This is a genomic window from Saccharothrix sp. AJ9571 (genome assembly GCF_021725495.1).
Classification (GTDB): Bacteria; Actinomycetota; Actinomycetes; order Mycobacteriales; family Pseudonocardiaceae; genus Amycolatopsis; species Amycolatopsis magusensis.
The window spans coordinates 3857501-3913780 of record NZ_CP091382.1; the positions used below are offsets into that span (position 1 = coordinate 3857501).

The 56280-nt window shown below is 69.7% G+C and carries 52 protein-coding genes, 2 tRNA genes, 2 rRNA genes and 1 other RNA gene (2 of these 57 only partly in view); 38 read left to right on the plus strand and 19 right to left on the minus strand.

Annotated features, from left to right (window positions below; genetic code table 11):
* The 7 genes from L3Q67_RS17500 to L3Q67_RS17530 all read left to right on the plus strand — a co-directional run.
* Positions 1-2455, plus strand: a 23S ribosomal RNA gene (locus L3Q67_RS17500); it begins 661 nt to the left of the window's first position.
* 81 nt (positions 2456-2536) lie between these two features.
* Positions 2537-2653: ribosomal RNA gene (rrf, locus tag L3Q67_RS17505) — 5S ribosomal RNA — on the plus strand.
* A gap of 117 nt (positions 2654-2770) precedes the next feature.
* Positions 2771-3622, plus strand: coding sequence for a GNAT family N-acetyltransferase (locus L3Q67_RS17510; protein ID WP_499190506.1), 852 nt, complete (start codon positions 2771-2773; stop codon positions 3620-3622).
* A gap of 26 nt (positions 3623-3648) precedes the next feature.
* Complete coding sequence (locus L3Q67_RS17515) at positions 3649-4404, plus strand: type 1 glutamine amidotransferase (RefSeq protein WP_499190507.1); 756 nt, start codon at positions 3649-3651, stop codon at positions 4402-4404.
* Between the two features lie 95 nt (positions 4405-4499).
* Complete coding sequence (locus tag L3Q67_RS17520) at positions 4500-5630, plus strand: inorganic phosphate transporter (protein WP_499190508.1); 1131 nt, start codon at positions 4500-4502, stop codon at positions 5628-5630.
* A gap of 37 nt (positions 5631-5667) precedes the next feature.
* Positions 5668-8628 carry a bifunctional glutamine-synthetase adenylyltransferase/deadenyltransferase gene (locus L3Q67_RS17525; protein WP_499190509.1) on the plus strand — a complete coding sequence of 987 codons (2961 nt, stop codon included), beginning with the start codon at positions 5668-5670 and terminating at the stop codon, positions 8626-8628.
* Between the two features lie 23 nt (positions 8629-8651).
* The gene (locus tag L3Q67_RS17530; RefSeq protein ID WP_499190510.1) at positions 8652-9083 is read left to right on the plus strand and encodes an acyl-CoA thioesterase; all 432 of its coding nucleotides are present in this window, start codon (positions 8652-8654) and stop codon (positions 9081-9083) included.
* 68 nt (positions 9084-9151) lie between these two features.
* Here the strand turns inward: L3Q67_RS17530 and glnA are convergent, their stop codons facing one another.
* On the minus strand, positions 9152-10576 hold the full coding sequence (gene glnA, locus L3Q67_RS17535) for a type I glutamate--ammonia ligase (protein ID WP_209670595.1): 1425 nt from the start codon (positions 10574-10576) through the stop codon (positions 9152-9154).
* A gap of 236 nt (positions 10577-10812) precedes the next feature.
* On the opposite strand from glnA, the gene L3Q67_RS17540 reads away from it, so the two are divergent.
* Complete coding sequence (locus L3Q67_RS17540) at positions 10813-11298, plus strand: RDD family protein (RefSeq protein WP_499190511.1); 486 nt, start codon at positions 10813-10815, stop codon at positions 11296-11298.
* A 66-nt stretch (positions 11299-11364) separates the two neighbouring features.
* Here the strand turns inward: L3Q67_RS17540 and L3Q67_RS17545 are convergent, their stop codons facing one another.
* A complete protein-coding gene (locus L3Q67_RS17545) occupies positions 11365-12093 on the minus strand; it encodes a DUF4191 domain-containing protein (protein WP_499190512.1) in 729 nt (242 codons plus the stop codon).
* Positions 12094-12144: 51 nt separating this feature from the next.
* Between L3Q67_RS17545 and L3Q67_RS17550 the strand changes: the two genes are divergently transcribed.
* From L3Q67_RS17550 to L3Q67_RS17575, 6 genes are all read left to right on the plus strand, one after another.
* Positions 12145-14229 carry an ATP-dependent DNA helicase UvrD2 gene (locus L3Q67_RS17550; RefSeq protein WP_499190513.1) on the plus strand — a complete coding sequence of 695 codons (2085 nt, stop codon included), beginning with the start codon at positions 12145-12147 and terminating at the stop codon, positions 14227-14229.
* 210 nt (positions 14230-14439) lie between these two features.
* Positions 14440-14739, plus strand: a complete 300-nt coding sequence (locus L3Q67_RS17555; RefSeq protein WP_499190514.1) for a hypothetical protein — start codon at positions 14440-14442, stop codon at positions 14737-14739.
* Positions 14740-14855: 116 nt separating this feature from the next.
* A complete protein-coding gene (locus tag L3Q67_RS17560; RefSeq protein ID WP_209670584.1) occupies positions 14856-15224 on the plus strand; it encodes a WhiB family transcriptional regulator in 369 nt (122 codons plus the stop codon).
* Positions 15221-15487 carry a hypothetical protein gene (locus L3Q67_RS17565; protein ID WP_499190515.1) on the plus strand — a complete coding sequence of 89 codons (267 nt, stop codon included), beginning with the start codon at positions 15221-15223 and terminating at the stop codon, positions 15485-15487. The genes L3Q67_RS17560 and L3Q67_RS17565 overlap by 4 nt, the downstream gene beginning before the upstream one ends.
* Before the next feature lie 91 nt (positions 15488-15578).
* Positions 15579-16472, plus strand: coding sequence for a class I SAM-dependent methyltransferase (locus tag L3Q67_RS17570; protein WP_499190516.1), 894 nt, complete (start codon positions 15579-15581; stop codon positions 16470-16472).
* The gene (locus tag L3Q67_RS17575) at positions 16469-16648 is read left to right on the plus strand and encodes a hypothetical protein (protein ID WP_499190517.1); all 180 of its coding nucleotides are present in this window, start codon (positions 16469-16471) and stop codon (positions 16646-16648) included. Before L3Q67_RS17570 ends, L3Q67_RS17575 begins: the two co-directional genes overlap by 4 nt.
* A 3-nt stretch (positions 16649-16651) precedes the next feature.
* Here L3Q67_RS17575 and L3Q67_RS17580 read toward each other — a convergent pair whose 3' ends face one another.
* From L3Q67_RS17580 to L3Q67_RS17590, 3 genes are all read right to left on the minus strand, one after another.
* On the minus strand, positions 16652-17596 hold the full coding sequence (locus L3Q67_RS17580; RefSeq protein ID WP_499190518.1) for a hypothetical protein: 945 nt from the start codon (positions 17594-17596) through the stop codon (positions 16652-16654).
* A gap of 643 nt (positions 17597-18239) precedes the next feature.
* Positions 18240-19577 carry an ABC1 kinase family protein gene (locus L3Q67_RS17585; RefSeq protein WP_499190519.1) on the minus strand — a complete coding sequence of 446 codons (1338 nt, stop codon included), beginning with the start codon at positions 19575-19577 and terminating at the stop codon, positions 18240-18242.
* A gap of 88 nt (positions 19578-19665) precedes the next feature.
* Positions 19666-20712, minus strand: a complete 1047-nt coding sequence (locus tag L3Q67_RS17590; protein ID WP_499190520.1) for a ThiF family adenylyltransferase — start codon at positions 20710-20712, stop codon at positions 19666-19668.
* Between the two features lie 205 nt (positions 20713-20917).
* Here L3Q67_RS17590 and L3Q67_RS17595 point away from each other — a divergent pair, with 205 nt between their 5' ends.
* Positions 20918-21433, plus strand: a complete 516-nt coding sequence (locus L3Q67_RS17595; protein ID WP_499191562.1) for a M48 metallopeptidase family protein — start codon at positions 20918-20920, stop codon at positions 21431-21433.
* A gap of 16 nt (positions 21434-21449) precedes the next feature.
* On the opposite strand, the gene L3Q67_RS17600 is transcribed toward L3Q67_RS17595, so the two are convergent.
* On the minus strand, positions 21450-22793 hold the full coding sequence (locus L3Q67_RS17600) for a zinc-dependent metalloprotease (RefSeq protein WP_499190521.1): 1344 nt from the start codon (positions 22791-22793) through the stop codon (positions 21450-21452).
* A 134-nt stretch (positions 22794-22927) separates the two neighbouring features.
* On the opposite strand from L3Q67_RS17600, the gene L3Q67_RS17605 reads away from it, so the two are divergent.
* Positions 22928-24061, plus strand: coding sequence for a YlbL family protein (locus L3Q67_RS17605; protein WP_499190522.1), 1134 nt, complete (start codon positions 22928-22930; stop codon positions 24059-24061).
* Between the two features lie 7 nt (positions 24062-24068).
* Here the strand turns inward: L3Q67_RS17605 and L3Q67_RS17610 are convergent, their stop codons facing one another.
* The gene (locus L3Q67_RS17610) at positions 24069-24614 is read right to left on the minus strand and encodes a PPA1309 family protein (RefSeq protein ID WP_499190523.1); all 546 of its coding nucleotides are present in this window, start codon (positions 24612-24614) and stop codon (positions 24069-24071) included.
* Positions 24615-24797: 183 nt separating this feature from the next.
* Between L3Q67_RS17610 and L3Q67_RS17615 the strand changes: the two genes are divergently transcribed.
* From L3Q67_RS17615 to L3Q67_RS17625, 3 genes are all read left to right on the plus strand, one after another.
* Positions 24798-27773, plus strand: a complete 2976-nt coding sequence (locus L3Q67_RS17615) for a UPF0182 family protein (protein ID WP_499190524.1) — start codon at positions 24798-24800, stop codon at positions 27771-27773.
* 66 nt (positions 27774-27839) lie between these two features.
* Positions 27840-27913, plus strand: a tRNA-Met gene (locus L3Q67_RS17620).
* Between the two features lie 63 nt (positions 27914-27976).
* Positions 27977-28948: a helix-turn-helix transcriptional regulator gene (locus L3Q67_RS17625; RefSeq protein ID WP_499190525.1), complete on the plus strand. Its 972-nt coding sequence runs from the start codon at positions 27977-27979 to the stop codon at positions 28946-28948.
* Here L3Q67_RS17625 and L3Q67_RS17630 read toward each other — a convergent pair.
* Positions 28936-29880, minus strand: coding sequence for a hypothetical protein (locus tag L3Q67_RS17630; RefSeq protein ID WP_499190526.1), 945 nt, complete (start codon positions 29878-29880; stop codon positions 28936-28938). The two genes, L3Q67_RS17625 and L3Q67_RS17630, sit on opposite strands and share 13 nt — an antisense overlap.
* Positions 29881-30036: 156 nt before the next feature.
* Here L3Q67_RS17630 and L3Q67_RS17635 point away from each other — a divergent pair.
* From L3Q67_RS17635 to L3Q67_RS17665, 7 genes are all read left to right on the plus strand, one after another.
* Positions 30037-30113: transfer RNA gene (locus L3Q67_RS17635), tRNA-Met, on the plus strand.
* Positions 30114-30567: 454 nt separating this feature from the next.
* On the plus strand, positions 30568-31068 hold the full coding sequence (locus L3Q67_RS17640) for a PadR family transcriptional regulator (RefSeq protein ID WP_153029504.1): 501 nt from the start codon (positions 30568-30570) through the stop codon (positions 31066-31068).
* A gap of 73 nt (positions 31069-31141) precedes the next feature.
* Complete coding sequence (prfB, locus tag L3Q67_RS17645; protein ID WP_499190527.1) at positions 31142-32245, plus strand: PCRF domain-containing protein; 1104 nt, start codon at positions 31142-31144, stop codon at positions 32243-32245.
* 60 nt (positions 32246-32305) lie between these two features.
* Positions 32306-32995 (plus strand): cell division ATP-binding protein FtsE, encoded by a 690-nt coding sequence (gene ftsE, locus L3Q67_RS17650; protein WP_209670559.1) that lies wholly within the window; start codon positions 32306-32308, stop codon positions 32993-32995.
* A 54-nt stretch (positions 32996-33049) separates the two neighbouring features.
* Positions 33050-33949, plus strand: coding sequence for a permease-like cell division protein FtsX (ftsX, locus tag L3Q67_RS17655; RefSeq protein WP_423582995.1), 900 nt, complete (start codon positions 33050-33052; stop codon positions 33947-33949).
* A gap of 41 nt (positions 33950-33990) precedes the next feature.
* Entirely contained in the window at positions 33991-34467 is a 477-nt protein-coding gene (smpB, locus tag L3Q67_RS17660) for an SsrA-binding protein SmpB (protein WP_153029508.1), read from the plus strand.
* A gap of 41 nt (positions 34468-34508) precedes the next feature.
* Positions 34509-35372, plus strand: coding sequence for an amidohydrolase family protein (locus tag L3Q67_RS17665; RefSeq protein ID WP_499190528.1), 864 nt, complete (start codon positions 34509-34511; stop codon positions 35370-35372).
* Here the strand turns inward: L3Q67_RS17665 and L3Q67_RS17670 are convergent.
* The 5 genes from L3Q67_RS17670 to L3Q67_RS17690 form a co-directional block, all read right to left on the minus strand.
* Positions 35280-36626, minus strand: a complete 1347-nt coding sequence (locus L3Q67_RS17670; protein ID WP_499190529.1) for an acyltransferase family protein — start codon at positions 36624-36626, stop codon at positions 35280-35282. The two genes, L3Q67_RS17665 and L3Q67_RS17670, sit on opposite strands and share 93 nt — an antisense overlap.
* Positions 36627-36697: 71 nt before the next feature.
* Positions 36698-36928, minus strand: coding sequence for a DUF8847 domain-containing protein (locus tag L3Q67_RS17675; RefSeq protein ID WP_423583000.1), 231 nt, complete (start codon positions 36926-36928; stop codon positions 36698-36700).
* Between the two features lie 102 nt (positions 36929-37030).
* Positions 37031-37675, minus strand: a complete 645-nt coding sequence (locus L3Q67_RS17680) for a response regulator transcription factor (RefSeq protein ID WP_499190530.1) — start codon at positions 37673-37675, stop codon at positions 37031-37033.
* Between the two features lie 31 nt (positions 37676-37706).
* The gene (locus tag L3Q67_RS17685) at positions 37707-38774 is read right to left on the minus strand and encodes a sensor histidine kinase (RefSeq protein ID WP_499191563.1); all 1068 of its coding nucleotides are present in this window, start codon (positions 38772-38774) and stop codon (positions 37707-37709) included.
* 95 nt (positions 38775-38869) lie between these two features.
* Positions 38870-39574: a sensor domain-containing protein gene (locus L3Q67_RS17690; protein WP_499190531.1), complete on the minus strand. Its 705-nt coding sequence runs from the start codon at positions 39572-39574 to the stop codon at positions 38870-38872.
* 175 nt (positions 39575-39749) lie between these two features.
* On the opposite strand from L3Q67_RS17690, the gene ssrA reads away from it, so the two are divergent.
* The 4 genes from ssrA to L3Q67_RS17710 all read left to right on the plus strand — a co-directional run bounded on the left by ssrA (position 39750) and on the right by L3Q67_RS17710 (position 42602).
* Positions 39750-40122: a transfer-messenger RNA gene (ssrA, locus tag L3Q67_RS17695) on the plus strand.
* A gap of 275 nt (positions 40123-40397) precedes the next feature.
* Positions 40398-41387 carry a type IV toxin-antitoxin system AbiEi family antitoxin gene (locus L3Q67_RS17700; RefSeq protein WP_499190532.1) on the plus strand — a complete coding sequence of 330 codons (990 nt, stop codon included), beginning with the start codon at positions 40398-40400 and terminating at the stop codon, positions 41385-41387.
* Positions 41356-42156 (plus strand): nucleotidyl transferase AbiEii/AbiGii toxin family protein, encoded by an 801-nt coding sequence (locus L3Q67_RS17705; RefSeq protein WP_499190533.1) that lies wholly within the window; start codon positions 41356-41358, stop codon positions 42154-42156. The genes L3Q67_RS17700 and L3Q67_RS17705 overlap by 32 nt, the downstream gene beginning before the upstream one ends.
* Before the next feature lie 74 nt (positions 42157-42230).
* On the plus strand, positions 42231-42602 hold the full coding sequence (locus tag L3Q67_RS17710; RefSeq protein WP_209670545.1) for a glyoxalase superfamily protein: 372 nt from the start codon (positions 42231-42233) through the stop codon (positions 42600-42602).
* Here L3Q67_RS17710 and L3Q67_RS17715 read toward each other — a convergent pair.
* Entirely contained in the window at positions 42588-43064 is a 477-nt protein-coding gene (locus L3Q67_RS17715; RefSeq protein ID WP_499190534.1) for a hypothetical protein, read from the minus strand. The two genes, L3Q67_RS17710 and L3Q67_RS17715, sit on opposite strands and share 15 nt — an antisense overlap.
* A gap of 99 nt (positions 43065-43163) precedes the next feature.
* Here L3Q67_RS17715 and L3Q67_RS17720 point away from each other — a divergent pair, with 99 nt between their 5' ends.
* Entirely contained in the window at positions 43164-43337 is a 174-nt protein-coding gene (locus L3Q67_RS17720) for a hypothetical protein (RefSeq protein WP_499190535.1), read from the plus strand.
* On the opposite strand, the gene L3Q67_RS17725 is transcribed toward L3Q67_RS17720, so the two are convergent.
* From L3Q67_RS17725 to L3Q67_RS17735, 3 genes are read right to left on the minus strand one after another with little or no spacing between them, the layout of a single operon-like run.
* A complete protein-coding gene (locus tag L3Q67_RS17725; RefSeq protein ID WP_499190536.1) occupies positions 43334-45580 on the minus strand; it encodes a heavy metal translocating P-type ATPase in 2247 nt (748 codons plus the stop codon). The genes L3Q67_RS17720 and L3Q67_RS17725 overlap by 4 nt on opposite strands.
* A gap of 14 nt (positions 45581-45594) precedes the next feature.
* Positions 45595-46524, minus strand: a complete 930-nt coding sequence (locus tag L3Q67_RS17730; protein ID WP_499190537.1) for a DUF8832 domain-containing protein — start codon at positions 46522-46524, stop codon at positions 45595-45597.
* The gene (locus L3Q67_RS17735; protein WP_209670535.1) at positions 46524-46733 is read right to left on the minus strand and encodes a heavy-metal-associated domain-containing protein; all 210 of its coding nucleotides are present in this window, start codon (positions 46731-46733) and stop codon (positions 46524-46526) included. The genes L3Q67_RS17730 and L3Q67_RS17735 overlap by 1 nt, the downstream gene beginning before the upstream one ends.
* Positions 46734-46871: 138 nt before the next feature.
* On the opposite strand from L3Q67_RS17735, the gene L3Q67_RS17740 reads away from it, so the two are divergent.
* Positions 46872-47294: a DUF4396 domain-containing protein gene (locus tag L3Q67_RS17740; protein WP_395902094.1), complete on the plus strand. Its 423-nt coding sequence runs from the start codon at positions 46872-46874 to the stop codon at positions 47292-47294.
* 223 nt (positions 47295-47517) lie between these two features.
* On the opposite strand, the gene L3Q67_RS17745 is transcribed toward L3Q67_RS17740, so the two are convergent.
* Entirely contained in the window at positions 47518-47799 is a 282-nt protein-coding gene (locus tag L3Q67_RS17745) for a metal-sensitive transcriptional regulator (RefSeq protein WP_499190538.1), read from the minus strand.
* 175 nt (positions 47800-47974) lie between these two features.
* Between L3Q67_RS17745 and L3Q67_RS17750 the strand changes: the two genes are divergently transcribed.
* From L3Q67_RS17750 to L3Q67_RS17760, 3 genes are all read left to right on the plus strand, one after another.
* Positions 47975-48733, plus strand: coding sequence for an ABC transporter ATP-binding protein (locus L3Q67_RS17750; RefSeq protein WP_499190539.1), 759 nt, complete (start codon positions 47975-47977; stop codon positions 48731-48733).
* Positions 48733-51243 (plus strand): ABC transporter permease family protein, encoded by a 2511-nt coding sequence (locus tag L3Q67_RS17755; RefSeq protein WP_499190540.1) that lies wholly within the window; start codon positions 48733-48735, stop codon positions 51241-51243. Before L3Q67_RS17750 ends, L3Q67_RS17755 begins: the two co-directional genes overlap by 1 nt.
* Before the next feature lie 61 nt (positions 51244-51304).
* Complete coding sequence (locus tag L3Q67_RS17760; RefSeq protein WP_423583012.1) at positions 51305-51511, plus strand: hypothetical protein; 207 nt, start codon at positions 51305-51307, stop codon at positions 51509-51511.
* A gap of 3 nt (positions 51512-51514) precedes the next feature.
* On the opposite strand, the gene L3Q67_RS17765 is transcribed toward L3Q67_RS17760, so the two are convergent.
* Positions 51515-52297, minus strand: a complete 783-nt coding sequence (locus tag L3Q67_RS17765) for an IclR family transcriptional regulator (RefSeq protein WP_499190541.1) — start codon at positions 52295-52297, stop codon at positions 51515-51517.
* 84 nt (positions 52298-52381) lie between these two features.
* Between L3Q67_RS17765 and hutH the strand changes: the two genes are divergently transcribed.
* The 3 genes in view from hutH to L3Q67_RS17780 are tightly spaced (each overlapping or abutting the next) and all read left to right on the plus strand, a layout consistent with a single transcriptional unit that may run on beyond the window.
* Positions 52382-53920, plus strand: coding sequence for a histidine ammonia-lyase (hutH, locus tag L3Q67_RS17770; protein WP_499190542.1), 1539 nt, complete (start codon positions 52382-52384; stop codon positions 53918-53920).
* Positions 53917-55569, plus strand: coding sequence for a urocanate hydratase (hutU, locus tag L3Q67_RS17775; protein WP_499190543.1), 1653 nt, complete (start codon positions 53917-53919; stop codon positions 55567-55569). The genes hutH and hutU overlap by 4 nt, the downstream gene beginning before the upstream one ends.
* Positions 55566-56280, plus strand: partial view of a Zn-dependent hydrolase gene (locus L3Q67_RS17780; protein ID WP_499190544.1) — the 5' portion only. The gene runs 485 nt beyond the window's last position; 715 of the gene's 1200 nt are visible here — the first part of the coding sequence; it begins with the start codon at positions 55566-55568; its stop codon lies off the right edge, out of view. Before hutU ends, L3Q67_RS17780 begins: the two co-directional genes overlap by 4 nt.

Genomic DNA, 56280 nt, shown 5'->3' on the forward strand with positions numbered 1-56280 from the left:
CGAGTTAGTGCTGCGTGGCGAGGTTAACCCGTGTGGGGTAGCCGTAGCGAAAGCGAGTCTGAATAGGGCGTTTGAGTCGCGTGGTCTAGACCCGAAGCGGAGTGATCTACCCATGGCCAGGGTGAAGCGCCGGTAAGACGGTGTGGAGGCCCGAACCCACTTAGGTTGAAAACTGAGGGGATGAGCTGTGGGTAGGGGTGAAAGGCCAATCAAACTCCGTGATAGCTGGTTCTCCCCGAAATGCATTTAGGTGCAGCGTCGCATGTTTCCCATCCGGGGTAGAGCTACTGGATGGCCTAGGGGCCTTACCGGGTTACCGAAGTCAACCAAACTCCGAATACGGGTGGGTGAGAGTGCGGCAGTGAGACGGCGGGGGATAAGCTTCGTCGTCGAGAGGGAAACAGCCCAGAACACCAGCTAAGGCCCCTAAGTGTGTGCTCAGTGGGAAAGGATGTGGGATTGCCCAGACAACCAGGAGGTTGGCTTAGAAGCAGCCACCCTTGAAAGAGTGCGTAATAGCTCACTGGTCAAGTGGTCCTGCGCCGACAATGTAGCGGGGCTTAAGCACACCGCCGAAGCTGTGTCATTGACACATTCGATCCGCTCAGCCTTTCGGGGTTGTGTGTAGTCGTGTTGATGGGTAGGGGAGCGTCCTGCATCCAGGGAAGCCGCGGTGTAAACCAGCGGTGGAGGGTGTGGGAGTGAGAATGCAGGCATGAGTAGCGAATGCAGAGTGAGAAACTCTGCCGCCGGATGACCAAGGGTTCCTGGGCCAGGCTAATCCGCCCAGGGTAAGTCGGGACCTAAGGCGAGGCCGACAGGCGTAGTCGATGGACAACGGGTTGATATTCCCGTACCCGAGCACGTGCGTCCCTGATGAGGCAGTTGATACTAACCACCCAAAGCGCATGGTGAAGTCTTCGGATGGATCTGTGTTGTGGAGCGTGGGGCCTGATTCTGTAGTAGTCAAGTGATGGGGTGACGCAGGAAGGTAGCTCCGCCAGTGAATGGTAGTACTGGTGTAAGCGTGTAGGCCGTCATGTAGGTAAATCCGCATGGCATATAGGCTGAGACGTGATGCGTAGCCGATTGAGGTGAAGTAGAGTGATCCTATGCTGCCGAGAAAAGCCTCTAGCGAGTGCGTGCACGGCCCGTACCCCAAACCAACACAGGTGGTCAGGTAGAGAATACCAAGGCGATCGGGTGAACTGTGGTTAAGGAACTCGGCAAAATGCCCCCGTAACTTCGGGAGAAGGGGGGCCAAACATCCTGAAGTCCTTGACGGACTAGGGGTGGGTGGCCGCAGAGACCAGCGGAAAGCGACTGTTTACTAAAAACACAGGTCCGTGCGAAGAAGTAATTCGATGTATACGGACTGACGCCTGCCCGGTGCTGGAACGTTAAGAGGACCGGTTAATCCCTTCGGGGGTGAAGCTGAGAATTTAAGCGCCAGTAAACGGCGGTGGTAACTATAACCATCCTAAGGTAGCGAAATTCCTTGTCGGGTAAGTTCCGACCTGCACGAATGGCGTAACGACTTTCCGGCTGTCTCAACCACAGGCCCGGCGAAATTGCAGTACGAGTAAAGATGCTCGTTACGCGCGGCAGGACGGAAAGACCCCGGGACCTTTACTATAGTTTGGTATTGGTTTTCGGTTCGGTTTGTGTAGGATAGGTGGGAGACTGTGAAGTGCTCACGCTAGTGGGTGTGGAGTCGTTGTTGAAATACCACTCTGACCGGATTGGGAATCTGAACCTACGCCCATGATCTGGGTGAGGGACAGTGCCTGATGGGTAGTTTAACTGGGGCGGTTGCCTCCCAAAGAGTAACGGAGGCGCCCAAAGGTTCCCTCAGCCTGGTTGGCAATCAGGTGTTGAGTGTAAGTGCACAAGGGAGCTTGACTGTGAGACTGACAGGTCGAGCAGGGACGAAAGTCGGGACTAGTGATCCGGCACCACCTGGTGGAAGGGGTGTCGCTCAACGGATAAAAGGTACCCCGGGGATAACAGGCTGATCTTGCCCAAGAGTCCATATCGACGGCATGGTTTGGCACCTCGATGTCGGCTCGTCGCATCCTGGGGCCGGAGTAGGTCCCAAGGGTTGGGCTGTTCGCCCATTAAAGCGGCACGCGAGCTGGGTTTAGAACGTCGTGAGACAGTTCGGTCCCTATCCGCCGCGCGCGTAGGATACTTGCGGAAGGCTGTCCCTAGTACGAGAGGACCGGGACGGACGAACCTCTGGTATGCCAGTTGTCACGCCAGTGGCATGGCTGGTTAGCTACGTTCGGAAGGGATAACCGCTGAAGGCATCTAAGCGGGAAGCCTGTTCCTAGATGAGGTATCCCACCCCTTTGTGGGTTAAGGCCCCCAAAAGACGATTGGGTTGATAGGCCAGAAATGGAAGCGCAGTAATGTGTGGAGTTGACTGGTACTAATAGGCCGAGGACTTGCCTACAAAGACGCTTCGCATCCACTCTACGGCTCTGAAACACCACATCAGAGACGTCAATGTCACCGGTTGGTTGTTTCGTAGTGTTTCGGTGGTTATAGCGGCGGGGAAACGCCCGGTCCCATTCCGAACCCGGAAGCTAAGCCTGCCAGCGCCGATGGTACTGCACTCGAAGGGGTGTGGGAGAGTAGGACGCCGCCGAACTCAACGTGAAACAGAGCGGGGCTCTGGACCAGAAATGGTCCGGAGCCCCGCTTTTTCGTGTGCCCGCACGGTGGTATTTCGCTGGCACCGGCCCGGCCCCGCTGTCACAGTGGCGAGGTGGAAGCCCGAGTTCATGCCAGTTTCGAGACGTTCGCCGAGCCGGCCGCCGCGGTCTTCGGGGCCGATCCGGTTCGGCACACCGGTGCGCTGTCCGCCGTCGCGAGCGCACGCAACCGCCGCCAGGCCGAGGCGATGGTGTCCGTGCACGACGGCGACCGGCTGCACGGCGCGTTCATCGCCGACCGCGGCTGGCCCGCCATGGTCAGTGGACTGCCCGCCGATGCGGCACAGCTCGTCGCCGACGCGCTCGTCGACGCAGGTGCCAAGCTTCCCGGCGCGTCCGGTCCGGAGCCCGAGGTCGAGGCGTTCGGTCAGGCGTGGACCGGGAACATCGGCGTCACGCCGGAGTACGGCTTCCGCCAGCGGGTCTACGAACTCGGTACGCTCGTCGCCCCGAAGGGCGTCCGCGGTGAGTTCCGCCAGGCGGATGCCGACGACACCGATGTCCTCCTGCGCTGGCGGGCCGAGTTCCTGGCGGAAGCCGTCACCTACGTCCCACCGGAGCAGAACCCCGCGCAAGCGCTTGCCAACCAGTTGGCGGGCGGCAGTGTCTTCGGGCTGTGGTGCGTGGACGGCGAGCCCGTCTCGATGGCTTTCGCTCGGGTCCCGGAGGCGGGCATGAGCAGGATCGGCTTCGTCTACACCCCGCCGGACCAGCGTGGTCACGGCTACGCAGCCGGTGTCACGGCCGGGATTTCCCAGTGGGCGCTGCAAGCGGGCATCAAGCACGTCACCCTGTTCACCGACGACGCGAACCCCGTCAGCAATCGCATCTACCAGCGGCTCGGCTACGAGTACGTGCTCAGCTACCTCGAGGTGAAGTTCATCGGGGAACCGCTTCGGCACTGACCGGGCGCTGGCCTACCTTGGTAGGTATGGAACCGACGCGTTTGCTGGTCATTCAGCCCGACGAGTCAGACCCCGCCGGCCCCCTCGGCGACTGGCTCACCGGCGCGGGCGCCGAACTGGACGTCCGGCTGCCGCCGCGTGACTCGCTGCCGGAGAACCTGGACGGTTACCAGGGCTTGGTCGTGCTCGGTGGTGGCATGGACGCCGAGGACGATCGGAACCACCCGTGGCTCGCTGAGGTGCGCCGGCTGCTCGCGGCCGCGACCGGCACCCGCCTGCCGACGCTCGCCATCTGCCTCGGCGCCCAGCTGCTCACGGTGGCCACCGGCGGCACGGTCGGCCGCGCCGAGCGCGGACCGGAGGTCGGTGCCCGGCTGGTGTCCAAGAAGGACGTCGCCTGGACCGATCCGCTGTTCGCCGACCTGCCGCTGATGCAGGACGTCATGCAGTTCCACCAGGACGACATCCGGCGACTGCCGCCGGGTGCGGAACTCCTCGCTTCGGCGCCGTGGCACGAGAACCAGGCATTTCGGTTGAACCAGTGCATTTACGGCATCCAGTTCCACATCGAGACCACGCCCGAGGTGGTGCTCGACTGGGCGCGCGCCGAACCGGACCTCGCGGCGCTGGCCCGAGAGGGTGCTTTCGACACCGAGGCACTCACCCGGGTGCACGCCGACATCGCCGAAACGTGGCGGCCCTTCGCGCAGCGGTTCGTCCGTCTGGCCCAAGGTCAGTTGACACCGGCGGCAGCGCCGACCCGGACGTTGCCCCTGGTATAAGACAGGGTTGCGGCCAGGTATCCGGCAGCTTAACGGCAAAAGTCCGACGTCAGGTACGTTGCGCAGGTAAGCCGTAACCGTGGTCGGAGGTCGGGGTGGACCCCTCGCTGCTCATCATCGTCGTGGTAGTCACGGCGTTGGTCTTCGATTTCACCAACGGGTTCCACGACACAGCGAACGCCATGGCGACCACCATCGCCACCGGCGCGCTCCGGCCCAAAACCGCCGTCGCGCTGTCCGCCGTGCTGAACCTCGCCGGTGCTTTCCTTTCCGTCGAAGTCGCGAAGACGATTTCGAGTGGACTGGTGGACGAGACCAGAATCGGGCCGGAGATCATCTTCGGCGGGTTGATCGGAGCCATCGTCTGGAATCTGGTGACCTGGTTCGCCGGGTTGCCGTCGAGTTCGTCGCACGCGCTCTTCGGCGGGCTGATCGGCGCGACCTGGGTGTCCGTCGGCACGGACGGAGTCCGGTTCGGACGGATACTTGAGAGGGTCGTACTGCCCGCCGTGGCCTCGCCGGTGATCGCGGGCCTCATCGCGGCTCTCGCGACCTGGCTCGTGTACCGGTGGCTGCGGGGACGCAGCGGCGGTTCCGGATTCCGCATTGGACAGATCTTCTCGGCGTCCGCGGTGTCACTCGCCCACGGCACGAACGACGCGCAGAAGACGATGGGCATCATCACGCTGACCCTGGTCAGCGCGGGCAGCCTGGCCCCGGGATCGGCGCCGCCGACCTGGGTGATCATCAGCGCGGCACTGGCGCTCGCGCTCGGCACCTACCTCGGTGGCTGGCGGATCACCTACACCCTGGGCAAGGGCCTGACCGACATCGAGCCGCCGCAGGGCTTCACCGCGCAGACCAGTTCGGCCGCGGTCATCCTGACCTCGTCGCACTTCGGCTTCCCGCTGTCGACGACGCACGTCTGCTCGGGTGGCGTGCTGGGCTCCGGCGTCGGGCGGCGTGGTGCTCCCGTCCGCTGGCGGCTCGCGGGCCGGATGGTGCTCGCCTGGATGCTCACCCTGCCGGCCGCCGGGATCGTGGGCGCGATCGCGGGCAAGATCTCCTCGCTCGGCACCGCGGGCACCATCAGCGTCGGTGTCGCCGGGGTGCTGATCGGCCTCGGTATCTACCTGCTGTCCCGTCGCAAGCCGATCACCGCCCACAGCTTCCACGTCCCGGAGCCCACGCCCGCCGACCTCACCCCGGACCGCCTCCCCGCCTGACCGGCGAGCGGCGCCGGAGGCGCTACGGTTGGGGGCGATGGCAGACCGATCCCGATCGAAAGCGTCCGTCGCGCGGTTCGGCTTCACCGACGACCGCGCCGAGGAGCAGCTGAGTGCTGTCGGCCTGTGGTCCGAAACGGGCCCGGCCGAGGGCGCGGACGGCGTGCTCCTCGCCTTGTCGCGCGGACCCGACGCCGACCTCGCCGTGCACGGCCTCGACCGCCTCCGCGAGGCCGACGAACGTGCCTGGCCGGAGTTGGCCGACGCCCTGCGCGAGAACGCGTTCCTTCGCGGGCGGCTGCTCGCCGTGCTCGGCACCTCGAGCGCATTGGCCGATTTCCTCGTCGGCGCGCCCGACCAGTGGCGACGGCTCACCAAGCGGAAACTCACCGCGCAGGAGCAGTACACCGAGGAACTGGTCGCAGCGGTCGAAGGGCTGGAGGGCACCGAGGCGGAGCAGGCGCTGCGCGCCGGCTACCGCGGTCTGCTGCTGGAGATCGCCGCGGCCGACCTCGGGCACATCGTCGATCCGGAAGTCGGCGAGTCCACCTACACCGAGATCACCCACCGGCTGACCGCGCTCGCCGAAGCCGCGCTCCGCGCCGGGCTGGTCGTCGCCGAGGCCGAGACGAACGGGCCCGAGCGGGCCAAGCTCGCGGTCATCGCGATGGGCAAGTGCGGTGGCCGGGAACTCAACTACGTCAGCGACGTCGACGTGGTCTTCGTCGGTGACGGCGACCTCCAGGTCGCCACCCGCATCGCCAGCAAGATGATGGGCGTCGTCGGCAAGGCCTGCTTCGAGGTCGACGCCGCCCTGCGCCCGGAAGGCAAGGCGGGCGCGCTCGTCCGCACCCTCGAGGGGCACGACGCCTACTACAAGAAGTGGGCGCGGACCTGGGAGTTCCAGGCGTTGCTCAAGGCTCGGCCGGTCGCCGGTGACGAGGAGCTCGGCGGGCAGTACTGCGAGCTGATCGCGCCGATGGTGTGGGCCGCAGCGGAACGGGAGAACTTCGTCGGCGACGTGCAGCGCATGCGCCGCCGGGTCGAAGGACATGTCCCTTCCGAACTGGTCGAGCGCGAGCTGAAACTCGGCCGCGGCGGTCTCCGCGACGTGGAGTTCGCCGTGCAACTGCTGCAACTCGTCCACGGCCGGGTCGATCCCGACCTGCGCTCGTCGTCCACTTTGGAGGCTCTGGCGGCGCTCGGCGAGAGCGGGTACGTCGGCCGGGCGGACGCGGCCGAGCTGGAGGGCTCGTATGAGTTCCTGCGGTCCATCGAGCACCGGCTGCAGCTGCGTCGGTTGCGCCGGACGCACCTGTTCCCCGACACCTCGGAGACCACCGAACTGCGCTGGCTGGCCCGCGCGAGCGGAATCCGCCCGTCACGGGGTCGCTCGGAAGCCGAGGCGCTGGTCGCCGAGTTCAAGCGGCACGGTCAGCGCATCCGGCGGCTGCACGAAAAGCTGTTCTACCGGCCGCTGCTGGAGTCGGTGGCCAGGGTGCCGACCGGCGCGCTGCGGCTGACCACCAAGGAAGCGTCGAGCAGGCTCAACGCGCTCGGGTACGCCGCGCCGGACGGCGCGCTGCAGCACATCAAGGCGCTGACGTCGGGGATGTCCCGCCGCGCGTCGATCCAGCAGGCGTTGCTGCCCGTGCTGCTCGACCTCCTGGCCGACACCCCGGATCCGGACGGCGGGCTGCTCGCGTACCGGAAGGTGTCCGAAGCGCTCGCGGAAACGCCCTGGTACCTGCGGGTGCTGCGGGACGAGGGCGCGGTCGTCGAACGGCTGGCGTTCCTGCTCGGCATGTCGAAGCTGGTGCCGGATCTACTGGTCCGTGCGCCGGAGGTGCTCCAGCTGCTCGGCGCGCCGGATCGGCTCGCCGGGCGTTCGCCGCGTGAGGTCGCGACTTCGTTGCGGGCGGCCGTGCGGCGGCAGCCGGGTCTCAACGCCGCGGTCACCACGGCGCGTTCGCTTCGACGGCACGAGTTGTTGCGCGTGGCCAGCGCCGACCTGCTCGGCCTGATGGACGTGGTCGGCGTCTGCGAGGCATTGTCCAGCGTGTGGGCGGCGGTTCTGCAGGGCACGCTCGCCGCCGCGATCCGGAAACGGGTCGCCGAGCTGGGTGCGGAACCCGCCGCGATCGCGGTCATCGGCATGGGCAGGCTCGGCGGTTCCGAGCTGGGTTACGGCTCGGACGCCGATGTGCTGTTCGTGTGCGAGCCGGTCGGTGGAGCGTCCGACGCCGAAGCGGTGAAGTTCGCGTCGTCGGTCGCCGAAACCGTCCGAAAGGTGCTCGGCGCGCCGAGTTCGGACCCGGCTCTCGAGGTCGACACGAACCTGCGGCCGGAGGGGCGGAACGGACCGCTGGTCCGGACGCTCGAGTCCTACCGGGCGTACTACGCGCGCTGGGCCGAGGTGTGGGAGGCGCAGGCGCTGCTGCGAGCCCGGTTCGTCGCCGGGGACGCCGACCTCGGCGAACGGTTCATCGCGGCGATCGACCCGGTGCGGTACCCGGCGGACGGCCTGGACTCCGGACGCGCTCGCGAGGTGCGCCGGATCAAGGCGCGGGTCGACACCGAACGCATGCCGAAGGGCGCCGACTCGACCACGCACACCAAGCTCGGGCGCGGTGGGCTCGCGGACGTCGAGTGGACGGCCCAGCTCGCGCAGCTGCGGTACGCGCACCGGTTCCCCGCGCTGCGCACCACGTCGACCGTCGAGGCGTTGCGGGCCATGGCGCACGCGGAGCTGGCCTCGGAAGGGGACATCGAATCGCTGGTCGAAGCGTGGATGCTGGCGACGCGGGTGCGGAACGCCGGCATGCTGGTGCGCGGCAAGGCCGTGGACCAGATCCCGGGCTCCGGCCGTGAACTGGCCGCGGTCGCGATGGTCTTCGAATACTCGGCGGACGACGACCCCGGCGAATTCCTCGACTTCTACCGCCGCACCACCCGCCGGGCCCACGCCGTCGTCGAACGCCTCTTCTACGACGACTGACGCGGCCTGCTTACAGTGTGGTCGTGACCGAGCACGAGAAATTCCACGTCCGGATCAAGGTGCGGCACTACGAGCTGGACACCCTGGGCCACCTCAACCACGCCGTCTACCACTCCTACGGCGAGGTCGCGCGGCTCGAGCTGATGGAACGGGCAGGCCTGCTCAGTTCCGGCATGCGTGAGCTCAAGCTCGCGGCGGTCCTGCTCGAATCGCACATCGTCTTCCGCCGCGAACTGCGTGCGGGCGACGAGGTCGACGTGACCTGCGAGGTCAAGTTCGGCAGCGGCAAGACCTTCCACATGGACTCGAACATCACCAAGGCGGACGGCACGCTCGCCGCCGAGATCACCTGCACGCTGGGGTTGATGGACCTCGAGCGCCGGAAGCTGGTCGAGGACCCGCGTGGCCGCCTGGAGCGGGCGGACATGGACATGGACGTGCTGCTCGGGGCCTGAAACGTGAAACACCGGCGGTGAGAGTGGATGACACCCTCACCGCCGGTGCGGACTTTGGCCAGCCGGGCTTACACGTCGTAGTAGAGCGAGAACTCGTACGGGTGCGGCCGCAGGCGCAGCGGGTCGATCTCGTGCTCACGCTTGTAGGAGATCCAGGTGTCGATCACGTCGGAGGTGAAGACACCGCCCTCGAGCAGGTAATCGTGGTCGGCCTCGAGGGTGTCGAGCACGGTGCCCAGGTCGCCGGGGACCAGCTTGACGTCCTTGGCCTCCTCCGGCGGGAGCTCGTAGAGGTCCTTGTCGATGGGGTCCGGCGGCTCGATCTTGTTCTTGATGCCGTCGAGACCGGCCATCATCATCGCCGCGAAGGCCAGGTACGGGTTGCCCGAGGAGTCCGGGCAGCGGAACTCGGCGCGCTTGGCCTTCGGGTTGTTGCCGGTGATCGGGATCCGGACGCAGGCGGAGCGGTTGCGCTGCGAGTACACCAGGCTGACCGGCGCCTCGAAGCCCGGCACCAGGCGGTGGTAGGAGTTCACCGTCGGGTTGGTGAAGGCCAGCAGGCTCGGGGCGTGCGTGAGCAGGCCGCCGATGTAGTGGCGCGCGGTGTCCGACAGGCCGGCGTAACCGGACTCGTCATGGAACAGCGGCGCGCCGTCCTTCCACAGCGACTGGTGGCAGTGCATGCCGGAGCCGTTGTCACCGAAGAGGGGCTTCGGCATGAAGGTGGCGGTCTTGCCCGCCTCCCACACCGTGTTCTTCACGATGTACTTGAACAACTGCAGGTCGTCCGCGGCGTGCAGCAGCGAGTTGAACTTGTAGTTGATCTCGGACTGGCCCGCGGTGCCCACCTCGTGGTGCGCGCGCTCGATCTCGAAACCGGAGCCGGTGAGCTTCTGGACGATCTCGTCACGCAGGTCGGCGAAGTGGTCGACCGGCGGGACGGGGAAGTAGCCGCCCTTGAACTTGGTCTTGTAGCCGCGGTTGCCGCCCTCTTCCTCGGCACCGGTGTTCCACCAGCCCTCGACCGAGTCGATCTCGTGGAACGAGCCGTTCTCCGCCGAGTCGAAGCGGATCGAGTCGAAGATGTAGAACTCGGCTTCCGCACCGAAGAAGACGGTGTCGGCCACGCCGGACTCGGCGATGTACTGCTCGGCCTTGCGCGCGATGTTGCGCGGGTCGCGGCTGTAGGGCTCGCGGGTGAACGGGTCGTGCACGAAGAAGTTGACCGACAGCGTCTTGTGCTTGCGGAACGGGTCGATCCGCGCGGTCGCCGCGTCGGGCAGAAGCAGCATGTCGGACTCGTGGATCGACTGGAAACCGCGCACCGACGAGCCGTCGAAGGCGAGGCCCTCCTCGAAGGCGTCGTTGTCGAACGCCTTCGCCGGCACGGTGAAGTGCTGCATCACGCCGGGCAGGTCGCAGAACCTGACGTCGACGAACTGCACGTCCTCGTCGGCGATCAGGCGCTGGATATCGTCTGGAGTAGTGGACACCCTCGGTAACTCCTTCATATTCTCGTTGCCGGCGGCCGTGCCTTTGTCGCCGCACCGCGTTCAGAGCGTGATGACGCGGGTGTCGGTTACCCCGCGCGTTACTCTCTTCGGCTCACGCTAAAAGCGCGGTGTTGCCCGACCGTCACCCGTATGTTTCGCCGGTGTTAACGGGTGGGGCGATATCGGATAGTCGACCAGGGCGGACGTGGTGTGCGCCACCGGCATACCCTGGACGGGTGGCGAGATGGACCGGAGAGTGGCTGCCCGGAGCCCGCGAGGCGGGCGCGAGCGCGGACGGCGAGAGCCAGCGCTGGCGTGGTGAGCGGCTCGGCCTGCCGGAGAGCGGGCCCGGTTCGATCGCCACGGGCGGTCGCCGCCTGCTCGGCCTTGGCCTCGATCTGGTGCTCGCTTCGCTGGTCACCTCGGTGTTCGTCCAGCCGCGGTTCGACCAGCCCGAGGTGATGGAGTCCTACAACCTGTGGAGCGTGCTGGTCTGGGCGCTGATCACCATGGTCCCGGTCTCGTTCTTCGGGTTCACCCCGGGCATGGGGATCGTCGGCATCCGGGTGGCCCGGCTGGACGGCGCGTCGATGGTGGGCCTGTGGCGCGCGATCGTCCGCGGCCTGCTGACCTTCATCATCGTGCCGGCGGCGTTGCGCAACGTCGACGGCCGCAGCCTGCTGGACCGCGCGACCGGCACCGTCGTGCTGCGTCTTCGCTAGCACCTGCACTACGAGAAAGAGCCCCCGCCGGGATCGGCAGGGGCTCTTCTGTTGTCCGGGGCCGGGTCAGCGGCGGCGGATCGTGCGCTGCACGTTGCGCATCTTGGCGCCCTGCGGCATCGGGCCCTTCGGCAGGGCGGCGCCGCGGTTGCCGAGCGCGGCCAGCTTGGCTTCCAGCGCGTCGACCTGGGCGGGCTTGAGGTTCCGCGGGAGCTTCATCAGGTGGTTCTGCAGCTTGCGCAGCGGGACCTGGTTCTCTTCGTGGCCGATGACGATGTCGTAGATCGGGGTCTCGCCGACCAGTCGCGACACGCGCTTCTTCTCCTGGGCGAGCAGGCCCTTCACCCGGTGGGGGGCACCTTCGGCGACGAGCACCACGCCAGGGCCGCCGAGCACGCGGTGCACGGCGTCGAGCTGGGTGGTCGCGGCGACGGTCTGCGTCACGCGCCACCGGCCGCGGAGGTTGTCCAGCGCCCACGCCGCCGCGCCCGGCTGGCCGTCGGCCTTGGTGTAGACGGTCTTCTGCACGCGCCTGCCGAAGATGATGACCGCGGCGAGCACGCCCAGCATGATGCCGATGGGCAGCAGGACCCACTGCAGGTCCAGCAGGAAGCCGATGCCGAAGACGACGCCGGTGACGACCAGGATCGCGCCGACCATCCACGGGATGAGCGCCTTGTCCTCGCGGCGCTGCATCTTGAACGCCTCGAAGATCTGCCCGCGCCGAGCCTTGCTCGCCGCGCGCTTTTCCTTCTTCGCCTGCTTGGCGGCTTCCTTGTCCAGCTTTCCGGCCATATACGCCAGGATACGGGCAGGCCCGGGAAGAGCATCTGCGAGGATGCGGGAGTGGGTAGCGCATCCGTCTCCGAAGCCAAGCCAGGCCTGCTCGACGGGCTCGACCCCGAACAACGCGCTGCCGCCGGGGCGCCACGCGGTCCCGTCTGCGTGCTCGCCGGGGCCGGGACGGGCAAGACCCGCACGATCACGCACCGTATCGCTCACCTGGTCCGATCCGGTCATGTGGCTGCTGGGCAGGTACTCGCTGTCACCTTCACCAACCGCGCCGCGGGTGAACTCCGGGCTCGCCTGCGTGGGCTCGGGGTCGAAGGCGCGCAGGCTCGTACGTTCCACGCCGCCGCGCTGCGCCAGCTGCGGTACTTCTGGCCGCGGGTCGTGGGTGGCCCGCAGTGGGACCTGATCGACAACAACAAGCTGCGGCTGATCGGCCAGGCGGCCAACCGCGCCGGACTGGGTACCGAGATCGAGGTGCTGCGGGACCTGGCCAGCGAGATCGAATGGGCCAAGGCGTCGCTCGTCATGGCCGACGACTACCCGGCCGTCGTCACCCGCCTCCGCCGCGACACGCCCGAGCCCGCCGACCGGATCGCGCAGGTTTATCGCGGGTACGAGGAACTCAAGAACAACGCGCGGATGCTCGACTTCGACGATCTGCTGCTCCACACCATCGCCGCGCTCGAGGAACACAGCGCGGTCGCCGAGGAGTTCCGCGACCGGTACCGCTGCTTCGTGGTCGACGAGTACCAGGACGTGACGCCGTTGCAGCAGCGGCTGGTCGACGCCTGGCTCGGCGGCCGCGACGACCTGACCGTCGTCGGCGACGCGAACCAGACCATCTATTCCTTCGGCGGTGCGTCACCCCGGCCGTTGCTCGAGTTCACCCGGCGCTTCCCGGAAGCCACCGTCGTACGGCTCGAGCGCGACTATCGGTCGACGCCACAGGTGGTGGCGCTGGCGAACAAGGTCATCGGCGCCGCGCGCAACCGACCCGCCGGCTCGCGGCTGCGGTTGATCGGCCAGCGGCCCGACGGCCCGGAGCCGCGATTCGCCGAATATGAGGATGAGACGACCGAGTCCACCTCGGTCGCGGCCCGGGTGCAGGACCTGCTCGAACTCGGCGTGCCCGCGAGCGAGATCGCGATCCTCTACCGCGTGAACGCCCAGTCGGAGGCGTACGAACAGGCGCTGGCCGAGCTGAACATCCCGTACCTGGTCCGCGGTGGCGAGCGTTTCTTCCAGCGGAAGGAAATCCGCCAGGCGGTGATCTCCCTGCGGAGCGCGGCGGCGGCCGGGCAGCGGGGGGAGTTCGTCGACTCGGTGCGCGCGGTGCTGGCCCCGATCGGCCTGACCGAACAGCCACCCGCGGGCGGCGGCGCGGCCAAGGAACGCTGGGACGCGCTGCTCGCCCTGGTCGAACTGGCCGAAGAACTCGCCGCGACGGTGGAAGGTGCTGACCTCAACCGGTTCGTCGTGGAACTGGAGCAGCGGGCCGCCGCCCAGCACCCGCCGACCGTAGAGGGCGTAACGCTGGCTTCGCTCCACGCGGCGAAGGGCCTCGAATGGGACGCGGTGTTCCTGGTCGGTCTCGCCGAGGGAACGCTGCCGATCCAGCACGCGGACGGCGACGACAACGCGATCGAAGAGGAACGGCGCCTTTTCTACGTCGGGGTGACGCGTGCCCGTGAGCACCTGTCGCTGACCTGGTCGCTGTTCCGCAGCGGGCGAAACCGGCGGCGCAGCCGGTTCCTTTACGGTCTGCTGCCCGAAAACCACCCGGCCGCGCGGGTCGCCCGGAGTGCGCAGGTGCGTTCTTCCGGTCAACGGCAGGCATGCCGGATCTGCTCGGGTCCGCTGACCGGAACCATGGCCATCAAGCTGGGGCGGTGCGATCGCTGTCCGTCCACCGTGGACGAACACGTGCTGGACCGGCTGCGTTCGTGGCGCGGAAATCGGTCGCGCGAACTCAAGGTCCCTGCTTTCGTGGTGTTCACCGATGCCACGCTGGTCGCCATCGCCGAGCAGTGCCCGGTCGACGAGAGCTCGCTCGTGTCGATCTCCGGCATCGGCCAGACCAAGCTCGAGCGGTTCGGCGCGGAGATCCTCGCGGTGGTCCGCGAAGCCGTCGGCTCGTAGCCGCACCGGCGCGCTCGGTCACCACTGGATTTTCGGCGAAAGCCCAGTTCAGCGGCCTTTTTCAGCGGTTCGGGGAGTTTTCCCGAAAATAAGTTGCCCCGGCCACCCCATGGGCAATAACCTGCTTGTACCCGGGTGAAGCAACCCGGAAGAACCGGCTTGCCGAGCTTGGCCTCGAGCGCCGCGATGGGGATGGGAGGTGTCTGGGACGTGAAGATTTTCTACTTGAACGGTAACCCTGGCACAACCCTGTCCTGCGCCGCCGCCGGCCGGGATATGCGTGCGCGCCGGGGGACCGGTATGTCCTGGGCCGCTCAGCACCTCTCGCACGCCGCCGCTGTGGAACGTCAGTTCCGCGGCCGCCGCGCCGCCGAGTTCGCCGCTGAAGTCGGCGTCGGGAATGTGATCCCGATGCCGCTGCCGACCTATGTCCTGCCGACCGTTGCCGCGCGCGGCGTCAAGCAGATCCAGCTGTGTGTTCCGCCTCCCCTCTTAGAGCGAGGTCCCTGACAGTCCCGTCAGGATCAGGCTCACGAAGGCCGCGGAACCGTACATCGGATCCGCGGCCTTCGTGTTTTTCATGTCCAAAACAACCAAAAAATCCTTACGACACAAGGAGAACGGGAATGTCTTCGGCACTCGCCTTCGCGGAGGCGCTGACCGACGAGTACGGAGTCGGTGACCTGCTGGACGCCGTTGCCTCGCCAGAGCGGGAGCTGCCCTGCCGCTCCGGCGACGCGGACCTGTGGTTCGCGGAGGCCCCGGCCGAACTCGAGCGCGCCAAGGTGCTCTGCGTGGACTGCCCGGTCCGCGCGGCCTGCCTGGCGGGCGCACTGGCCCGGCGCGAGCCCTGGGGGGTCTGGGGCGGCGAGATCTTCGAGCGCGGCGCGGTAGTCGCGCGCAAGCGGCCCCGTGGCCGCCCGAGGAAGAACCCCGTCGAGGCCCAGTCCTCGGCCGCCGAGAAGCCGATGCGCCAGGAGATCGAGGCGGCATGACCGACACCGGCCCGCTGACCGACCTGACCGGTCGGCACGACCACACCAACGACGACACGGAGTTCGGCCGACCGAGCCCCGCGCCGACCATGATCAAGGAGATCACCGAAATGTTGCTCTACGAAGAGCTGGCCAGAGCCCGAATACAGGACCTGCACGTCACCGCGCGCGGTGACCGGACGTGGCGCCACGCCCGTCCGTCGCTCCGGAACGGACGCCTCGGCCGCTGGATCGCCAGGCAGACGAGCCGGTCCGCGCGGTAACCCGACCGGTGTGCGACCGGTGCCCACCGACGGGTGGGGAAGCGGCTCGGGGGCCGTTTCCCCACCCGCGGTTGCGTGTTAGATGGGGAGCATGGCTTCCGGACACCAGCACGGCCACGGGCACGGGCACACCCACGACGACATGGACTGGGCGGCGCGGGCGGATCGGCTGAAGGTGGCCGACCGTCTCGCCGCCGAGGCCTACGCCGAGGTCGCGGCGCGGTTCGCCGGCGCACTGCCCGCCGGCCCGACCGTGCTGGACATCGGCCCCGGCGCCGGTGGGATGAGCGCCGCCTTCGCCACCGAACTGCGCAACCGCGGCGGCGGCACCCTGGTGCTGGTCGATGCCGTACCGGAGTTGCTGTCGCTGGCCGAAGCCACCGCCAAGGAGCACGGCGGTGACGCGGTCACCGTCCGGACCGTGCTCGGGGACGCCGCCGAAGTCGACTTCAGCGAGTACCGCGCCGATCTGGTGTGGGCTTCATTCGTGGTGCACCACCTCCCGGATCAACAGGCCGCCCTCGACCGGCTCGCCACCGCGCTCCGGCCCGGCGGCGTGCTCGCGATCGGCGAAGGTGGGCTCGAGCCGCAGAACCTGCCTTGGGACCTCGGGGTTGGCAGGCCCGGACTCGAGCACCGCCTGCACGCCGTGCGCGCCGACTGGTTCGCCGCCCTGCGTTCCGGAATGGACGGGGTGGTCCGGATGCCCTACGGCTGGGGCGCCGCGCTGACCCGAGCCGGGCTGGCGGACGTCGGCAGGTTCAGCTACCTGGTGGACAAGCCTGTCCCGCCGCGATCCGAGGTCGCCGCCTACGTGATCGACCGAATCCGGTTCATGGCCGAAATCGCCGGCGACGACCTCGACGAGTCGGATCGGGACGCCATCGCCCGGCTGCTCGACGCCGATGGGCCGGACTACGTGGGCGCGCGCGACGACTTGTACGTCCTGGACACCCGCACCGTGCACCACGGGCGCGCCACGTGAGTGCCGACGAGGTGGTCGCCTGCTCTCGCTGCGGTGCCCGGCGCGGCGCCGACCCGGCGGAGGCACTGACCTGGTCGACCCAGGTGGACCGGGGCGTTCGACGGTGGTTGTGCCCGGACTGCTCGCGAAATCACGTCCGCGACATCGAGGGCAAACTGCCCGGCGAGTACTGGTAAGCATCACGCCGCCCTGGGCTTCAGCCTGGTGACCGACCGAACCGGCGGCCGCTTGCGGGCGGCGGCTGTGGCGAAGGCGCTGACCAGTTGGCGGGTGACCGCGGGAACGTCCCGCAGGTCTTCCTGCGGGGTGCGGACGAGCACCACACCCGCTGCGGACAGCGCGAGGTAGCCGAGGTGCCCGCGCCGATCGTTCGCCGGCACGCCCACCTGCCAGCCCAGCGCGATGTCGTCCCACCAGGCATCGACCTGGCCGATGCCACGCCCGCCCGAATCGCAGACGGTGACGTTCCACTGCGGCGGTGGCAGCGGCACGTGCTGCAGTAGCCGCTTGGCCTGGCCGTTGCCCTGGGTGCAGGCCGTTCCGCTGAGGTGGCGCAACATCGTGCGGACACCGGCCACTCCGCGCTGCCCGCCCGCGAACGTCGCCGCGCTCAACGTGTCGAGATCGCACAGTCCGAAGTAGACGGTCCGGGAAAGCAGATCGCGATGCCGGTCTTCGTCGGGTTCGCGGCGGGCGGCGTCCACCGCGGCGCGGGCGGGTGGTGCGTAGGGCAGGTCGTTGAGCCAGACCGGATCCGGCAGCTTCGAGGTCCGCTCGATCACCAGGCTGGCGTGCGTGGCTCTTCGATGGGCGTCGACGAGCAGGTGGATCGTCGGCGGCGGGGGCAGCCCGACGCCGTGCGCGTTGAGCGAGTCGATGCCGGTGATGATCGTGCCCGGACCCAGGTAGCTGACCGCGGCGCGGAGCAGTTGTGAGCGGGTGGGCTCGGTGTTGGCGAGCAGGATGGTGTTGGCGAAGAGCCGACGCCAGGGACCGCCCGGACGGCATCGGTTGCTGATGGCGGACGGGGACAGCCCGGTGGAGCGCAGCTCCTGGACGGTCAGGATGTTGTCCCTGGCGATGGTGCGCAGCTCGGCCAGTGCGAGGTTGCTGAGGCGGGTCATGGCTTTCAGCGTGGCTGGGGCGCGGGCCGGGAAACAGATTCGCGGAGGAATGTGGACAACTCAGGCCGCGAGTGGCGGATTGGGCCACGTGGGCCGGAAGTTGTGGACAACTCGGGGTGGGCGCAAGCGGCGAGGCGGCCCGATGACGCACGATGGAGAAGCGCCGGATTTGGCAGGGATCGGAGTCTTGGGAGTGGCAGGAGCACCCGGCGCACGGGTGGTCGGGTTGGGCTGGAGCGGTGGCGCCACCGCTCCGGGTCAAGCCGGGTCTTGGTGGGGAATGGGTGTGCTGGGACGCGGTGGGTGGAGGCGTTGATGGCGGTGGTTGGGCGCTGGGTTGATGAGCCGTTGAGGGGGTGCCTGCGGGTGAGTTGAGTGGGGGTGGCGCCGGGGCTGGACGCGGATTGGGGCTGCCGAGTGGGGAGTTGCCCTGGGGCTGGGAGTTGGGCGGTGTGTGTGGGAAGGCTGCGGTGGGGAGGGCGGCTTTGTCGCCGAGGGGTGGCTTCCGGGGTGGGTGTGCCGGGGCGCCGAGCGGCAAGGGCGGCTCGGGTCCGGAGTCACACACGGGGCGTTGGGCTGGGGGCGGCCGGTGGGCTTGCGGCCGGGGTGCGAGGTGGGGGAGGAGGGTGGGGGCGGGGGTTGGTTAGTCGGCGAAGCCGGGTTGCCAGTGTTCGACGATGGAGCGGAGGGCCAGTTCGGCGTCCAGCTGGCAGAGGATGCCGACGGCGCCGGCGGTGACGCGGTGGATGAGCAGCCAGTTCGGGGGCAGGTTCAGGGAGCGGCCGGTGCGGAAGTCCTGGCTGCGGGTGTCGCCGAGGCGGCCTGCCTGCTTCTGGGCCCAGCGGCGGGTGAAGTGGAAGCGTTCGGTGGTCAGTGGGGCCACGAACGGGGCGAGGTAGGCCTGCACGTCGGCGGGGTCGAGGGTGGTGCCAGGGCGGACGAAGCCCTCCTGGCGCATGGCTTCGAGCAGCTTGACCGACTCGCCGTCGAGGGCGAGGCGCATGATCGCGCCGAGCATGGGCGGGGCGCCGTGGGGGAGGCGGGCGACGGCGCCGAAATCGATCACGCCCAGCCTGCCGTCGGGGAGCAGCATGAAGTTGCCGGGGTGCGGGTCGGAGTGCAAGAGGTGGGCGCGGACCGGAGAGGAGTAGTGGAACTCGGCGAGCAGGCGGCCGGCTTCGTTGCGTTGCTCCGTGGTGCCTTCGGCGATGATGCGGGCCAGTGGGGTGCCGGTGATCCACTCGGTCACCACGACCTTGGGGGCGCTGGCCACCACCTTGGGGACGAGCACCTGGTCGTCGCCGTCGAAGGCCTTGGCGAAGCCTCGCTGGTTCTCGGCCTCGGAGCGGTAGTCGAGTTCCTCGTCCATCCGGTCGGCGAGTTCGGCGAGCAGTGGCTTCACGTCGGTGCCGGGGACGAACGCCTGGAACACCCGGCTCAGCCGCTGCAGCTGGCGGAGATCGCTGCGCAGGGCCTCGTCGGCGCCGGGGTACTGCACCTTCACGGCGACCTCGCGGCCGTCGTGCCAGACGGCTCGGTGCACCTGGCCGATGCTCGCCGAGGCGGCGGGCTCGTCGCTGAACTCGGTGAACCGCTCGCGCCACGACCGGCCCAGCTGCTCGGCGAGCACGCGGTGGGTCTGGCGGGCGGGCATCGGCGGGGCGGCCGACTGCAGCTTGGTCAGTGCTTCCCGGTAGGGCGCGGCCATCTCGTCGGGCACGGCTGCCTCGAACACGCTCAGCGCCTGACCGAACTTCATCGCGCCGCCCTTGAGGGTGCCGAGCACTTCGAAGAGCTGTTCGGCGGCCTTCGCCGAGAGGGTGGCGTTGACCTCTTCCGCGCTCTGGCCGGTCAGCCGGCGGCCCCAGCCACCGACGGCGCGCCCGGCGATGCCGAGCGGCAGCGAAGCGAGCTTGGCCGTGCGAGCGGCGGCTCGCCGGGGCATGGCGGCGTCTTCGGAACTGTCGCGGGAGTCGGTCACCTACGCGATTGTGCCTTGTCGATCTCGGGGTGCGCAGCCGTAGAGCGGAGACAGTGTGGGGTACGCCGCACGCCGTATGCGCTAGGTCTCAATACGCGACCTCGACGGCGCCGCAGCCGCAGGCCGGGTGCGGCGACCAGTGGCGGCGGCGCAGCTTGCCGCTGTAAGTGTCCAGTTCCAGCGTTCCGTTCCAGGTCGGCGGCGGTTCACGGTGCGGGTGCAGGGCACGCAGCGCCTGGCGGGTAGCCAGGCCGGCGGTGGCGTAGACGTTCGCCGCGTCGGCTTCCTGCTCGCGGCCGGCCAGTTGCCCGGCGACCTGCGGCCAGGAGGAGTCGGCGCTCGAGCGGAAGAGGTCGGCACAGCGCAGGCAACTGCTCCGGCCCGGGTACACCAGCGGGCCGATCAGCCCGAGCCCCTCGCGCACGCGGACGACCAGGTGCGCCAGCCCCTCCACGTGCAGGTCGCTGACCATCTCCGGGGCGGGCACCACGGAATCGGTGATCAGCACCAGGTCGGGCAGGTGGCGGTCGGTCAGCCTGGTCGTCCGGACGAGCGGGTTGGCCCGGCGGATCGCGTCCGCCGCGGCCTGGCGGCGTGGCTGGCCGAGATCGGCGTCGACATAGCCGGAGCCGAGGTCGCGGTCGGTGACGTGGCCCTGCGCCCGCACCTCGATGTGGCCGATGCCCGCCTGCGCGAGCAGGGTGGCCATGGCGACCGCGAGCCTGCCGCCGCCGCGGATCGAGACGGCGAAGTGCGCTCGTTCACGGGCCAGTTCGTTGCTGGCGCGCCGGGTGTGCAGGGCCCACAGACCGGTCTCGGCCGACGAGCTCAGCGGGCCCGCGGGACCGGCGTCCTCGATCAGGCCCAGGCGGGTGAGCTTGGTCAGCAGGGTGCGGAACTGCTCGGCGTCCGCGGCCCCGGCGAGCTCGAACAGCTCCGTGGTGGTGCGGCTGCCGTCGAGCGAGCGCAGCGCCGTGATCAGGGACGGGCTGAGCTTGGTGGCGACCACTCCGTGCCGGGGATCGAGGCCGATCTGGACCTCGCCGCGACCGCGTTCGAGCACGGAAAGGCCCGGCAGGACCCTCGGCCGCAGGGGCAGGGTGATCTCGGCGCGGTGCGTTGTCTGGTGGTTCATGGGGCTGAGCTTGCGCCGGGGTGGCTAAGAGTCCACTAAGAGTGAAGGGAGTTGTCCACAGGTGCAGATAGGTTGTGGACAACTCGGGCGATGTGACCGGCAATCCATCGGAGTTGTCGGTCCCTGGCCGTACCTTTGTCATGTGGCCGACGCACGGGTGCCCTCGCCGAGGAGCCGGGAACACAGCAAACTCGCACAACCGAAGATCGAAGTACGCAGGAGCAAGCGGCGGCGCCGGACCGTCACCGCCTACCGCGAGGGCGAGACGCTCGTCGTCCTGATCCCCGCGATGATGACCAGGGCCGAAGAGGCGCACTGGGTGGCCGAAATGCAGCGCAAGCTGCAGCGCACCGAGCTGCGCCGGGCCTCACCCGCCAGGGAGTCCGACGCGGCCCTGCTGGCCAGGTGCGCCGAGCTGTCCGCCCGCTACCTGGACGGCGAGGCGAACCCGGCCGTGGTCCGCTGGGTGCCGCCGATGCGGACCAGGTGGGCCTCCTGCACGCCGGCGGACGCCAGCATCCGGGTCAGCGAGCGCCTGCGGGACGTGCCGCCGTGGGTGCTCGACTACGTGCTGGTGCACGAGCTGGCCCACCTGAAGGTGGCCGCGCACAACGCCGAGTTCTGGGCGCTGGTGCGGCGCTACCCGAAGACCGAGCGCGCGATGGGTTACCTCGAAGGCCTGTCCTCCGCCGCGGGCCTCGGGATCGCGGCGGAGGACTAGAAGAGATGCGGCCGGGTCAGCTCTCGTCGCCGGAAGCGTCCGGCTTGTTCTTCCCGCGCTCCTCGTCCGCCTCGCGCTGGGCGCGTTCGACCTCCGCGATCGGGTCGGACTCGCCCTCGCCGAGGCGCTCGGAGAAGGCCATCGGGTCGTCGAGGTCGTCGGTGGTGGGCATCAGGTCGGGGTGCGACCAGAGGTTGTCCCGCCGGTCGACGCCGTGCGTGTCGCCGACCAGCTTCCACAGCGCGGCGGCGGCCCGCATCCGGCGCGGGCGCAGTTCCAGCCCGACCAGCGTGGCGAAGGTCTGCTCGGCGGGACCGCCGGTGGCGCGGCGGCGGCGCAGCGTCTCGCGCAGCGCGTCGGCGCCGGGCAGCCGGTCGCCCACGGCCTCGGCGACCACCACGTCGACCCAGCCTTCGACCAGGGCGAGCAGGGTTTCGAGGCGGTTCAGCGCGGCCTTCTGCTCCGGCGTGGTCTGCGGCTCGAGCAGGCCGGAGGACATGGCCTCCTCGATGCTCGACGGGTTCGACGGATCGATCCGGCCGGCCAGCTGCTCCAGCGCCGAGGTGTCCACGGTGATGCCGCTGGCGAACTCCTCGACGGTGGCGAGCAGGCGCTGTCGCAGCCACGGCACGTGGGCGAACAGCCGCTGGTGCGCGGCTTCGCGCGCGGCGAGGAAGACCAGCACCTCGCTGGCGGGACGCTCGAGGCCCTCGGTGAACTTTTCGATGTTCGCCGGGAGCAGAGCGGAAGTGTTGGCCGGGCCGAGGGGCAACCCGACCTCGGTGGAGGTGAGCACCTCGGAGGCGAGCTGACCGAGTGCGCTGCCGATCTGCGAGCCGAAGGCCATGCCGCCCATCTGCCCCATCATCGACAGCAGCGGGCCCGCGGCCTGCTTGGCCTCTTCCGGCATGGCCTCCACCCAGGCACCGGAGACGCGCTTGGCCACCGGGTCGCACAGGCGCTGCCAGGTGGGCAGGGTCTTCTCCACCCAGTCGCGGCCACTCCACGCGACGGTGGTGGTGGCGCCGGCGGGCAGGATGGTCGCCGCGTCCAGCCACAGCTCGGCCAGGTGGGCGGCGTCGCGAACGGCTGTCCCGGAGTCGCCCTGCGCGCTGAAGCCGATCGTCGCCTCACCGCTGGAACCCAGCTGCTGGAGGGCGATCTGCTTGGCGAGGTCGTAGTTCACCGGGCCCGTGGAAGTGCCGGCCTGGCTGAGCATCTGCCCCAGCTGGGAAAGCATCTGCCCCAGCTGGTTGAACGCGTCGGCGCCCTGGCCGAACTGGCCACCTTGATCGGACGGGTCGTTTTCTCGACGCTTTTCGGGATCGGGCGGTCCGAAGCCGAAGGGGGGTTTGCTCATAGCACCACCGTACGCGGGTCGTCCGCGCAGCACCTCGTCACCGGACGTGGTTCGCGTACGGCTGAGGCGGTTCCGTGACCCAAACCCGCGCCTGGGCCGGAAGACCGCCGATGGTCACCGTACGCTGTCTCCTCGTGAGTGAGTCGCGCGACGAAACCACAGCCGAGAAAAGCCGCCCTGGGGCCATCGACCCGTACGCGGCGCTGCCGTCCGCGGAGGACGAGGACCACGGGCACCGGCTGACCCGGCGCGGCTGGACGCTGGTCCTGAGCAGCGCGCTGGTGCTGGTGTTCGTGATGTGCGGGCTGTTCGTCCGCGTGCCCTACGTGGCGCTCGGCCCTGGGCCGACCTACGACACCCTCGGCCAGGTCGACGGGGTCCAGGTGATCGAGATCAAGGGCCACCAGACCTTCCCGACCAGCGGCGAACTCCGGATGACCACGGTCTCGCTGACCGACGAGGTCTCGCTGTTCGAGTCGCTCGGCTACTGGGTGAGCGGGCGGTACGCGCTGGCGCCGCGCGAGGAGTACTTCAAGCCCGGCGAGTCGGACGAAGAGGTCAAGCAGCAGAACGTCCGCCAGTTCGAGGACTCGCAGAGCAACGCCGAGGTCGCCGCCCTGCGCAAGCTGGGTGAGCCGGTGAAGGTGCTGGCCAAGGAAGTGGTGGCGGGCAGCCCGGCCGATCACGTGCTGGCCGCGGGCGACCGGCTGCTGAAGGTCAACAACGTGGACATCACCGGCGAGGAGAAGGTGCGCGAGGCGCTGGCCGCGACGCGGCCGGGGGAGACCATCTCGATCACCTTCCAGCACGAGGGGCAGCCCGCCCGCACCGAATCGCTGACCCTGGCGCAGAACCCGGACCCCGCGCGGCCGGAGGGCTTCATCGGGCTCCAGCCGATCGACCGCGCCGACGTGCCCTACGACGTGTCGATCACGCTGCAGGAGGTCGGCGGGCCGTCGGCCGGGCTGATGTTCGCGCTGGCGATCATCGACCAGCTCACCGAGGGTGAACTGGTCGACGGTGAGCACGTCGCCGGCACCGGTGAGATCACCGAGCGCGGCGAGGTCAATCCGATCGGCGGCATCAGCTTCAAGGTGGTCGCGGCCCGTGAAGCGGGCGCGACCACGTTCCTGGTGCCCGAAGACAACTGCGCCGAGGCGGCCGCGGCCGCGCCGGACGGGCTGAAGCTGGTGAAGGTGTCCAGCCTGGACGGCGCCCTGACAGCGCTTGAAGACCTCAAGGCGGACCGCCCGACGCCGTCCTGCTGAACCGGGTTCAGGGGGCGAAGGTCGCCTTGAGCGCTTCGACCAGGTTCGGGGCGAGGTCGGCGCGCTCGATGATCTCGTCGACCGGTTCGCCGTCGGCGTCGGTCAGCCCGCGCAACCGCATCACGCAGGAGGCGTCGCCCTCGCGGAGCACGGCGGCGACCAAGCGGGCTTCCGTGCGGCGCGGGTGGTCCGCCGCGGCCTGACGCAGCCGGTCGGCGTCCGAGTCGCCGAGTTCGCCCAGCTCTTCCTCGGCGTCCGGCGGCAGCACGATGATCTCCTGCGCCAGCGCGCAGCCCACGACCAGATCCGGCCAGGCGATCCGGGCCAGCGCCTCGGCGAGGTCACCTTCGGGCAGCGACTCCTGCGCCACCGGCGTGAGCTCGGCATCGGCGTCGAGCTGGCCAGCCAGCTCCGGCTGCTGTGCGAGGAGCGCCTGCGTGGGCACCAGAGCGAACAGCTGCGGCGGCTGCTCCCAGCCCCCCGACGCCACGAACTCCTCGACCTCACGCGCCAGCGCGCCCACGCCGATCGCCTGCTTACCACTCTCCGTCATGCGCCCATCGTGGCAGGCTCCTGAGCGGCCGTCTTGTGCGCCCGGTTTGGGCGGTTCAGGGAACTCAGGAGGCCATCCGTAGAGTTAGGTATCCAGGGGCGGTCGGCGAGCCTGCCGGCGCCGCGCCCCGGCGTACGAAGATTTACGACAACAGGAGCGTGTGCAGTGGCCACTCGGCCCCCCGTGAGCCTGCCGAAACTGTCCAAACGAAGCCGGATACTGCTGGTCATCGCGGCCGTTGTCGTGCTGGCGCTGCTACTGGGGGCGAGGCTCCTCGACACCTATGTCGACTGGCTGTGGTTCGGCGAGGTCGGCGCCCGGAACGTGTTCACCACCGAGCTGTACACCCGGATCGGGTTGTTCTTCGCGATCGGGTTGCTGGTCGGCGGCATGCTCGCGCTCAGCCTCGCCATCGCCTACCGCACCCGGCCGGTGTTCGTGCCGGTGTCCGGCGCCGACGACCCGCTGGCCAGGTACCGCTCCACCGTGGTGGCGCGCATCCGGCTGTTCGGCATCGGCATCCCGGTGGTCGCCGGCGTCATCGCCGGGTTCTCCGGGCAGGACGCCTGGCAGCGCGTCCAGCTCTACTTCAACGGCACGAACTTCGGCCAGACCGATCCCGAGTTCGGCAACGACGTCGGCTTCTACGCCTTCGACCTGCCGTTCTACAACTGGTTGCTGGGCTGGCTGTTCGTCGCGATCGCGGTGGCCTTCGTCGGCGCCCTGCTCGCGCACTACCTGTTCGGCGGCATCCGGCTGGCGGGCAAGGGCGGGCAGATGGCCGGCCCGGCCCGCGTGCAGCTGGCCATCATCATCGGCACGTTCGTGCTGTTCAAGGCGGTCGAGTACTTCCTCGACCGGTACAACCTGCTCTTCTCCGACCGCAACGCCCCGCTGTTCTACGGTGCCACCTACACCGACCTGAACGCGGTGCTGCCGGCGAAGCTGATCCTGCTGTGCATCTCGGTGTTCTGCGCGATCGCCTTCTTCGTCGGCGCGTTCCTGCGCAACATCCAGCTCCCGGCGATCGCGCTGGTGCTGCTGATCCTGTCCGGCATCCTGGTTGGCGCCGCCTGGCCCGCCGTGCTGGAGCAGTTCTCGGTGCGCCCGAACGCGAACGACAAGGAAGCGCAGTCGATCCAGCGAAACATGGACGCCACGAAGTTCGCGTTCGACTTGGGGGACGTCAAGTACGACGCCTACACGGGCAAGACCACGGCCACCCCGGCCGAGGTGCGGGCGGACAAGGGCACCATCCCGAACATCCGCCTGCTCGACCCGGACGTGCTGACCCCGACCTTCACCCAGCGCGTCGGCCGGGAGAACTTCTACGGCTTCCCGGAGAAGCTGGACGTCGACCGCTACGAGGTCAACGGCAAGCGGCAGGACTACATCGTCGCCGCGAAGGAGATCAAGACCGAGGGGCTCGCGGAGAACCAGCGGACCTGGATCAACCGCCACCTCGTCTACACCCACGGGAACGGCTTCGTCGCGGCTCCCGCGAACACCATCGACCGCGCGGTCGGGGATGCCACCGCCACCGGGCAGGGCAACTCCGACGGTGGTTATCCGATCGCCACCACCAGTGACACGGTCAACCCGACCGGCTCCGGCATCCGGGTCGACGAGGCCCGCGTCTACTACGGCGAGCTGGCCACCGACTACGCGATCGTCGGCGGGCAGCAGGGCAAGGCGCCGGGTGAGTTCGACACCGCCTCCGACCGGAGCTACCTCTACAAGGGTTCCGGCGGCGTGCCGATCGACGGCTGGTTCAACCGCCTGGTCTTCGCGGCGAACGAGGGGGAGCGCAACATCCTCTTCTCCGACGCCATCAGCGAAGGCTCGAAGATCATGTACAACCGCGACCCGCGGGACCGCGTCAGCAAGGTGGCCCCGTGGCTGACCGTGGACGGGGACCCGTACCCGGCGGTGATCGACGGCAAGATCCAGTGGATCGTCGACGGCTACACCACGATGAACAACTTCCCGTACGCGCAGCAGACCCAGCTGGGCGCGGCCACGCAGGACTCGCTTTCCGGGGTGGCGAGGCAGCAGAACAGCTCGCTGAACTACATCCGGAACTCGGTCAAGGCCACCGTGGACGCGTTCAACGGCACGGTGACGCTGTACGCGCTGGACGACAACGAGCCGGTGCTGAACGCCTGGAAGAACGTGTTCCCCGGCACCGTGAAGCCGAGCTCGGAGATCTCGCAGAGCCTGCGTGAGCACTTCCGGTACCCGGAGGACATGTTCAAGGTGCAGCGCGAGCTGCTGTCGAAGTACCACGTCGGCAGCCCGCAGGAGTTCTTCTCGACCCAGACGTTCTGGAGCGTGCCGCCGGACCCGACCAAGGAGGGTGGCCTCGACCCGAGCGCGAACGGGCCGAAGCAGCCGGCGTACTACGTGATGGCGCAGGCGCCGGGCGACACCGAACCGAAGTTCCAGCTGACCAGTTCGCTGACCGCGTTGCAGCGGCAATACCTGGCGGCGTGGGTGTCGGTGTCCTCGGAACCGGAGGACTACGGCCAGATCAGAGTCCTGCGGCTGCCCAGTGACGGCAGCAACCAGAACGACGGTCCGGTGCAGGTGCAGAACCGGTTCCAGAGTGACCCGGACTTCGCCGAACAGCGGACGCTGCTGGGCAACCAGAGCGTCAACGTGATCCCCGGCAACCTGCTGACGCTGCCGCTGGCGGACGGGTTCATCTACGTCGAACCCATCTACATCCAGCAGCGGAACGCGAACAGCTTCCCGCAGCTGGCCCGCGTGCTCGTCTCGTACGGGTCGAAGGTCGGGTTCGCGCCGACGCTGAACCAGGCGCTCGACGAGGTGTTCGGACCGGGTACCGGTGACGCGGCGACCGGGCCGACGCAGCCGACCACGCCGCCGGCGACACCACCGCCGGCGACCGATCCGAACTCTCCGCCGCCGTCGGCCCCGCCGTCGACGCCGGGGCAGAACGTGCCGTTGCCGCCGAACACCGGCAACCCGCAGATCGATCAGGCGGTCGCCGACATCGACGCGGCGCTGACCAGGTTGAAGGCGGCGCAGCAGGCGGGTGACTTCGTCGCGCAGGGCCAGGCGCTCTCCGACCTGGAGGCCGCGGCGACCCGGTACGAGCAGGCGAAGGCGGCGGCTCAGCCGCCTGCCGGGGGGTAGGTCGGCAACCTTTGGGGCACCCGCTTTGCACCCCCGGGAAACCGGGGAGTAAGGTAGGTGTCACAACGCGGGGTGGAGCAGCTCGGTAGCTCGCTGGGCTCATAACCCAGAGGTCGCAGGTTCAAATCCTGTCCCCGCTACAGAGGGAAAGAGGGTCGTGTCCACGGACACGGCCCTCTTTCGTATTTCCGGGAGGGGTCATCGTGCGGGCCAGCAGGCTGGTGTCGATGTTGCTCTTGCTGCAGGCACGCGGCCGGATGACCGCGCGGGAGCTGGCCGGGGAACTCGAAGTCTCCGTGCGCACGATCTACCGCGACGCCGAGTCGCTGCACGCCGCCGGGATCCCGCTGTACGGCGACGCCGGGCCGGCGGGCGGGTACCAGTTGCTCGACGGCTACCGCACACGCCTGACCGGGCTCACCGCCGAAGAGGCCGAGACGCTGTTCCTCACCGGCTTGCCGGGGCCCGCGGCGGAGCTGGGGCTGGCGCAGGTGGCCGGGGCGGCTCAGCTCAAGGTGCTCGCCGCGATGCCTGCCGAGCTCCGTGAGCGCGCGGGACGCATCGCCGCGCGGTTCCACCTGGACGCCCCCGGCTGGTACTCCGACGCCGAGGAGACGCCCCACCTCGCGGCCGTCGCCGAGGCGGTGTGGACGCAGCGGGCCCTGCACGTCCGGTACCGCCGCTGGCGCGAGCCCCGGGACGTCGAGCGCACGCTCCACCCGTACGGCCTCGTGCTCAAGGCCGGTCGCTGGTACCTCGTGGCGGGCAGCGGCGAGCGGATCGCCACCTACCGGGTGAACCAGATCCTCGACAGCACTGAAGGCGACAGTTTCGAACGTCCGGCGGACTTCGATCTCGCCGCGTACTGGTCCTCCTACCGCGCCGACTTCCTCGCCAGGAGGCAGCGCGGCGAGGCCGTGATCCGGCTGTCCCCGTCGGGTGTGGAGCGTTTCCCGGACAACTACGCGGCCGACGTCGTCAAGGCGTTCGCCGAGTCCGCGGGCGAGCCGGGGGAGGACGGCTGGGTGACCGGCACGATCCCGATGGAATCGGCCGAGCACTCCGCGGGCGATCTGCTCCGGCTCGGTCCTGAAGTCGAGGTGCTCGAGCCGGCGGAGTTGCGCGCGCGGATCACCGATCTGGTCAACGGGCTTTCCCGGATCTACGCCGGCTGACCCGTCCGGTCCGCTGTGGACAGTGCGGGCACCGGGCAGGAAGCGCAGCCGGACCGCGTCCGCGCGTGGTAGGCGATCGCCGCGACGCCGATGCCGAGGCCCCACGCCAGGTAGCCGAGCACCGCGAGCCAGAGGAAGAGCGCCTGTTCGATCGGTGCACCGGAGATCCAGTCGACGAGGAGCTCGACGAGACCGAACGCGCCGAAGTAGGACACGAGGCCGAGGGCGAACAACGCGGCCGGGAGCAACAGCACCAGGCGCGGCACGCGACGGCCGGCGAGTGGCAGCACCCAACGCGGCCAGACCTCGCCCCAGCGGTGTACCAGCGCCAGCGGCAGCAGCGTGCCACCGGCCAGCATGCCGCCGACGAAGATCCACCACGACGGACTCATTTCCAGCGGGATTTGGTCCTGGTAAAGGGTTTGCGCGCCGAATCGGAGCACGCACCCGGCGACTGCGGCGTACCCGGCCACCAGCGCCCACCTCGGGCGGACGGTCAGTCGGCTGACTCCGCCGACCCGTCCGCAGTCGGGGCAACCACCGCGCAGCTGCCGCCGGAGCGCGACCGCGAGCCTGGCGAACGCGAGTCCGCTCAGCGCGCAGCCGAGTCGCAGGAGGAACGGCCGGAGTTCGAAGGGGAGATCGAGTCCGGGCAGGGCGAGGGCGACCAGGTCGAGCACGAGCACGAAGCCCAGCGCCGACAACGTCGCCGCGACCACCCAGCCCGCCAGCACCACGGCGCGGCTGACCCGCGGCGCGAAGGCCACCAGTGCGCCGAGGGTGCACACGGCCGCTACGGCCCAGGCGGGGACCGCGGACAGGTCCGCGTGGCGGACCCCGCCGGGAGGCGCCACGAACAGCCGAACGGCTCCGTAGCCGAGGATCCAGCAGCCGAGGGCGACTGCCCAGCGGCGCGTGCTTGTCGTGTTCACCGGCTCAGCGTCGGCTGCGCGGGGGTCGCGGCGCTTCCGCCTCGCGGAGGAGAGGACTCCCCCTCAGGTGGGAAATCTGCCCTCGACCTGCGAAAACAGGCTTAAGTACCCCCGGTGTGGAGCGGGGGGAAGCGCCCTGTAATCTTGTTTTTGCAACGCGGGGTGGAGCAGTTCGGTAGCTCGCTGGGCTCATAACCCAGAGGTCGCAGGTTCAAATCCTGTCCCCGCTACCACCAGAGGGGCCCGGTTCGTTTCGACGAACCGGGCCCCTCTTTGTTGTCTCCGCCCTCGGGGCCGGTGCCGGGAGCGCTCGCGCTCCGTGTCCGCCCGTGTGCCCGCGGTGGCCGCCGAGTCCATATTGGGCTGTAGGGGTGGCGAGTGGACAGTCCTTCTCGCACGGGGTGCGTGTATTCGCACCTGGTGCAAGTTTTGTGGACACAGGAACGTGACCTAGCTGAACGAACCGGCGGTCGAACCGCCACCCGACCGAGCGGTGTGGTGCCGTTTCACCTGGTCAGCGCCCTGTGCGCAGCTGTCACCTCAAGTTGACGTTGGGTGTGTGTCCATTATGGACTGATCGACGGACTAGGCCGAAAGGGGGTTTTCCGGCCGAAGTGAACTAGCCATTGTGGACTGAACGGCTGGCCACTGTGGACAGAACTGGGGCGGAGTGGGAACGTAGAAGGCGTGTCCGATTTGAATGCAACAGCCGCAGCCCTGCTCGGTCTGCTCCACGACGGCCCGGCCACCGGCGGGCAGCTCGTCGCGGGAGCGGAGGAACGATTCGGCGCCTTCTTCAGCGTCACGCGCAGCCAGGTGTACCGGGAACTCCCGGCACTGGCGAAGGAAGGCCTGGTCCGTCTCGGCAAGCAGGGACCGCGCTCCAGTCAGCAGTACGTCATCACCGCCGCGGGCAAGAAGGCCTTCAAGGCGTGGCTGTCTTCGGACGCCGGGCCCGACCACCTTCGCAGCCCCCTGATCCTCCGCCTGGTGCACGCCGGCACCTTGACGGCCAAGCAGCGCTCGAGCCTCGTCGAGCAGGCCCGTGGCGCCTACGCCGAGGACCTCGACGCGGCCAAGGCGGCGATCAAGGCGGCCGAGGACCCCTACGCGAAGGCGGTGGCCGAGTTCGGCCAGGCGCACGCGAAGGCGGCCCTCAAGCTGGTCGACGCGATCCCGCAGGCCTGAACGGCGGAATTCGCGGCCGGTTGTGCGCAACCGGCCGCGAACGCCGCCGGGGATTCCCGTAACGTGGGGCGGCGTGAGCGTCGAGTTTGAAGCAGAGCTGAAGGATGTCGCCGGCACGCTGGCCCAGATCGAGTCGGTGATGGATCTGGAAGCGTTGCGGGTCGACGTCGCCTCGCTGGAGCAGGAGGCGTCGAAACCCGATCTCTGGGACAACCCGGAGGCCGCGCAGAAGGTCACCAGCCAGCTCTCGCACAAGCAGAACGAGCTGCGCCGGGTGTCCGAGCTGCGCCAGCGGGTGGACGACCTCGGGGTGCTCTACGAGCTGGCCGAGGCGGAGGACGACACCGCCAGCAAGGCCGAGGCCGAGAGCGACCTCGTCAAGCTGCGGCAGGAGATCGCCGCGCTCGAGGTGCGCACCCTGCTCTCCGGTGAGTACGACGACCGCAACGCCGTGGTGACCATCCGGTCCGAGGCGGGCGGCGTCGACGCGGCCGACTGGGCCGAGATGCTGCTGCGCATGTACATCCGCTGGTCGGAGCGGCACGACTACCCGACCGACGTCTACGACATCTCCTACGCCGAAGAGGCGGGGATCAAGTCGGCCACCTTCAAGGTGAGCGCCCCGTACGTCTACGGCACGCTCTCGGTCGAGCAGGGCACGCACCGGCTGGTGCGCATCTCGCCGTTCGACAACCAGGGCCGCCGCCAGACCTCCTTCGCCCACGTCGAGGTGCTGCCCGAGGTCGAGGAGGTCGACCACGTCGACATCCCGGAGAAGGACATCCGCGTGGACGTCTTCCGGTCCTCCGGCCCCGGCGGGCAGAGCGTGAACACCACCGACTCGGCCGTGCGCATCACGCACGCGCCGACCGGCATCGTGGTCTCCTGCCAGAACGAGAAGTCGCAGCTGCAGAACAAGGCGGCCGCGATGAAGGTGCTCCAGGCCAAGCTGCTGCAGCGCAAGAAGGAAGAGGAGCGCGCCGAGATGAACGCGCTCAAGGACGGCGGCTCCAGCTGGGGCAACCAGATGCGCTCCTACGTGCTGCACCCGTACCAGATGGTCAAGGACCTGCGCACCGAGTTCGAGGTGGGCAACCCCAGTTCCGTGCTCGACGGCGACATCGACGGCTTCCTCGAGGCCGGTATCCGCTGGCGGAAGCAGAGCGAACACGCCTGAACCCCGTTCGGGTGGTGGGCAACTTAGGCTTAACGGGTGACCTGAGTAGGATGACGCACCGTGATCCGGCTCGAAGAGGTATCCAAGGTCTACAAGACCTCGACCCGCCCGGCCCTCGAACGGGTGTCCGTCGAGGTGGACAAGGGCGAGTTCGTCTTTCTCATCGGCCCGTCGGGGTCCGGTAAGTCGACGTTCCTCCGGCTGCTCCTCCGCGAGGAGGTGCCGTCCCAGGGCCGTGTGCTGGTCTCCAACTTCGACGTCGCCAAGATGGCCCGGCGCAGGGTCCCCCGCCTGCGCCAGACCATCGGCTGCGTCTTCCAGGACTTCCGGCTGCTGACCAACAAGACCGTCGCGGAGAACGTGGCGTTCGCGCTCGAGGTGATCGGCAAGCCGAAGCAGACCATCCGCAAGGTGGTGCCCGAGGTCCTCGAACTGGTCGGCCTCGACGGCAAGGCCGACCGCCTGCCCAACGAACTCTCCGGTGGTGAGCAGCAGCGCGTGGCGATCGCGCGTGCCTTCGTCAACCGGCCGCTGGTGCTGCTCGCCGACGAGCCGACCGGGAACCTGGACCCGGACACCAGCCAGGACATCATGCTGCTGCTGGAGCGGATCAACCGCACCGGTACCACCGTGCTGATGGCCACCCACGACCACTCGATCGTCGACTCGATGCGCCGCCGCGTGGTCGAGCTGCAGCTCGGCCGGGTCGTGCGCGACGATGCCCGCGGGGTCTACGGCGTCGGCCGCTGACCGCCGTACCGCCGCACCCCCCTCGCCCCCGACCCCCAAGGGACAGCCACCCCGATGCGTGCCAGTTTTGTGTTCAGCGAGGTCGTCACCGGCTTGCGCCGGAACATCACGATGACCATCGCGATGGTGATCACCACGGCGGTTTCGCTCGCCATGCTGGGCGGCGGTCTGCTGATCGTCACCACCATCGACAAGATGCAGACGAACTACCAGGACGACGTCGAGGTCACCGTCTACTTCACCGACGACGTCAGCGCCAGTGACGCCAACTGCTCGCAGCAGCTGTGCTCCGGCCTCCGCACCGAGCTGGACAGCAGGCCCGGCGTCGACTCCGTGGTGTTCGAGAACCGGCAGGACGCCTTCGAGCGGTTCAAGCGGATCTTCGAGGGCCAGCCGGAGCTGGTCGAGCTGGCGCGCCCCGAGTCGCTGCCCGCCTCGCTGCACATCAAGCTCGAAGACCCGAGCCGCAGTGACGTGATCGTCAAGGAGTACACCGGCCGTCCCGGGGTGGACAAGGTCGACGACCAGAACGTGTTCCTCGAGCGGTTCTTCAACGGGCTCAACGTTTTCCGGAACATCACCTTCGTGGTCGCGCTGCTGCAGGCCTTCGCCGCGTTGTTGCTGATCTCCAACACCATCCAGGTCTCGGCGTTCACCAGGCGGACCGAAGTCGGCATCATGCGCCTGGTCGGCGCGACGCGGTGGTACACGCAGCTGCCCTTCCTTCTGGAGGCGGTGGTCGCCGGCGTGGTCGGCGCGATCCTCGCCATCGTCTTCCTGCTGGTGGGCAAGATGTTGTTCTTCGACACGCTGCTGACCTCGGCGGGCGGGATCATCCCGCAGGTGACCACACTGGACGTGTTGTTCCCGGTGGCGCCGATCCTGCTGGGGGTGTCCATCCTGATTTCCGCGGTCACCGGGTACGTCACGCTGCGTCTGTACGTGCGGCATTAATGCCGGTGTCGTGCGGATGAGAATCACGTAGAGTTGTCATCATGCCCAAGGAACGTGGTCACAAGGTGATCGTGTCGAACCGCAAGGCTCGGCACGACTACTCCATCCTCGACACCTACGAAGCCGGTCTCGTGCTCGTCGGTACCGAGGTGAAGAGCCTGCGTGACGGCAAGGCCTCACTGGCCGACGCGTTCGCCACGGTGGACGACGGCGAGGTGTGGCTGCGCAACGTGCACATCCCCGAGTACGTGCAGGGCACGTGGACCAACCACATGCCCCGCCGGACCCGGAAGCTGTTGCTGCACAAGGGCGAGATCGAGAAGCTGATCGGCAAGACCAAGGAGAGCGGGCTCAGCCTGGTCCCGTTGTCGATGTACTTCAAGGACGGCAAGGTCAAGGTCGAACTGGCGCTGGCCAAGGGCAAGAAGGCCTGGGACAAGCGCCAGGACCTGGCCAAGCGCGACGCCGACCGCGAGGTGCGCAAGGCGATGGGCCGCGCGCTGAAGGGCCGGTACTGAGCGGCACCGGCCCGGAGTCCGATGCGGACGTCCCGGGCTGGGTGCGCTCGCTCGGCCTGCCCGGGCTGGTCGACCTGCACGTGCACTTCCTGCCCGAGCGGGTGATGGCGAAGGTCTGGTCCTACTTCGACCAGGCCGAGCGCCACTACGGCACCCCGTGGCCGATCCACTACCGGCTGCCCGAGGCGGAGCGGCTGGACGTGCTCCGCTCGCTCGGGGTGCTGCGGTTCGCGCCGCTGGTCTACCCGCACAAGCCGGGCATGGCCGAGTGGCTCTCGGAGTGGGCGCTGGACTTCGGCGCGCGCGTGCCGGAGGCGGTGCCCACCGCGACCCTGTACCCGGAGCCGTCCGCCGCGTCCTATGTGGACTCGGCGGTCCGCGCCGGTGCCCGCTGCTTCAAGGCCCACGTCCAGGTCGGGGCCTACGACCCGCGCGACGACCTGCTCGACAAGGCCTGGGGCACGCTGGCCGACGCCGGGCTCCCGGTGGTGGTCCACTGTGGACACGGCCCGCTGCGGGGCGTGCACACCGGGCTGGACGTGTTCGGCGCGGTCCTCGAACGGCACCCCCGGCTGACCGCGGTGCTGGCCCACGCCGGCATGCCCGAGTACGAGGCGGCGGTCGAGCTGGTGCGGCGGTACCCGAACGTGTACCTCGACACCACCATGGTCGGCGTGCCGTTCACCGAGGCGATGATGCCGAAGCCGGCCGGCTGGGTGTCCAGCCTGGCCGGCCTCGGTGAGCGGGTGGTGCTGGGCACCGACTTCCCGAACATCCCGTACTCCTACGCGACCCAGTTGCGGGCCGTCGCCTCATGGGCGGCTGCCGACGACCGGCTGGGGGAGCAGTTCCTGCGGCAGGTGCTGCACGACACCCCGGCGCGCCTGCTGGGCCTTGAGCCGTAGCGGCTTGCCCGCCAGCAGGAAGGCCGCGGTGACACCGAAGACCCATGGCAGCGGCCCGGCCAGCTGACCGCTGTCGGGAGGTGTGGTGAAGCCGGTCGCGGCCAGGCCGAGGAGCCCACCGGAGGCGACCAGCCCGGCCAGCACCAGTTGCGCGGTCGGGGCGATCGGGCCGCCGTCGAGCTTGCGGACCTCGAAGCGGGCGAAGACGCGCAGCAGCGCGGCCAGCACGAGGCCGGTCGCGGCCAGCCAGAGGGGGGCCGCGGCGAGCCAGGCGATGCTGCCGGGTTCCGGGGTCCGGTAACCGAAGCCGAGCACCGACACCCCGGCGACGACCACCAGTGCGGGCATGTGCCACAGGTACACGCTCATGAACCGCGGGCCGAGCCAGCGCAGGGCGGCCGCCACCGGCGGGCGCACGGCCCAGCGGACGATGGCCGGGCGCAACGCGAGCAGCAGGCCGATCTGCCCCACGGCCAGCGCGGCCAGCAGCACGCTCGGCGGGCTCATGTTCGACACCGGCGCCCCGGGCATGCCGATCATGCTCGCCGGGTACGGGCCGAAGGCGACCATCAGCGCGGTGACCCCGAAACCGGCGGCGGACATGGTCAGCGCGCCACGCCTGCCGAGCGATCCGAGGCGGCCGTCGGCGTAGAGGAAGCCGATCTGGTGCACGGCGAGCCAGACGAACACGGCGTTGGCGTACCCGATCAGGCCGAGGTCGTTGAAGCGGGCCACGTCCACGAGCACCCCGGCGACGGCCATGACCACCGGCACCCGCAGACCCCAGCGCCGGTGTGCCGCGGCCATCAGCGGCGTGACCAGGACGGTCACCAAGTACACCGCGAGGAACCAGAGCAACTGCGCGGCGATCGCGCCGGCCACTTCCAGCGGTTGCTCGGGGATGCCGAAGGCACGCAGCAGTTCGGGCACGACGAGCCAGACCATGAACAACGGCAGCGCGGGCAGGAGGAGCCGCTGCACGCGCGCGGCCAGCCAGTCACGGCTGCTGGTGGCGGCGTTCAGCGAGATCAGGTTCGCCGCCCCACCGGCGAAGAACACCAGCGGCATCACCTGGGACAGCCAGGTGATCACCCACCAGCCGGGGGTGGCCAGCGCGTTCCCGGTGGCCAGTCGCCCGTCCGCGTACCCCAGTACCGGCATCAGCCAGTGCTGGCCGACCACACCGGCGATCGCGGCGGCCCGCACGACGTCGAGGAAGAGGTCCCGTTTCGGACGGGTTGTGCTCGTCTGCATGACTGAAGAGCCTGGTCGAGCCGGCCCTTCGGCACAGCGGGGTGAGCCGCCGTTTCCGTGTTCGGGTTTTCCTAGTTCTGTGGTGGGGTTGGCCCTACCTCGCCGGCCGGGCGCAGGCGGTACTCCCAGCCGCTCTCGGCGTTGTAGTCGAGTTCGTAGTGGGTCTCGATCTTGGGGCCGTCGTGGAGGTGGACGTGCCGCATCACGGTGCCGCGCACCGGTTCGGTGTCACCGATCTCCTGGATCCGGCCGTCGAGCGGGCCGCCGAAGAAGCGGACGCACTCTTCTGAGTGTGCGGACAATCCGTTCTCCTCCTCACCGGCGACAGCGTCCGCTAATGGTAGGTGAGGTGATCGAGCGGTGCCGCCCTCAGACGGGTGAGCTTGGGTGTCCCCGGTGGCGGCTCAGCCGCGTTCGAGGTAGGTGAGCACGGCGCGGACCCGGCGGTGTTCCTCGGCGGAGACCTCCAGGCCGAGCTTGGCGAAGATGTTGCCGATGTGCTTCTCCACCGCGCCGTGCGAGACGACGAGGGTGCCGGCGATCGCGGTGTTCGACAGGCCCTGCGCCATCAACCCGAGCACCTCCGACTCGCGCGCGGTGAGCGCGTCGAGCGGGTTCTTGCGGCCGCGTGCCATCAGCTGGGCGATCACGTCGGGATCGATCGCCGTGCCGCCGCCGGCGACCCGCCGCACCGCGTCGAGGAAGTCGGAGACGTCCGCGACGCGCTCCTTGAGCAGGTAACCGACTCCGCCTGCCCCACCGGACAGCAGTTCCACCGCATAGCTTTCCTCCACATACTGCGAAAGCACCAGCACGGGTAGTCCGGGGATCAGCTCACGCGCGCCGAGCGCGGCCCGCAGCCCCTCATCGGTGAAGGTCGGCGGCATCCGCACGTCGACGATCGCCAGCGCGGGACGGTGTTCCTTGACCGCGACGAGCAGGTCGTCGCCGTTGTCCACGGCGGCCACCGTCTCGATGCCCTCGTCGGCCAGCAACCGCTGGAGCCCCGCTCGCAACAAGACCGCGTCCTCGGCGATGACGACACGCATAGTCCTTCAGGCTCCCCGGGTACGGGCCTGCTCACCAGGTGCACGGCAGGTCCGAGCGGACCACCGTGGGGCCACCCGGCGGGCTGACGACGGTGATGACGCCGTCAATCGTGGCAGCCCGGTCGGCCAGGCCCGCGAGCCCACCCCCACTGCGCACCTCGGCACCGCCGTGACCGTTGTCGGTGATCTCCACGATCACCCGGTCGTCGGTGCGCCAGACCTTCACCACCGCCTGCGTGGCACCGGAGTGCTTCGCGATGTTGGTCAGCGTTTCGCCCACGATGAAGTACGCCGTGGTCTCCACCGCGGCGGGCGGGCGCGGCTGGACGTCCACCGAGACCTCCACCGGTACCGGGGACTTCGCGGCCTGCGCCGAGAGCGCCGCGTCGAGGCCGCGGTCGCCGAGCACGGCCGGATAGATGCCGCGCGCCAGGTCCCGCAGTTCGGAGACGGCGAGCTTCGCGTCCGAGTGCGCTTCGTCGATCAGCTCGCGCACCGCTTCCGGGTCGCTCCCGAACTTCGACTTCGCGCGGCCGAGGCTCATCGCCACGGACACCAGCCGCTGCTGCGCGCCGTCGTGCAGGTCGCGCTCGATCCGGCGGCGTTCGGCCTCGGCGGCGTCCACACCACGGGCCCGCGAGGCCTGCAGGTGCTCGGCCTTGGCGGCCAGTTGCTGGTTGCGCGGCGGGCCGAGCAGGGAGAGCGCGAGGTTGCCGTGCAACCAGGCGACCCACGGCAGCACCCAGACCGCGATCGGGAAGAGCACGATCCCCGCGATGCCGAGCACGAACTCCAGGACACCCAGCGGCAGCGCCAGCATCAGGTAACCGAAGTCGCGCCAGGTGGTCTGGTCCGTGAGGCGGGTGCGCCAGCGCTGGAGCCAGGTGCCCTCCTGCGGCAGGCGCACGGCGTCGGGCAGCGGGGTGTCCAGCATGGTGCGGACCCAGCGGCGCTCCACGTCGCCGAACCAGCGGGTCAGCCCGGTGACCAGCACCAGCAGCGGGACGCCGACCCAGATCACCACCGTGCCGATGCCCACCGCGGCCAGCGTCACCAGCAGCACGAACTGGACCAGGCGCAGGGGGAAGCTGCCGACCATGAAGCCGACGACCTTCGGCCAGTGCGGCTTCGGCTGCGTGAACGCCGCCCCGTCTGGGGACATCGCCGGTCCTCCCTGCGCAGTGGTGACGACGGTCATCCTGCCACCGTCGACATCGCCGGGGTTCCCGGGAAAGGGACGCGGTCCTCTTCCTCTTCCCGGCGGCTGGTCGGGCCGAGCAGCACCCTGGCGAACCGGGCGTGCCCGGCGGCCAGCCCCCGGGTCAGCGCCACCGAGACCGCCATGAACAACACACCCAGCGCGGCCCACGGCAGCGCCTCGACGGTGGAGTCCACGGTGATCCAGCGCAGGCCCGCGTCGTAGCTGGGGAAGTGGTAGGCACCGGTGGGCAGGTAGCGGAAGTAGATCGGCAGGCCGGCGAAGGCCAGGCTGACCGCCCAGAAGGTGACCACCAGGGTGAACTGGATGATGCCGATCGGGAAGAGCAGGAAGAAGTAGGCCGTGTCGCGCCAGGTGGCGCCGTCGGCCAGCCGAGCCTTCCAGCGCGCCTTCTGGCCGCCTTCCGGCAGCGCCCGGTAGGGCACCGGGATGTAGCTGTCGAGCATGGCGTAGACGCGGGCGCGCTCCACCCGGGCGGCGCCGCGGGCGATCAGCACGGCCAGCGCGGCGATCGGCAACCCCACCCAGACGATCGCGGTGGAGACACCGGAGACGAAGAGGGTGAAGAGGAACACGAAGCCGAGGATGCCGAGCGGGAGGTTCATCAGCAGGAAGCCCAGCGACCCCGCGAACCGCGGACGCGACCGGCTGCCGTCCTGCTCGACCTGTGCCGTTGTCATGGCTGGTTCCCTTCAGACGTCCGTTGCGCTTACCGGACAAGCTTCGCCGGAAAGGGGGCTGCGCGGCCATGGTGCGCACGGGTATCCCGGGGGTAGGGACAACCCCACCACGGCGCCGGAATACCGGGTTGCGCGAGGGCGTTATGATGGACAGGTTCGTAGCGACAACCCACCAGGGGGTGAACGGTTTCGACTTTGGACGTCGATTCGAGGGAAGCGTGCCGGTGCAGGCGAGAGACCACCGTAAGCGTCATCGCAAACCAATAAGCGCCAAGGCCAATAGCCAGCGCGACTACGCCCTCGCCGCCTGAGCGAGCGCGCAGTCTGTCGGCCCGGGAGTGCCTCCGTCCCGGTCGCCGGCATCAGCTAGGAGGCTCTACCGCCGGACCCGGCCACGGGGTCCGGTTGGGAAACCAACAGTGGCTGGGCCCGTCACATCGGCTTGTTCGCGTGATCGATGGGGCCGAGTAGAGGCATAGCGGACTGCGCACGGAGAAGCCTTGTTGAGGCGCCAGAGGACCCGGGTTCAATTCCCGGCACCTCCACTTCGTCGACGGCGGGTGCTCGTGGTGAGCACTCGCCGTTGACTTGTGTTCGGGGTGTTTATCTGGGGGCCTGGCCCCCAGACCCCCGGCCAGGGGGCTTGCCCCCTGGACCCCCATGGTCGTGGGCGCGATTGCTGTTGGCTTGCGGTGCTTCTCGGCTGCGCCATCGGAGCGGCCTCGGCTGCGCCATCGGCGGCGGCTGCGTCGTGGAGGTTGCGGTGGGTGGGGGGAGTGTTCAGTATGGGGGGATGTTCAGGGAAAATGAACATGCTGGAGTTTTGAACGATTCGTTGTGGGTGGAGCTTCGTCGGCGGCTGGACGAGTTCGGGCTTCGTGGGGAGCCGTCGGCCGGCGGGCTGGAGATCACCACCAGCAGGGGCGTGACCTGGACCTACGGTCTGCGGGTCCAGCCTCGGCTGACGCCGGAGCTGGCGACGGCGGTGCACGTACCCGACTCGCCGCCGACGTTGGTGGTGGCGCCCTCGATCAGCGAGCCGGTGGCCGAGCGGTTGCGCGCCCGCGGCATCGACTACCTCGACACGGCGGGCAACGCCCACCTCGCCTGGGGTGACGTGCTCATCGACGTCCGAGGGCGTCGCAAACCCGCGGTGCGGCGGCCCCAGGTGTCCGCGCGGGGTGCGCGTGCCTTCGGTCGTGCCGGGCTCAAGGTCGGCTTCGTGCTGCTCAGCTGGCCGGAAATGGCGTCGGAGCCACTGCGGGCGCTGGCCAGGGCGAGCGGCGTCTCGCTGGGCACGGCTCAGATGGCCGTCGACGAACTCGCCACCGCGGGCTATCTGTACGAGGGGGCGGACGGTCGTCGGCTGACCCGGGGTGGGGAGCTGCTCAACCGCTGGTCGGAGGCGTATTCGATCGCACTGGGGCCCGCGCTCGCGCTCGGCGAGTTCTCCGCCGAAGACCTCTCGTGGTGGCGGAACTCGGAGTCCGAGCTGGTGCGGGCGGGGGTGCAGGTGGGTGGTGAGGCCGCCGCCTGCCTGATCGATCCGCACCTGCGTCCCGCCTCGCTCACGCTCTACGTCGAGCAGACCCCGCTCGCGCTCATCGGCAAGCACCGCATGGTCCGCGCCGAAGGGACGGGGAACGTGCACCTCCGGCAGCGGTTCTGGCAGGTGCCCGGCGTGGACACCTGGACCGTGCCGTCGACGCTGGTCTACGCCGACCTGCTGGCCTCGGGGGATCCCCGCCAGCGTGACCACGGAGACCGCATCAGGACCAGTGATGATCGACTTACGCGACTCGACCGAACCTGACCTCCTGCTCGCCGCGCGGGTGCTGACGCGCGTCGACGCCGCAGCCCGCGAGGCGGGTGTCGACTACCTCGTGGTGGGCGCGACGGCGCGGACGATCCTGTCGATCGGGCTGGTGGGTGGCCCGCCGGAGCGGGCGACCCGCGACATCGACATCGCCGCCGCGGTGGGCTCGTGGGCCGACTTCGAGCGACTGGCCGCCAAGCTCGAGAGGCGAGGCCGCCACGTGCACGCGTTCCTCGTCGAGGACGTCGAGGTCGACGTGGTGCCCCACGGCGGTATCGAGGGCGAAGACCGCACGATCCTCTGGCCGGACGACCACCGCATGAACGTCCGAGGCCTGAGCGAGGCCGTGGAGGCAGCCGAAACGGTGCTCCTGCCCGGCGGCCTGGAAATCCGGGTTCCGTCGATCCCGGCGCTCGCCCTGCTCAAGCTGCTGACGTGGTGGGAGCGACGGGCCGACACCACGCGCGACGCCATCGACCTGGCGACGATGATCGGCTGGTATTCGACGGGGGAGTACTTCGACCGCCTGTACGACGACGAGGTGGAGACCCTGGCCCGGCACGACTTCGACCCGGCGCCGGCCGGTGCCTGGCTGCTCGGGTCGCAGCTGCCCGGGCTGCTCGACGCGGAGGGTGTGGCGGCGCTGCTCCGGATCGTCGAAGACGAGGACGCGCTCGGATTGCTGGCGCGCGACATGCGCGTCCTTCGTGGGCTGGTTCTCGTGCGCGCGTTGGGTGCGGGCGTCCGCGAAACCGCCCGGCTCTAGGTGTGGAATGGATCGTTCCGTTCTGATACAGTGAGAACAGAACAGAGCATTCCGGTCTAGAGAAGGTGGCGGAAATGGACTACAAGCTGGAGTTGGCGCAGGTACCGGTGTCCGACGTGGATCGTGCCAAGGCGTTCTACGTGGACCAGGTGGGCTTCGTGGCGGATCACGATCACCGCGTCAGCGAGGACCTGCGGTTCGTCCAGCTGACGCCGCCGGGGTCGGCCTGCTCGATCGTGATCGGCAAGGGGGTGACCCAGGCGCCGGTCGGGTCGCAGCCCGGGTTGCAGCTGGTGGTGTCCGACATCGAGGCCGCGCACGCCGAGCTGGCCGGGCGCGGGATCGAGGTGAGCGAGATCCAGGACCTGCCGGGCGGGCCGTTCGTGTTCTTCAGCGACCCGGACGGCAACCAGTGGTCGGTCCAGCAGGGCTCACGGGCGGGCTAGGCCGTCCGGCCAGACGATGGTGACCGGGCGGTTCAGGCGGTGGGCGTGCGCCACGGCGTCCGCCGTGCCCCCGGTGCCGCGGGCCGGGCTGCCGTCCCAGACGGCGACGAGCAGGTCGCTGTGCTCCACCACGAACCTCCCGGCTTCGTCGAAGGCGGCGTCGCAGGCGGTGGCGTGGTCGAGGGTGACCGCGCTCTTCGCCGCGGTGAGCAGGCGCAGGTAGGTATCCCTGGCGGCGCCGCTGAACGTGGCCGAGTAGTCCCGCGACGGGACGACGGCGAACAGCGTGCCGCCCGAGCGCAGGAGCAGTTCGGCGAACAGCTGGTCGGCGCCCTTGGCCAGGCTGCTCAGCCCGATCACCGGTGCGGCCGCTTCGGCCAGCACCGTGTTGATCTTTTCGATGGCGTGCACGCGGGCCGCGCAGGGCAGTTCCCGGTGTCCGCTGATCCCGATGACCGTCATAACGCGCTGAAAGCCGCTCGCGAGGGGCCGTTCGTTACGACTGTGCCGGGACCGTTATCCGGTTTCCCGAATGGGTGAAAGCACGTCCGGTCCGCCACCGTGGTGGGGAGCCTGGTGCTCGTCGAGGTCCTCGGCTTGATCGGCTACTTCTTCTCCTGGCGCGCGATGTGGGTCTCCGGCGGGGCGGCGCTGCTCGTGTTCCTGGCGTGCGCCGCCCTCCGCCGTGCCGCCCGCCAGGTCGACACCATCCTCGAGAACGAACTGGACCGTTAGGCGGCTGCGCGGAATCCGCGCAGGCGCAGGCTGTTGGTCACCACGAAGACCGAGCTGAGCGCCATCGCCGCTCCGGCGATCATCGGGTTCAACAGGCCGGCGGCCGCCAGTGGGAGCGCGGCCACGTTGTAGGCAAAGGCCCAGAACAGGTTCCCCTTGATGGTGCCGAGCGTCCGCCGCGACAGGCGGATGGCGTCGACGGCGGCCCGCAGGTCGCCGCGCACCAGGGTCAGGTCGCTCGCCTCGATCGCCACATCGGTGCCCGTGCCCATGGCCAGGCCCAGGTCCGCCTTCGCCAGCGCGGCGGCGTCGTTGACCCCGTCGCCGACCATGGCGACCACCTTGCCCTCGCCCTGCAGTCGCGCGATCACGTCGGCCTTGTCGCGGGGCAGCACCTCGGCGATCACCTCGGCGATGCCCACCTCGGCGGCGACCGTCTTCGCCACGGCCTCGTTGTCGCCGGTCAGCAGCACCGGCGTCAGCCCGAGTTCCTTCAGCTTCGCGATCGCCTCGGCGGAGGTCGGCTTCACCGTGTCCGCGACGGTGAGCACCGCCCGCGCCCGCCCGTCCCAGCCGACGGCCACCGCGGTCTGCCCGCGCTGTTCGGCTTCCGCCTTGGCCTCGGCGAGCGCTTCCGGCAGGTGCAGGCTCCACTGCGCCAGCAGCGCGACCCGGCCGACCACCACCGCGTGCCCGTCGACCGTGCCCTGCACGCCGAGCCCTTCGACCGCGGTGAAGTCCTCGACCGCGGGCAGTCGGCCCGTCCTGTCCTTGGCGCCGCGCGCGATGGCCTGCGCGATCGGGTGTTCCGAAGCGTCTTCGAGCGCACCGGCGAGCCGCAGCGTCTCCTCGGCCGTGGTGCCCTCGGCCAGGTGGACATCCACCAGGGACATCTGGCCGGTGGTCACCGTGCCGGTCTTGTCCAGCACGACGGTGTCCACCCGGCGGGTCGACTCCAGCACCTCCGGGCCCTTGATCAGGATGCCCAGCTGCGCGCCGCGGCCGGTGCCGACCAGCAGCGCGGTCGGCGTGGCCAGGCCCAGTGCGCACGGGCAGGCGATGATCAGCACGGCCACCGCCGCGGTGAACGCCCCCGAGGCCGACGCGCCCGCGCCGAGCCAGAAGAACAGCGTGCCCACCGCGAGCGCGATGACCACCGGCACGAAGACCGCGGAGATCCGGTCGGCCAGCCGCTGCGCGGCGGCCTTGCCGTTCTGCGCGTCCTCGACCAGCTTCGCCATCTGCGCCAGCTGGGTGTCCGAGCCGACGCGCGTGGCCCGCACGACCAGCCGCCCGCCGGCGTTCACGCACCCGCCGGTGACCGAGTCGCCGGAGCCGACCTCGACCGGCACGGATTCGCCGGTGAGCATGCTCGCGTCGATCGCCGAGCTGCCTTCGGTGACCACGCCGTCGGTGGCGATCTTCTCGCCGGGCCGCACCACGAACCGGTCGCCGACCGCGAGTTCGTCGATCGGGATGCGGACTTCGGCGTCCGCCCGCAGGACCGCGACCTCCTTGGCGCCCAGCTCCAGCAGCGCGCGCAGGGCCGAGCCCGCCCGCCGCTTCGACCGCGCCTCGAAGTAGCGCCCGGCCAGGATGAAGGTGGTGACCCCGGCGGCGACCTCGAGGTAGATGTTGCCGTCACCGCTGGTGCGTTCGATGGTGAATTCGAACGGGTGCGTCATGCCCGGCGTGCCCGCGGTGCCGAACAGCAGCGCGTACAGCGACCAGGCGAACGCGGCGAGCGTGCCGATGGAGATCAGCGTGTCCATGGTCGCCGCGCCGTGGCGCAGGTTGACCCAGGTCGCCCGGTGGAACGGCCACGCCGCCCACACCAGCACCGGCGCGGCGAGGGTGAGCGAGATCCACTGCCAGTACTCGAACTGGATGGCCGGGATCATCGCCAGCGCGATCACCGGCACCGACAGCACGGCCGAGCCGATCAGCCGCTGCCGCAGCGGACGGATCGGGTCATCGTCCACTTCGGACTCGACCGTGGTTTTGTCCTTGCGTGGCACGGTGGCCGCGTAACCCGCCGCTTCCACCTGCTCGATCAGCGCGGTGGGTTCCAGGTCGGCGGGGTAGCTGACCTTCGCCTTCTCCGTCGCGTAGTTGACCGTCGCGGTGACGCCGTCCAGTTTGTTGAGCTTGCGCTCGATCCGGGCGGCGCAGGAGGCGCAGGTCATGCCGGTGATCGCCAGTTCGACCTCGCTGCTGAGGCGTTCCCGCGTTTCCGAACTCATGTCGCGTCCTTACTTCATCCGCCGTGGGAGTGGCCATGCCCGTCGCCCTCGGCGGTGGGCGCCGGTGCCGCCGGAGCCGTGCCTTGGGCCTCGACGGTGAATTCGGCCGTCCGGACCTCGCCGCCGTGCTGGAAATCCAGGAACAGGCGGTAGGTACCGGGGGAGGGTATTTCGGTGTGGAAGTCGATCGCGGGGCCCGCGGTCGCGCTCTCGTCCGGGTGGACGTGGAGGTAGGCGAGGTCGCCGCCGCGCAGCGCGACCAGGTGGCCGTAGGCGCCGAGGTACGGCTCGAGATCGGTGACCTCGCGGCCGTCCTTGGTGACGGTCAGCCGGACCGGTGACGACCGCCCGGCGACCAGGTCGCCGTCCAGCCGCACCCGATAACCGTCCACTTCGGACTCGCGGGCGGGCGGGTACCAGGCAGGCTGGTAGTCGCCCGGCGTCGACAGGTCCACGCCGAGCGTGATGGCCTGCCCGCCGGTCGGCTTGAAGTCGGCGTACATCCGGTAGCTGCCCGCCTGCGGGAGGCTGAGCTGGATCCACCACGAGCCGTCGGCGGCGAGTTGCGGGTGGAGGTGCTGGAAGCCCGCGGTGTCGCGGCGCACCACGATCAGGTGCATGCGCTTCTCGTGCTCCACGTCGTACGCGGTGACCGGCGCGCCGTCCGGGCCGAGCACCCGGAAGGTGAACGGCTGCGTGGTGCCGGTGGGCAGGGTGGTGGTGGACGGCACGAGGGTGTAGCCGTTCAGCGAGCTGGCCAGCCCGCCGGGCAGCTCGGTCGCCGCGCCGGCGGGCTCGGCCGCGTCGTGGGTGTCGCCGTGCGCCGCCGCCGGTGCCCCGGACGAAGCGGCGACCGGTCCGGCGGCGCCGCCGATGGCCCAGCCACCACCGGCGACCAGGACGAGTGCCGCGCCGTACGCGGAGAGCTTCGCGGCGGTGTTCATCAGCTCGCGGCCACCGCGTAGCCGGCCTCGTCGACCGCGGCACGCACTTCGGCGTCGTCCAGGCCGTTTTCACTCGTGACGGTGACCGCGCCACCGGCCAGATCCACGTCGACCTTGGTCACGCCGCTGATCTTGCCGACTTCTTCGGTCACGGACCGTGCGCAGTGCTCGCAGGTCATCCCGGTCACCGCGTAGGTCGTCTCGGTCATCTTCGTGCGTCCTCTCGGTTGGCTGCCGCTTGACTCGAATGTATACCCTTGGGGGGTACCGTAGCAACTCGAGCGAACAGGACAGGCGGAGGTGCCGTGATGACGGGTGACGCACACCGGCCGGGAGCGAGCTGGGGAATGGCCGCGAGCGCGACGCTGCACTGCCTCACCGGCTGTGCCATCGGGGAGGTGCTGGGCATGGTGATCGGTACCGCGCTGGGATTCTCCAACGTCGCCACGATCGTGTTGGCGGTGGCTCTGGCCTTCGTCTTCGGTTACGCGCTGACCATGCGCGGCGTGCTGCGCTCGGGCGTCGGCTTCCGGCGGGCGCTGCGGGTGGCGCTGGCCGCGGACACCGTGTCGATCGCGGTGATGGAGCTGGTGGACAACGCGGTGATGGTCGCCGTGCCGGGGGCGATGGAGGCCGGACTGGGGCACTGGCTGTTCTGGGGTGCGCTGGCGTTCGCGCTGGCCGTGGCCTTCGTGCTCACCGTGCCGGTGAACAAGTGGCTGATCGGCCGGGGCCTGGGCCACGCGAAGGTGCACGCACACCACCACTGAGTGCCGTGAAAGCCACATTCACGGCATCCGGCGGAGCCCTCTCACGGGACACGAATGTGGCTTTGGGGGCGGATTCGGCCCCCAAAGCCACATTCGTGTCCGATGGCCTCGGGGCGAGTGTGGGGCTCGGCTGCACGAACGTGGGACTCGGGTGTCTGAACGTGGGGTTCGGCTGCGCGAGTGTGGGGTTCGGGTGCGTGAGTGTGTGGGGGTCGGCGGGGGGTTAGGAGCGGACTAGGCGGGCGATGGCTTCGGAGGCTTCTTTGACCTTCGCTTCGGCTTCCTTGCCGCCGGCCGCGGCCGCGTCGACCACGCAGGTGGACAGGTGCTCGTCGAGCAGTTCGAGCGAGAACGCCTGCAGCGCCTTCGTGGCGGCGGAGACCTGGGTGAGGATGTCGATGCAGTACTTGTCCTGCTCGACCATCCGCTGCAACCCGCGGATCTGCCCCTCCACCCGGCGCAGCCGCTTGAGGTACGCCTCCTTCTCGCCGCTGTAGCCGGCCATGCCGCACCCCTTACCTCGATCGTGTCGTCCCCACCATGATACCCAACCCCGGTATGGGGGCCAGCCCGCCGATCGAGGGGTAGGGCCAGCCCCACCCCGGCTACGCCCGCGCACCCCATGGTTCCGGTGCCGTCCGCTCGACATGCTCGTCGCAGCAAGTGAGCGAGGAGAACGCATGAACCAGGAAGTGGTCCGCCTGACCTCCGTGGTCAAGACCTACGGTGGGGAGCGTAACCGCGTCGTCGCGCTCGACGGGGTGACGATCGGGTTTTCGCGGGGGAGCTTCACCGCGGTGATGGGGCCGTCGGGCTCCGGCAAGAGCACGTTCCTGCACTGCGCGGCCGGCCTCGACCGGCCGACGTCGGGCTCGGTGGTGCTCGACGGGCACGAGCTCGGCGGCATGAACGAGGTGGCGCTCACGCGCCTGCGCCGGGAGAGCGTCGGGTTCGTCTTCCAGGCGTTCAACCTGCTTCCGGCGTTGAACGTGCTGGAGAACGTGACGCTGCCGCTGCGCCTGTCCGGGAAGAAGCCGGATCGCCGGGCGGTCGACGAGATCATCGAGCGGATCGGGCTGACCTCGCGTCGCAAGCACCTGCCCGGTGAGCTGTCCGGTGGCCAGCAGCAGCGCGTCGCGATCGCCCGCGCGCTGGTCAGCCGTCCCGCGGTGGTGTTCGGCGACGAACCGACCGGCGCGCTGGACACCCAGACCTCGCTGGAGGTCCTCGGCCTGCTGCGGGAATCCGTCCGGTTCGCCGGGCAGACGATCGTCATGGTCACCCACGACCCGGTCGCCGCCTCGCACGCGGACCGGGTGATCTTCCTCGCCGACGGCCGCGTCGCCGACGAACTGCACGACCCGACCGCCGATCTGGTGGCCGAGCGGATGACCCACCTCGGCGCCTTCGCCGCTGCCAGGGCCGGAGCGCACGCCTGATGTTCCGCATCGCCACGCGCATGCTGCGCTTCCGCAAGGGCGGGTTCACCGCCTCGTTCATCGCGTTGTTCTTCGGTGCCGCCATCGTGCTCGCCTGCGGCGGGCTGATGGAGACGGGCATCCGCTCGGCGGTCCCGCCCGAGCGGTTCGCCGCGGCGCCGATCGTCATCTCCGGCAACCAGCAGATCGACCTGCCGGAGGAGCCCGTCGCCCCGGATGAGGACGACTACGGCAAGGACCGGGACAGCGGGGTGCTGTCCGAGCGCGTCCGCCTCGACGCCGGGTTGATCACCCAGATCGAGAAGATCCAGGGCGTCGAGCGCGCGCTTCCCGACGTCACCTTCGACGTGCACGAGAACGGCCGCCGGCTCCCCGGCCACGGCTGGAGTTCCGCCGAACTGGCGGGGGACTCGCTGGTCGCGGGGGTCGCGCCGACCCGGGCGGGGCAGGTCGCCCTGCCCGGGCACCAACCTGGGGAAACCATCGAACTCGCCGTGCGCGGCAAGGTCGAGCGGTTCACCGTCACCGGGACCACCGCCGGGCCGTCCGTCTTCTTCACCGACGGCGAAGCGAGCCGGTTGCTGGGCAAGGCGGGCGCGGTCGACGCGATCGCCGTGTTCACCACGCCCGGCACCGACGTCGAAGCGCTCCGCGAGCGGGTCGACAAAGCGATCAGCGGCGCCCCCGCGATCTCACTGACCGGGGACGAACGCGGACTGGCGGAGTTCCCCGGTGCGGCCGAGGGCGGCACCGGGCTGATCTCGCTCGCCGGGGTGTTCGGCGGCATGGCCACCACGGTGGCGATCTTCGTGGTGGCCTCCACGCTGGGACTTTCCGTGCAGCAGCGGGGACGGGAACTCGCGCTGCTGCGGGCGATCGGCACCACACCGGGGCAGCTGCGCCGGATGGTGCTCGGCGAGACGATGGTGGTCGGGGTGCTCGCCACCCTGCTGGCGTACTTCCCCGGGCAGTGGCTCGGCGAATTCCTCTTCGAACAGCTGGCAGGCCGCGGTGTGGTCGCCGAGCAGATGATCTACCACCAGGGCTGGATCCCGATGGTGAGCGCGAGCGGCGCGGCACTGCTGACCGCGTTCGGCGCGGCCTTCGTCGCCGGTGGCCGTGCCGCGCGGGCCCGGCCCGCCGAGGCGCTGGCCGAAGCCGCCGTGCAGCGCCGCTGGCTGAGCGCGCCCCGGCTGATCACCGCGCTGCTCTGCCTCGGCGGCGGCATCGCGCTGGTGATCATCACCTTCACCGTGATGACCGGACCGGTCGCGGCGAGCACCGCCGGGCCGACGGTGATGCTGTGGGCGATCGCACTGGCCCTGCTCGGCCCGGGCATCGCGCGGATCGCCATCGCCACCCTGCGCTGGCCGCTGCGCGCGGTCACCGGGCTGAGCGGGCGGCTCGCCCTGCTCAACGCGCGGAACCGCCGGGTCAGGATGGCCGCCGCGATCACGCCGATCATGCTGGCCAGCGGAATGGCGCTGTCGATGATCTACCTGCAGACCACGCAGGGCGCCGCCGGTGAGCGCGCGTTCAGCGAGAACCTGCGGGCGGACACCGTGCTCGCGTCCTCCACCGGCGGGTTCGACCCGTCGCTCGTCGGCACGGTCGCCGAACTGCCGGGGGTGGCCGGGGCGTCCGCGCTGGTGACCAGTTCCGGTTTCATCACCGACTACGACGACGGCTGGCAGGACGACCAGGGCCTCCCGCTGCAGGGCATCACCGCCGAAGGGGCGGGCCAGACGACCGCGACCCCGTTCACCGCGGGCAGCGTCGAGGAACTGCGTGGGAACACCGCCGCGCTGCCCGCCGATCTCGCCGAATCGCTCGGCAAGGGCGTCGGTGACACCGTCACTCTCCGTTTCGGAGACGGTGCTCAAACCGACGTGCGGATCGCCGGGTTGCTCGGCGGCCGGCCGGGCTACGAGATCGCGCTGGTGCCCGCGAGCCTGCTCGTGCCGCACACCGACGCGGGCACCGTGCCGCAGATCCTGGTGAAGGCCGAACCGGGCGCGGACCTCGCGCCGGCGCTCGCCGGACTGGCCGGGCGCGTGCCGGGACTGGTGGTCGCCGACCGGGCCACGGTCACCGCGGCGAACACCGAACAGCAGGACATCGGGGCGTGGGTGAACTACCTGCTGGTCGCGATGATCGTCGGGTACACGGTGATTTCCCTGGTCAACACCCTGGTGCTGGCCACGGCCGAGCGGCGGCGCGAGTTCGCGCTGCAGCGGCTGGTCGGCTCGACGCGTGGTCAGGTGCTCCGGATGACCGCGGTGGAGGCGGTGCTCGTCGCCGTCGCCGGGATCGTGCTGGGCGGCTTCGTCTCGCTGACCACCCTGGTCCCGTTCAGTCTCGTCATCAGCGACACGCCGGTGCCGGCCGGGCCGATCGGGGTGCTGCTGGCGGTCGTCGGCGGGGCCGCGGCACTGGTGCTGCTCGCCACGCTGGTGCCGGCGTGGTTCGCCCTGCGGGCGCGGCCGGTCGAAGCCGCTGTCGCTCCGTGATCACGCCCATGTCATGCTGATGGGGGACACGCGATCGAGCGTGGCCGGAAGAAGGTGCCAGATGACCTGGGCAAGGCATGGCAGCGTTACCGACCCGGCGGCCGACACGAGCTACCTGGCCGGAGTCAAGGCGGAGGAGAAGATCCACCGCGACGTTCAGGAAGGCAGGGCAGCGCGCACGGTCGCGCAGCACTCCTCCGACGCGCAGGAGTGCGCGGAACTGCTCGAGATGCTCGGCATCCCGGTCGAGGCGGGCAGACGACACTGAGGTTCAGGCGCCGCCGATGCGGGACGTGAGTTCCGCGGCGGCGCGCCGCACCTCTTCGGCGATCCCCGGCCAGTCCTGAGTGCAGGCACCGGCCGGGGAGTCGCACACGTGCCGGAAGGTCACGCTGATCGCGGCGAGCGGGCGGTGGCCGTGGTCGAACACCGGGTGCGCCACCGAGGCGAAACCCGGCGTGACGTGCCCGTCCTCGACAGCCCAGCCGCGCCTGCGTTCGGCGTTCAGCGTCGCCCGGAGCTCGGCGAGGGTGCGCGGGCCGCGTGCGGTGCGCCGCACGAAGGCCTCGGCGGACGGGAACAACGCCCGCACGTGGGCGGCGGGCAGGTGCGCGAGCATGGCCCGCCCGCTGGCGGTGAGCTGCGCCGGTAACCGCACCCCCACATCGGTGACCAGGGTTTCCGGCCGCGCCGGCCGCTCCTTGATCAGATACAGCGCCTCACCACCGTGCAGGATGCCGAGGTGCGCGTTGTGCTCGACGCGGTCGACCAGCCGCCGCAGCAGCGGCGCGGCGAGCCGTTCGAGCGGGTCGTGCCGCAGGTAGGCCGACCCCAGTTCGAAGGCCGCGATCCCCAGCCCGTACCGGCGTTCGTCGGGCAGGTGCGTGACGAATCCGGCGGCCACCAGCTCGGCGAGCAGGTGGTAGGTGGTGGACCGGGGCAGGCCGAGGTCGCGGGCCACGGCACCGGCCGACACCGGACCGGGCCGCTCGGCCAGCGCGCGCAGGATGCCCAGGCCGCGCCGCAGCGCGGGGACGTCGGAACTGGTGCCCATGCCCTGCCCTCCTGTCTGAGATCCCAGACGGAACCACTCGATCACCGATTTTGCCCGCGCGGTCGCCGGGGTCCAATGGCAGGCATGCCGGAACTAGTGCACCTGGGTGCGGACCCGCTGCGGGCGGAGCAGGTCGTCGCGGTCGCCCGCGGCCGGGCGGCGGTCGAGCTGACCGAGTCCGTGCGGAAGAACCTCGCCTCCACTCGTCAGCACATCGACGCGCTGGCCGATGCCACCAAGCCGACCTACGGCGTCTCCACCGGGTTCGGCGCGCTCGCCGTGCGGCACATCCCGATCGAGCGCCGCGTCGCGCTGCAACGCTCGCTGATCCGGTCGCACGCGGCCGGTGCCGGGCAACCGGTCGAAACCGAGGTCGTGCGCGCGCTGATGTTGCTGCGCCTGCGCACGCTCGCCAGCGGCTACACCGGCGTCCGCCCGGTCACCGCGGACACCCTCGCGCGGCTGCTCAACGCGGACATCACGCCGATCGTCCCGGAGTACGGCTCGCTCGGCTGCTCCGGTGACCTCGCGCCGCTGGCCGCGGTCGCGCTGGCGCTGATGGGCGAGGGCGAGGTGGTGCACGAAGGGCAGGTCGTCCCGGCGGCGCAAGCGCTTGCGCGGGCCGGGATCGAGCCGGTGGTGCTGGCCGAGAAGGAGGGCCTCGCGCTGACCAACGGCACCGACGGCATGCTCGGCATGTTGTTGCTGGCCTGCGCCGACCTCAGCCTGCTGTTCGACCTCGCCGACATCACCGCGGCGATGAGCGTCGAAGCCCTGCTCGGCACCGACCGGCCGTTCGCCGCCGATCTGCAGGCCCTGCGACCGCATCCCGGTCAGGCCGTGTCGGCGAGCCGGATCCACGCGGCGCTCGCCGGGTCCGGCATCGTGGCCAGCCACCGCGGCCCGGACTGCCCTCGCGTCCAGGACGCTTATTCACTGCGGTGTGCGCCCCAGGTGCACGGCGCCGCGCGGGACACGCTGACCCACGTCGAACTGGTCGCCGAGCGCGAGCTGGCGGCCGCGGTGGACAACCCGGTGGTGCTGCCCGACGGCCGGGTCGAGTCGAACGGCAACTTCCACGGCGCCCCGGTCGCCTACGTGCTGGACTTCCTCGCCATCCCGGTCGCCGACCTGGCCAGCATCGCCGAGCGCCGGACCGACCGGATGCTCGACGTGGCCCGCTCGCACGGCCTGCCCGCCTTCCTGGCCCACGACCCCGGCGTGGACTCGGGGCACATGATCGCCCAGTACACCCAGGCCGCCGTGGTCAGCGAGCTGAAGCGGCTGGCCGTTCCGTCCTCTGTGGACTCCATTCCGAGCAGTGCCATGCAGGAGGACCACGTCTCGATGGGCTGGAGCGCGGCGCGCAAGCTCCGCAAGGCGGTCGAGGGGCTGCGGACCGTGCTGGCCATCGAGCTGCTCACCGCGGCGAGGGCGCTGGACTTCCGCTCGCCGCTCGAACCGGCGCCGGTGACCGCCGCCGTCCGGGACCTGCTGCGCACCCGCGTGCCCGGCCCCGGCCCGGACCGCCACCTGGCGCCGGAAATCGCCGCCACCGAAGAACTCATCGCCTCGGGTGCTGTCACCGAGGTGGTCAACGCGACTTTGGGAGAAAGCCGATGAGCAGGACCGTGCGCGCCGCCCGCGGCACCGCGCTGACCGCGAAGAACTGGCAGAGCGAAGCCGCGCTGCGGATGTTCCACAACAACCTCGACCCCGAGGTGGCCGAGCGGCCGCAGGACCTGGTCGTCTACGGCGGTACCGGCAAGGCCGCCCGCGACTGGGCCAGCTTCGACGCGATCACGCGCGGACTGACCACCCTGGACGAGGACGAGACGCTGCTGGTGCAGTCGGGCAAGCCGGTCGGTGTGTTCCGCACGCACGAGTGGGCGCCGCGGGTGCTGATCGCGAACTCGAACCTGGTCGGCGACTGGGCCACCTGGCCGGAGTTCCGGCGCCTGGAACAGCTCGGGCTGACCATGTACGGCCAGATGACCGCGGGTTCGTGGATCTACATCGGCACGCAGGGCATCCTCCAGGGCACCTACGAAACCTTCGCCGCGGTGGCGAAGAAGAAGTTCGGCGGTTCGCTCAAGGGCACGCTCACCGTCACCGCCGGCCTCGGCGGCATGGGTGGCGCGCAACCCCTCGCGGTGACCATGAACGACGGTGTCGCGCTGGTCATCGAATGCGATCCCGAGCGCGCCCGCCGTCGCGTCGAAACCCGGTACCTGGACGAGGTCGCCGACGACCTGGACGACGCGATCCGCCGGGTCACCACGGCCAAGAAGGACAAGCGGGCGCTCTCGGTCGGCGTGCTCGGCAATGCCGCCGAAGTGCTTCCGGAGCTGCTGCGCCGCGGGGTCGAGGTGGACATCGTCACCGACCAGACCTCGGCGCACGACCCGCTCGCGTACCTGCCCAAGGGCGTCGCGGTGGACGACTGGGCCGACTACGCGGCCAAGAAGCCCGACGAGTTCACCGACCGTTCGCGCGAATCCATGGCCGACCACGTCGACGCCATGCTCGGCTTCCTCGACGCGGGCGCGGAGGTCTTCGACTACGGCAACTCCCTGCGCGGCGAGGCGAAGCTCGGTGGTTGCGACCGCGCCTTCGACTTCCCCGGCTTCGTGCCCGCGTACATCCGGCCGTTGTTCTGCGAGGGCCAGGGCCCGTTCCGCTGGGCCGCGCTCTCCGGCGACCCCGCGGACATCGCCGCCACCGACCGCGCCATGCTGGAGTTGTTCCCGGAGAACGAATCGCTTGCACGCTGGATCCGGCTGGCCCGGGAACGCGTCGCCTTCCAGGGACTTCCGGCGCGGATCTGCTGGCTCGGCTACGGCGAGCGGCACCTGGCCGGGGTGCGGTTCAACGAGATGGTGGCCAGCGGTGAGCTGACCGCGCCGGTGGTGATCGGCCGCGACCACCTCGACTCCGGCAGCGTGGCTTCGCCGTACCGGGAGACCGAGGGCATGGCCGACGGCTCCGACGCGATCGCCGACTGGCCGCTGCTCAACGCCATGGTCAACACCGCGTCCGGGGCCAGCTGGGTGTCGATCCACCACGGCGGCGGGGTCGGCATGGGACGCTCCATCCACGCCGGGCAGGTCTGCGTGGCCGACGGCACCGAGCTGGCCGGGCGGAAGATCGAGCGGGTGCTGACCAACGACCCTGGCATGGGCGTGATCCGGCACGTCGACGCCGGGTACGAGCGGGCCGTCGAGGTGGCGGGCGAGCGCGGTGTCCGGGTGCCGATGAAGGAGACCGAATGACCGCGTCCGGACTGCTCGACCGCATCGCCGACGTCGGGCGCGACCGCGCGCGCGGCGGTTATTCGCGGCACGCGTTCGACTCGGCCGAGGGTGAGCTGCGCGAGTGGTTCATCGCCGAGGCCGGGTGGCTCGGGCTCGATGTGGAGACCGATGGCAACGGCAACATCTGGGCCTGGTGGGGCTCGCCGGGGCCGGACGCGACGGTCACCGGCAGCCACCTCGACTCGGTTCCCGGCGGCGGCGCGTTCGATGGCCCGCTGGGGGTGGTCAGCGCACTCGACGCCGTCGGGATCCTGCAGCGCAAGGGATTCTCGCCGGCGAAACCGTTCGCGGTGGTGGTGTTCGCCGAGGAGGAGGGCGGCCGGTTCGGCGTGCCGTGCCTCGGGTCGCGGCTGCTCACCGGCTCGATCGACCCGGACAAGGCGCGCAACCTGCGGGACCCGGACGGCACCACGCTCGCCGACGCGGCCTCACGGGCGGGTTTCGACCCGGCGCGGTTCGGGCCGGATCCGGAGGCGCTGTCCCGGATCGGGCGGTTCCTCGAACTGCACGTCGAGCAGGGGCGCGGCTTGATCGACCTCGGCTCGCCGGTGGCCGTCGGCAGTACGGTGATCGCCCACGGGCGGTGGCGGTTCTCCTTCCAGGGGCAGGGAAACCACGCGGGGGCGACGCTGCTGTCCGATCGCCACGATCCGATGCTCCCGGCGGCGC

Coding starts and splice junctions, on each gene's coding strand:
- L3Q67_RS17515 (WP_499190507.1), top strand. CDS start 3,649: ATGGAACCGACGCGTTTGCTGGTCATTCAGCCCGACGAGTCAGACCCC.
- L3Q67_RS17525 (WP_499190509.1), top strand. CDS start 5,668: ATGGCAGACCGATCCCGATCGAAAGCGTCCGTCGCGCGGTTCGGCTTC.
- L3Q67_RS17545 (WP_499190512.1), bottom strand. CDS start 12,093: ATGGCCGGAAAGCTGGACAAGGAAGCCGCCAAGCAGGCGAAGAAGGAA.
- L3Q67_RS17560 (WP_209670584.1), top strand. CDS start 14,856: ATGTCTTCGGCACTCGCCTTCGCGGAGGCGCTGACCGACGAGTACGGA.
- L3Q67_RS17565 (WP_499190515.1), top strand. CDS start 15,221: ATGACCGACACCGGCCCGCTGACCGACCTGACCGGTCGGCACGACCAC.
- L3Q67_RS17570 (WP_499190516.1), top strand. CDS start 15,579: ATGGCTTCCGGACACCAGCACGGCCACGGGCACGGGCACACCCACGAC.
- L3Q67_RS17580 (WP_499190518.1), bottom strand. CDS start 17,596: ATGACCCGCCTCAGCAACCTCGCACTGGCCGAGCTGCGCACCATCGCC.
- L3Q67_RS17590 (WP_499190520.1), bottom strand. CDS start 20,712: ATGAACCACCAGACAACGCACCGCGCCGAGATCACCCTGCCCCTGCGG.
- L3Q67_RS17600 (WP_499190521.1), bottom strand. CDS start 22,793: ATGAGCAAACCCCCCTTCGGCTTCGGACCGCCCGATCCCGAAAAGCGT.
- L3Q67_RS17610 (WP_499190523.1), bottom strand. CDS start 24,614: ATGACGGAGAGTGGTAAGCAGGCGATCGGCGTGGGCGCGCTGGCGCGT.
- ftsX (WP_423582995.1), top strand. CDS start 33,050: ATGCGTGCCAGTTTTGTGTTCAGCGAGGTCGTCACCGGCTTGCGCCGG.
- smpB (WP_153029508.1), top strand. CDS start 33,991: ATGCCCAAGGAACGTGGTCACAAGGTGATCGTGTCGAACCGCAAGGCT.
- L3Q67_RS17670 (WP_499190529.1), bottom strand. CDS start 36,626: ATGCAGACGAGCACAACCCGTCCGAAACGGGACCTCTTCCTCGACGTC.
- L3Q67_RS17680 (WP_499190530.1), bottom strand. CDS start 37,675: ATGCGTGTCGTCATCGCCGAGGACGCGGTCTTGTTGCGAGCGGGGCTC.
- L3Q67_RS17685 (WP_499191563.1), bottom strand. CDS start 38,774: ATGGTCGGCAGCTTCCCCCTGCGCCTGGTCCAGTTCGTGCTGCTGGTG.
- L3Q67_RS17690 (WP_499190531.1), bottom strand. CDS start 39,574: ATGACAACGGCACAGGTCGAGCAGGACGGCAGCCGGTCGCGTCCGCGG.
- L3Q67_RS17705 (WP_499190533.1), top strand. CDS start 41,356: ATGATCGACTTACGCGACTCGACCGAACCTGACCTCCTGCTCGCCGCG.
- L3Q67_RS17710 (WP_209670545.1), top strand. CDS start 42,231: ATGGACTACAAGCTGGAGTTGGCGCAGGTACCGGTGTCCGACGTGGAT.
- L3Q67_RS17715 (WP_499190534.1), bottom strand. CDS start 43,064: ATGACGGTCATCGGGATCAGCGGACACCGGGAACTGCCCTGCGCGGCC.
- L3Q67_RS17725 (WP_499190536.1), bottom strand. CDS start 45,580: ATGAGTTCGGAAACGCGGGAACGCCTCAGCAGCGAGGTCGAACTGGCG.
- L3Q67_RS17730 (WP_499190537.1), bottom strand. CDS start 46,524: ATGAACACCGCCGCGAAGCTCTCCGCGTACGGCGCGGCACTCGTCCTG.
- L3Q67_RS17735 (WP_209670535.1), bottom strand. CDS start 46,733: ATGACCGAGACGACCTACGCGGTGACCGGGATGACCTGCGAGCACTGC.
- L3Q67_RS17740 (WP_395902094.1), top strand. CDS start 46,872: ATGGCCGCGAGCGCGACGCTGCACTGCCTCACCGGCTGTGCCATCGGG.
- L3Q67_RS17745 (WP_499190538.1), bottom strand. CDS start 47,799: ATGGCCGGCTACAGCGGCGAGAAGGAGGCGTACCTCAAGCGGCTGCGC.
- L3Q67_RS17750 (WP_499190539.1), top strand. CDS start 47,975: ATGAACCAGGAAGTGGTCCGCCTGACCTCCGTGGTCAAGACCTACGGT.
- L3Q67_RS17755 (WP_499190540.1), top strand. CDS start 48,733: ATGTTCCGCATCGCCACGCGCATGCTGCGCTTCCGCAAGGGCGGGTTC.
- L3Q67_RS17760 (WP_423583012.1), top strand. CDS start 51,305: ATGACCTGGGCAAGGCATGGCAGCGTTACCGACCCGGCGGCCGACACG.
- L3Q67_RS17765 (WP_499190541.1), bottom strand. CDS start 52,297: ATGGGCACCAGTTCCGACGTCCCCGCGCTGCGGCGCGGCCTGGGCATC.
- hutH (WP_499190542.1), top strand. CDS start 52,382: ATGCCGGAACTAGTGCACCTGGGTGCGGACCCGCTGCGGGCGGAGCAG.
- hutU (WP_499190543.1), top strand. CDS start 53,917: ATGAGCAGGACCGTGCGCGCCGCCCGCGGCACCGCGCTGACCGCGAAG.